This window comes from Aquabacterium lacunae (genome assembly GCF_004310865.1).
Classification (GTDB): domain Bacteria; phylum Pseudomonadota; class Gammaproteobacteria; order Burkholderiales; family Burkholderiaceae_C; genus Aquabacterium; species Aquabacterium lacunae.
The window spans coordinates 57,167-113,771 of record NZ_SIXI01000007.1; the positions used below are offsets into that span (position 1 = coordinate 57,167).

The following is a 56,605-nucleotide window of genomic DNA, read 5'->3' on the forward strand; positions in this document are numbered from 1 at the left end:
ACGGGATTGCTTGCTTCAAGGCCAGCAATGGAAGACCAATCGTCTGCACCAAAAATTACGATCCGTCGCGGGTCAATTAAGCGAATTCTCTTCAAGCCTCTGTCAAAAAGATTGCGCCATGTCGAACCCGACAGGCGACCATGAGGTTCGTTATAAACCTCAAACACCAATTTTTTCCCGTACCCCTTGTAACGTTCAGCCAATTGGGACCATATATTAACAAAACGCTCCTCCAAAACAAGCTCATCAACCTCAGATTCACCAAAGTTAAGCTTGCCACCTGTAATCTGCCTGTAATGAAAGAAGGAAAGTATGACCGTCTTGTTCTTACTCAGCAACCTATTTACAACAAGATCCAAACGCTCCATAAAGAGAGGATCTAGCTTTGCTGTTGCGTCGACTGATGCAAAAGAACCGAACTTTACTGGAATACGAACTGAATCAAAATCAAGTATCGCATTTTCCAACTCTGGAGAATACTTAACACCTAACTCACCGTACACGGACCGATCGAACACAGCACCGAGGTTTACACCTCGTCCTAGGTTGTTATAAACAGAACAAGCCGAATCCGAAACCTTCAAACAAGACGGATCAGCCGCATTTGAAGAAAAACAGAGAAGAGCGAAGAAAATTAAAATTAAATTCCTCACGTTTTAACCAATTCAGAAAGATTTTTACAAATCAAGGGGCGAACAGCGTCAAGTGAGTAATGATTTAACCAATGCTCATAGCCAAGATTCCCAATAATTTGCCTCTTATTGGAATCTGACAAATCGATAAGTGAAACAGACAGAAGATCGGGCCGACCTGGAGGAACCAAGAGACCCGCACCGCCGTCAAGTAAGAGCTCAGGAATTCCACCAACGGTTGTGGAAATGACTGGAACCTTATATGACATTGCCTCAAGTAAGCTTACCGGCAGCCCTTCATTATGGGATGGCAAAACAAATATATCGGCCGATTTCAGCAATGCCTCCTTTTTTGTGCCGTCGACCCAACCAAGAAAATTAAACGACTGAGAAACACCACAGTCCTTCGCAAAAGCTATTGCACGCTCGATATCACCATTGCCCCCAACAAAAAACTTAAAATGCTCTTTGACAGGAAGCTGTTGGGCTGCCTTGATCAAATCAAAAATACCTTTCCTATCACCAACATAACCAAGAAACAGAACATTGATGTGCGATTTCTCTCCGACTACAGAAGAGCAACACGACTTAGAATTAACCACAAAGTTAGGAATCACCCTGACGTCAGCTTTTGGGGAAACCTTTAATACAAACTCCTGCCAAGAATTAGATAGGACCCATACCTGATCGGATAGCCTAAAAACATAGGAAACTAGAGACTTAAAAAGGCAACCCAGCTTAGAATAAAATACCTTAAATTCCGAACCGTGCAGATGAAGCACAACAGGTACACGGAAGCTTTTGCACAAAACAATTAATATCGCTTTTCTCCAAAAACTGCCCCGCATGGCTGAATGTGCATGGAGCAAACTCACACGACGACTAATCAGCAACTTCGTCAACATTAGTAGCACACGAAGGAATACAAATACTCTCTTGTAAACAGAATACTCGCCATGGGTTTCTAGTATCAAATAGTCATGTGGGGCATACAGCCCACAGCTGACGTAACTATCAATAACAGATTTAATTCCGCCACGTGAACTCGTGCCAACAACTACAATCATGAAGAAATTACCTCAAAGTAAGCCTGCTTGCTCACATCTACAGCAGTTGCCCATGACATAGGGCCCCTCGCCAATTCAATAGAAGAGACACTCATTGCTTCATTTAATGAGCGATCCTCCACTAGTTTCTGTATCGCGTCGGCAAGAGCCTCAACATTGCGTGGAGGACAGAGTAGCCCATTAACGCCATGGACGACCATATCAGAGAGGGATCCAACATCCGTTGAAACGATCGGTTTGCCACGGCCCAACGCGTATGCTGCCACACCACTTTGAGTGGCCTCGGTGTATGGCAGTACAACTACATCTGCGAGTTGAAACTCCTGCAGCACTTCACAACTAGAAAGATACCTCTCGTTAATAACGAATGAATTGGGATTATCAATAAACTTAGCACAACGCGCCAAATCTGGACCACGGCCAGCAATTACACCAACTACGTGACAACCTCGATGATTTAGCATTTCAATGGCTTTGATAAAGAAATCAAGCCCTTTATACTCCTGAATTCTACCAAAGAAGAGACAGCGTCCGATTACATTTTTGGCAGTAGATTGAAACGGAATTATTATCCCAAGCGGGCCGTGTGGTGCGCTAAAAATTCTCTTTTTTGATAACAGAGCGACCTTCGAACATAACTCCCTCATCCGTTCACCGTGAACAATAATAGCGCCTGCTCTTAACCTTAAATAGGATCTATACAACCGGTATCTAGAGAAGCGCTGCTTTCTTAGATCTTCCCCCGCATGGGGCTTTGGGTCATGAACTGTCAGAACAATCTTTGACCTCATAAACATAAGAGCCAAAACTAAATAGTCTTTCGGCTCCTCTTGAAGATGAACAACGTCGGGTCGAAAATCTAAATATGCTTTTAAATATAGAAGAGCGTTACTAACAAGACACTTAATCGATCGATTGTGCGGAAAGGATATTACTTTGAGCCGAGGCGGAAGCTTCAGTTCATGTAAGTGGGCAACCTCGTTTCTCAGATTTTCGTCGTTTAAAACCAGGCAGACGTCACAATGTTCTGCTAGCTCAATTGCAAAGCTAAGAGAATACTCAGCAAAATGCGGCGCAAAGAGCATTACTTTTAACATGGTTAGCTCGACTTTCTTCGTGCGACGAATTCACGGACAAGTTTCGGGGTAAGAAGAAAAAGAAACAATGTCACAAAACCTCGCCGCTGCAAGAAGGCATCTGGTGCATTGCACATTACTTTGACCGCGTCAAGACGTCGACCTAAACATAGCAATCTCCGACCTTGGGAAATAATCTGGTGGTTAATAAATAAACGCGTTGAAACCTTTATTCTCTGAGGGACATTACCTCTATCGTATCTGGCTTTGAGTCGAATCAAATATGGCAATAGATTCGCGTTAACCTTGGCATTCTTTGTAATGCTGTCATGTCCATCGGTTCTATATGCCATCAGTTTGGTAGGGGTAAAAACCAAACTCGATATTTCACCGAGTCGCAACCAAAGATCCATATCCTCGCCGACACTCTCGCCCGGAGGAAAGTGATATTGAAGAGAAGCCAATACTGACCGCCTCACGCCAACGCAACTTGTAAGAAATCCGCCGTCGACGATCCAGAACTTTGGGAGGTCGGACACAAGAAAGGACTGTTTTTCCTCTATTACATCCCAATCTGGCAATGGAAAAAACTTGGTATCAACTGAAAAATAGCCCGTTGCGGCCCAAGAAGCACTGGGATGTCGATGAAAGGCATCAAGCTGTAGTTCTAAGTATCTTGAGTGCCAACAGTCGTCAGAATCCAAAAAGAAAATCAAGTCACCTGAAGATACATTGATGCCAAAATTTCTAGCTACCGAAACACCCGAGTTTTCAATTCTGTAATATCTGATTCTTTTATCAGAATACGATTCAACTATTTTACCTGTGCCATCAGTGGAGCCATCATCAATAACTAAAAGCTCAAAATCGCTGAAAGTTTGCGTAAGCACGGAATCAATAGAACTTCCAATACAAGCCTGCCGGTTGTACGCAGGCATCACGATTGATATCATTTGAGATCTGCCTCAACCTTAAATATAGACCACCGAAGGAATAATAAGAATGAAACGAAAGGGATGACCGACGCACCATGTCGAGCTATATTGAACGGAACTTCGCTAATTGAGAGGCTCACAAGTAAGGTAAGCAAAAAATAGCCGAGGGGGGCGAGCGGCAAAACAGACCATGTAATTCTCGCTAGCACAAATAAATGAAGCAAAAATCCAGCCATTCCTACAAGCCCACTTCTAGCTAGTACATCGATCAATTGGTTGTGGCCATGAGTTGCATGCGGCAACCCTATAACTAATCTATGATCAATTTCGAAGACGCCCAGTCCGTATCCAAACAATGGGCTAAGACTCCATTCATCGAGTGCCACCTTCCAAATCAGATCACGGCCGGTTAGAGATGACAGATTTCCGGCCACATCTGATATAAGAAACTTCTGAAGGATGGAGGATGTATCTAAAAAAATAGCAATTAATCCAGCCGAAAGTACGGAGGTAACCAGAAGAGCCAAGTCTCTATTCAAAACAAATTTTCGGTTTAATGACCCACCGAACAACGCCTGTCGAATATTTGGAGCCAAAGTAGCCGTGAGGTAATAAGAACAGAAAGAAACTAATGAGCAAATCCAGATAACCTTTGACTGCGACCAGAATATAATAAGTACGGACACGAAAACGGCTATGATATTTACGCCTGTTTTTCTATAGGGCATCCCAATGGCAAAGGCTAGTAAAACGTATGCAAAAGCACCCATTGAAATTGCATGCTGAGATAAACCGGCGAATCGCGGCAGACTTGGTATTAGTCCCTGAGAATATTCAAGATCCAGCGCCATGGATGGCTTTATCGCTGCAATAACAAGACTAAAAACGCAAAAAACAAACAAAGCATCGCGAATCAACAACAGCGACTTTTTTGTACCGGCCTCATCTTGCAGCAACAATGCGGTACCGAGTATTGCCAGGTAGAAATACTCATGGGATGGATCTGGATGAGATGAAAAAAGCATGGGTATGAATACTGCTCCGACCCAATATGCTAAAAATGATCCAATTAATAACTTTCCTCCCTTGTCAATTCTAGTTTCCTCAAAAAGACTCCTGCAGATAGATGACAAGCCGACGACTAGGATGAATAGAGAAACAATGCGTGTTGCATTTGAAGCGACAATGCCTTTAACCTGGCCTGTAGTAAGCAATTGACGCGCCTCAGCAAGATCCCTATTGGACGAAAGAACGCTTATAGCAAGAGCAGCGATGATCAGGGGCAATGCATATCGAATCGGCAACGACAAACCATGTGATTCAAATCTAGAAGCCGACAACGCAGCAATAATCAAACCAAATGCCAATATGGCGCCAATTGACCCGTAAAGTAGAATCGGATAGATTTCCATTATCTTCACCGGGCAAGCCACTTATTAATTAGCCAGGTATTTTTCAAACCTGACGGAAGAATAGATGAAATGAATTTCCAAGAGGCTTGTGGCAAAAGAGCGGGAAATAACCAAGACACAATGAAGATTGCTGTCATAACACCAACGACTTTCGCCATCAACAATAACCAAGTAGGCTTTATAGCCAAAAGTTCAATACAATTCGACAGGAAATAGACGAATAAACCGAGCGCTATGCCCACAGCTGTTACTGTTAGCATTTTTCCCAAATTTGACCCGAGTTGAATTGATGCTGTAGTTCCAAGGACTAAAGCCCGTAAACAACATACTGCCAAAAATGCCCATGCAAGCGAGCTAGCACCGAACGAACTTGCAATGTAGAAAAGCGGTAATGCAATAAGTACCAACGGGATTTGAACTATCGGCTCAAGTCTATTTTTCCCGATATTCCAAAGAATAGGCGTGGATATAGCCCAAAGTGCATATACTGGAGGAAACAAAAGAAGCACCTCCAACAATGGCTCAGCAATCCTCCATCTGGATCCATATAGTAGCTCTATAATTTCGCTTGCGCAGCTTGATAAAAAAGCAAAACAAGGCAACAAAACTGTTGCGCAAACAGACCATGCCTCGGTGTAAGAGCGCCGCAGATCAGCCTTAAGGCTATGCTTAGCCCCAGATGACAACAACGTGGGTTGCAGCACGCTTGTTAACATGCCAGCAGGAGTGTTAGACAAATTAAATGCTACGGTGTAAGCAGCAACAACGGAAGTTGACTGAACTTTCGCTATTAGCAGACGATCAAAGTTGAACAATGTCCAATTTACGATATTTGCTGCGAATACACTCATTGCAGATTTGACGAAAAAACTGGCTCCGTCCAAATTTAGATTAATACGGAACGAGACGGGGCTTTGAATCTGAATTCTATAAAGCCTCCAAATGGATTGAGCTATCCAAGATACAACTAAAGCAAGGAAACTCTTTGTCAGGGCGGCTAATGGCACGCCGATCAAGACATATCCAACAAAATAGCTCTCGGCTTGGATCCGGGTCGCCAGACCAACCTGTAGCTTTCGAACTAGCATGCTGTGCCCGACCACCGATGCAGCACAAATAGGAACCGATATGGCTAGCAACTGAATCGCAAGTGTTGCCCCTGGTTTGTCGTAGAAAGCAGAAAGATTTTCTGCATAATAGGCAAGCAATATTCCGACAAGAAAGCCAATTAAAATCTGTACAGATGAGACAAAGCGTATCTCTTCTTCAGAAATCGAGCTCTTATTGATAATTGTCCAACCGAAGCCCATTTCCGTTACAAATAACGACAAGTTTATTATCACTAACGCAACAGCATACAATCCGAACTCCTCGGGTCCCAGCAAGCGCGCCATTGCAATTTGGCTTCCAATCTGCAGTGCGTATCTTATTGCTGTGAACAAAAATCCAGACTTAAGCGCGGTTTCTGTGCTTGCCATCGAAATTCTACTTTTCTATATGTGCCAGATATGACCTTATGTTATTCAAAAGCTCTTCGTCTGCAAATCGAGAAATTTTCGGCTTCACATTATCAGAAAGCAAAAAGCTTTCAAGCTCATGCTTCAAAGCTTTTTCATCAAAAGCAACGGTAACGCCTTGCCGTCCTACGAATTTTCTTGCTGTCGCTAGCTGATGGTCGTTTCGGTGCTCTCCTCGTTCCGCCAACCTTGGCATCACGAGGATTTGCCGCTCTTCTGAGAGAGCCGTAACAATTGAACCAATTCCAGCATGGGCGACAATGAGCTTAGATCCACGTGTCAAATCTCTTGTTTCTTGAGGAGTTACGAATCGAGCGTATTCGAAATGTCGAGGTTTGTATCGACCAGGCCCAATCTGGCCAAAGATTCGAATATCGCTGTGACCAGAAGCCCACTCATCCATAGCTTTCACAAGCCGGTCAAATCCCAATTGCGTGCCCACAGTTAGAAAAATCATAAAACGCTCCCCCAATAACTTGGGCCGCGTTCATGGGAAAGCTCTTTCCACTGTGTCAACCACACGTCACTAAAAAATCGAGCAACACGGCCCGATGTAGATAGTTCTTCAGAATTAGCTATTGAATCAACCCAGATAGTCTTGGCGCGAAAAATACGTCCATTGATTAAGCCGATCAAGCCTGGCGCTGCGCCTGTTGTGACTACCACGTCTGGCCGAACCTTGTGAAAGAGAATGAATAACTGACAAAAGACCAAGATAAGACGACGCTTCTGGTCTAGGTTTGCATCAGCCACAGTAAAAAAACGACCTGCGGTTACGTCACTTGCGTAACTAGGATTGGTCGATACAAATACAAGTTCATGTGATTCAAAAGCGGGTAGAAGTCTATTTAGCTGTATCCAATGCCCTCCTTGGGAGGCGATCATCAATACTTTCATAGCAAATGCCTTATCTACCTATTCCGAAAAACCGGTTTCTTACTCTCGGTGGCAATACTTTGTAAAGCCCCAAAATAAAATCTAGATGAATTAGATCAGCAGCCCTACCTTGGACGCTGACTATATTTGAGACACGAACCAGCAGTCCGTCTGGCACAAAGCCTGTGTACTTATATTTTGCTCTAATAATTCTTTCTTGATTTTTAGATGAAGCCACCATTTCTCCTATGGTGACCCAGTAAGTAATGGGCTCGACTCTTTCGGACAACCTTGCTGTGAGCTTACGAACTGGAAGCGGTTTACCTTCCAGAATAAGTTCTTCGTACTCAACTTTAGTAACGCTGAAACCTTGGGCGGAATAGCATACTTCCGGATGATGGACAGAAACACTGTCAGTCTGCTTTCTTCCGTAAGCTAGAGTAAGCATTACCACTTCTGAACGCTCGTTCTCGTACGTGAGAGAAAGGTTATCTGTATATATCCTCTTTAATAGAGTCGCTTGATCATCTGGTAAAATAAACGGCTGCTGATTGCTTACTCTTCTCCAAGTACCAAACTCATTAGGTACTGCTTCTTCAAGCTTCAAATCACCAAGCTCATCAGCTAAGAGCTTTGGGTGTGGCAAAAATAATGGTACTGCTGAGGCCGCGGCCAAGGTACCAGTAATTACAAAAGCTCTCCGCTTCATTTTAGAGTTACCTTTTATTTAGTACCGCACCGATAACCTCTGCATTGCTTCGATCCAGAATATCTTTAATTCTCAGAGTTGTTTTTAGCTTCGACTGACCATCACGACAAACAATAACTCCATGAGTGCACAATCCCGCAATAATCTGGCTGTCTGCGCCCTCCGTCATCGCGGGGGTGTCTACTATGACATAGTCAAACTTCATGGAAAGCTCCTCCATCAACAATTTAAAATTGGGTTTTTGGAGTAACTCAACTGGGTTTGGTGGTACGACGCCTACAGGCAATACAAATAGTGATTGAAAGGAAGCTAAAGGGCGGAAAACGGATACATCCGATTTGAACGAAGCTAGCGTTGTGCTTAGCCCGTGAGTAACCTGAACATCAAAGACTTCGCCAATACTCGGTGCTCGCAAATTGCAATCTAAAACCGCAACTTTAAGATCAAGTTGAGCAATGGAAAGCGCTAGATTTGATGCGGTGTATGTCTTCCCGTCGCCGCGATTATTACTGAAAATACCAATTCGTGGTTTTATCGATTTATCCCCTACCGTCTTTTGTATGACTTGTGTGCGCAGATCCCGAAACGACTCTGATTCTTCACAGAAGGGATTTGATGCAACAACCAGTGACTTGTTAACTCCTTCTGATTGTTGCGTGTAAGGGTAATCAAACTGCTGAGATAAGGCCCAAAGTACATCCTCTTTTTTTGCATATCCAAGTGCGACAGCAGCTTCGCCAAATTTAACGTTTTGAGTCTGCTGATAGTCGATGATTTGCCTAATATCGTTATCCTGAAGATCTTTTAAATCGGCAATGATTCCACCTATGGTTTTCCCGCTCATGACTATTTAGTCCTTATTACTCAAACCAAGAAGCATGACTTTGGCTCTACCCAACGCACCGACAGGGCGTTCTCGGTCAAGTTCGCTGACCGCCAAAGACCTTTGATTAGCAATTCCTATCGTTGTCAAAAGAGACAAGCCTACAACATTTAGATCTTCTTCTGAACGAACCCTCCGATCGTTCGCTTCAGCTAGAACAATTACAGCAGCTGACGCAAAAACCGCCAGGAAGGCCCCCACCAACGCATTCAAAACTGGATTGGGGAAAGACGGCTCCGGTGACGGGCTAGCTTTTCTAAGCACTGAAATATTCGTCTGATTGATTTTTGATTCCACATCTGTGATTGATTGCCTAGCTAAAAGGCTATCGTACGCACGTTGAGCACTTTCTACATCACGCTCTAGTAATGCGGCCTGATCCTTTACCTGCTTCAACTCGGCCAATTTGTTCTTTTGTAGCTCGATGGACTCACGCAGTGTAGCTTCGCGCTGATTGCTAATTGCGCTATTGACAGCCAGACTACCAGCCACTCTGCGAACCTCAGAGCTCAATCGATCTCTCAGTTCTTTAATGCTCTCTTGTGAAGTTTTAACCTGTGGATGCTCTGGTCCCAATGTAGTCGCTAGCTCTTTAAGCTTCGACTCCTGCCGTGAAAGTTCCGTTTTCAAACTTGCAACCACTGCATTACCAAGCACCTCAGGGGAGTTTTCGTTCCCCTGATCTTTTCTGCTCTTTGCGTCCGCAGATAGCGCTTGAACTTGTACAAGCTGGCCGTTGAGCTCTGAAAGCCTGTTTACCTCAATGTCAATTCTTTCTGCTGTGCCAACAATTCCGTTTTTCTGCTGAAAACTACTCAGTTCATTCTGCGCCTTCTCCAATCGAGCCCTAGCCTGTGCCGCCTGAAGCTCAAACCATTGCCCGTAATTTTTTGCAGGCTCTGTCCTTAATTCAAGCGAGACCTCTACATACGCAGCGAGGAACGCATTGCATAGCGCGGCGGCAAATTGTGGATCGGATGCTGAGTATGAGATATTTAGTACACTTGATTCACGTGAAGGAATAACTTCTAGCTTTCTTTGAAATAGTGTAGTCAGCCAACTCTCGTACGGCACGGCGCCATCAGTTTCAGCTCTCCACTGTTCTTTAAGAGGCTGATATTCATCCAATTTCAAATTGCGCACAGCTTTTATGGCGACACGCTCGCTCTTAATAATATCAACCTGCGTCGCCATGTATGCTGCGCTTAACATCGCGGGCAATATCTGCCCTTGCAGCGGATCGCTATTTTTCAAGTCCACAAGAACCGTTGCAGTTGATGTAAACTTCTTGGGTACAACTATCGTAATAACCCCCACCAGGGTAATTACCAGCAAAAATGTTAGTAAGCCGGGCTTCCATCTTGCTGACAAGATCTTTACTATGTTAGTCAACACTCTTTTCTTCCCTTCAGGGTTGGAACTTTACCAAGGGCATAGTCAACTGCTATGGTTAGCACTGTCGCAATCACAAAAAGAAATACGCCAGCAAATGAGTGAACAAATCCCTGGCCTACCTCATCCCCATAATAATAAGTGATCAAAGTCAAGGCCATCACTCTTGTCACATTGGATACAAAAGATATCGGCAATATTGCTATTGCAAGGGCTAAGTTCCTAAATTTATTCTTGTACTGCATTAAGCTAAGATAGAACACCCCTACTGCTTCAAGTGCGAAAACTGAGTTTATTCCTGCACATGCATCTGCTACGAGCAACTTGTAGGGCCCAACTGTCAACGTTACGCCTGCTCGCCCAACAGGATAGCCTGCTTGGTAGAGTATCTCGCTTGAAACAACAGATACTGCAAGCTTGAGAGGTGCGGTTAATGCGTCTATTAATGTCCCTGGAAGGGGCACAACAAAAATCAAGAATAGCAATGGGGCTGCCATTACCTTTACGCCCTGCCACCCCTTGAACAGCAGGATTACTCCTGACAGTATCAAAATCTGAGAGCCAACCTCAATTGATATTACTTCTAAGAAGTCAGCTGATATTTTTAAAATTACGCCCAAGAAAAAGACCAACAAACCCAATGCAGGCTGTTCTTTGCCGGGCGTAATAGCAGAGTAGCGTTCTATACGTTGATATGCGAGCCAAACTGCCAAAAGCAACATTATTGGCCCGTGCCCTTGGCCAACAACGTTCCAAACAGTTGTGTCAAGCTCGTAATAGGTTGGTGCGAAGAACAGTACATAAGTGACTGCAACCAATACCGTCGTTATCGACAGCATCTTTGGCGCAGTTGGTTCACCGGTTGTCGCAGTCATGACGTTTGTCTCCCGTGCGTAGGTCTACATCATGCAAGACAAGTTCCACCCTGGCAGCCCTGGAACCGAGGGTATCCATCAACTTGAGTGTGCGCCACCACACCGCACCCCACTAAGGGGGTGGGTTGTCAGGCGCCTGTCATCAAACAAAGCCCAGGTTGGCGCTGCTGAAGTTGCTGGCGTTGGCAAACACGGCACCGGCATTGCTGGCCTGGAACCACTGGGCCAGGGTGTAGCCGTATTGGTCCAGCGAGGTGCTGGGCAGCAACACGCCGTTGGCCAGCTGGTCAGGGCTGCCGTCAAACTGGTTGTTGTTGGCGTTTTTGGTGGCCAGCACCGGGAAGGTGCCATACAGGCGCCCGCCGCGCACCGCACCGCCCAGCACAAACTGGTGCGAGCCCCAGCCGTGGTCGGTGCCGTCACCGTTGCTGGTGAAGGTGCGCCCAAAGTCTGAGGCCGTGAAGGCGGTCACGTTGTTGCGCACACGCAGGTCTTCCAGGGCGGTGTCGAAATAGGCCAGGGCGTGGTCCAGCCGGGCCATCAGCTCGGCATGGCGCTTGTTTTGCCCGTCGTGCGTGTCAAAACCACCCATTTGCACAAAAAACACCTGGCGGCCCACGCCCAAGGTGCTGCGGGCCGCCACCAGGCGGGCCACGGCCTGCAGCTGGCGGGCCAGGGGGTTCTCGATGGTTTTGCCATCAAGGTCTTGCATTTGCAGGCGGGTGTCAGGGCCCACCCGGGTGTCTGACGTGGGCGTGGCGGCCAGGGCTGCCGAAATGGTGCTTTCAGACACCATGGCGCGCTGCGCCACGCCACCCAGGTCAGCCATCAGCACATGGCTTTGGCGGGCTGTGCCCGTGTTCAAGCCATTGCTGGCAATTTTGCGCAGGGCTGCGGCCACGCCGGTTTGCCCGTACACCCAGTTGGCGTTGCCACCCAGTGCAATGGCCCCGGTGGGCGCCATTTGGAACTGCCGCACCCGGGCGCCGCTGTTGAACACCGCATTGCCCGCCACCGAAATGCTGGCGTACAGGTTGGGCTGCTGGCTGGCGGGCACAAAGCTGTCCAGCAGGCGGCCGCCCCAACCTTGGGTGACCCCTTCGGTGCCCAGGGCCTGCCACATGTTTTGCTGGTCGTTGTGCGAAAACAGCTTGGCCGGCACGGGCAGGCGGTTGGTTTGGTAGTCAGCCTTGGTCAAGGGCTGCAACAGGGGCCCCACATTGGCCACCACGGCCAGGCGCCGCTCGGTGTTGAACAAGCGCTGCAACTGCCCCAGCTTGGGGTGCAGTGCAAAGCTGCGGCCCGCCACCGGCACCGAAGGGCTCAAGGGCAACACGCCGCCCAACCATTCAGGGCTGCCCACGGCCGCACTGGCATTGGGCGCCGTGCCAGCAGGCAGCAGGTTGATGGGCGTGGGCGCCTGGTTGCGCGTGGCCGTGTAAGCGGCCCACGAGGCCGAATCAGTGGCCAGCACGGTGTTGAATGAATCATTGCCACCGGCCAGGAAAATGCACACCAGGGCCTTGTAGTCGGTCGCGGTTTGGGCGGCCGAATGGCCCACAGCCAGCAGCGAGCCCCACGCGGCAGACTGCTGCAAGAAATGACGACGGTTCAGCATGGCAAGGCCCTTTTTCAGCGCTGCACCTGGAACTCAGGCGAAGCCACGGCCAGCAAAAGGGCCGACCACAAGCGGGTTTTGGTTTCGGTATCGGCCGTGCTGGGCGTGGCCTTGAGGCGAATGCCTTCCACCGCGGTTTTGATTTCGGCCTTCAGGTTGGCCGGCATGGCGCCATAAAACAGGCGCTGGTCGATCAGGGCCAGCAGCTGGGAGGCATCAGCCTTGTTGGCGGCCAACAGCCAGGGGCTTTGCGCATCCAGCGCGTAGCTGGGCTGCACGTCGCGGCGCGATGCAGCCCAGTTGTAGCCCGACCGGCCGGCGCCGTAACGCACCACGTCCATCATGTAATTGACATAGCCCGCCGCACTGGTTTCGTTGGCCAGTTGCAGCTCAGGCGCCACCAGGCCCACCTTGGCCGCCTCACCGCCGGCGTGCATGTAACCCGGGCGGTAGAAGTTGAACACCGACAGGGCACGCAAGGGCGACTGCCCCAGGGCACTGCCAGCGTTGTCGGTGTGGTCGATCAAAAAGCGACCGGTGTCTGAGCTGGTGCCCACCGCGCGCAAAAAGGCGCTGAGCTTGAGCACCGGCTCACGGGCCTTGCCGAAGTAGGGGTCGTCTTCCAGCACGGCCAGGTCACGGGCTTCGGGGTCAAGCAGCACGGCGCGCACCATGGCGCCCAGGTTGCGGCCCGAGGCCTCAAAGGCCTGCGTGACACGCAGCACATACGCCTCAGAAGGGTTGCTGGTGACCAGCCGCTGGATCAGCTGTTTGCCAATGAAAGGGCCCACATTGGGGTGCACCGTGGCCAGCTGGTTCAGGGCTGCAGCCAGGCTGGCTTCGGGGTCGGCCGCGGTTTGGGCCGGCACCGTGACGCCCAGGAAGCTTTTGGCTGCGGTGGAATGGAACTGGGGGTAGGCCACCATGGGGCGGGCCCCGCGGTCGTCGTACTTGTTGCCACTGTGGCTGCCGTACAAGAAGCACGAATCAGAGGGCTTGTTGGGGCAGTCGTAGCTGAGGCCCGTGAACACCTTGGCCAGGCCAGCCACGTCGGCCGAGGTGTAGCTTTCCAGTTCCTGGCCCATGCTGTTTCGCTTGGGTGTGCCGTTGGCGTTGAGCTGGTACAGGCCGATCGAAAACAGCTGCATCACCTCGCGCGCAAAGTTTTCATCAGGCACGCGGCCGGTGGTGGCGTTTTCTTTTTGATTGCGCAGGTGCGACAGGTAGCAGCCCATCACGGGGTGGCGGGCCACGGCCTCCAGCAGGGTGCGGTAGCTGCCAAACGCGTTGGCGGCCAGGGTGTCGTAGTAGTGGGCCAGCCCGCGTGAGTTGTCAGCGCCGCAGCCGTCCATGCTCGACACCACAAAGATCTGGCTCAGTGCAAAGGCCACGCGCTGGCGCAGCTGGTCTTGCCCCTGCAGGGCGTGCCGCCAGAAGCTGTGGTTGAAATCAACCGGCTGCGCGCTTTCGTTGGCGTTGTTGGCCTTGAGCTCAGCGTCACGCGCCAGCCAATAGGCCCGGTGTGTCTGGCTGGGCTGCAAAGCCAGTTGCTGGTTCACCCAAGCTTCGTAACCCATGGAGCGCAGCTCGGCCACCGTGGCCGGCGTGGGGCCAAAAGTGGCCTGGGTCAGGAAGCGAGCGGCCTCAGGGTCGGTGCTGGGGCCCACGCGCACCTGGCGCGCCTCGATGGTGGCCAGGCTGCCAGGCTGTGGCACCACCGTGGTGGGGGCCTTGGGAGGGGCCGCGGCCTGGTCACCAGCGCCACCGCCGCAACCCACCAGGCTCAGCATGGCGGCGGTGCCCAGGCTCAAGGCCAGGGCCGAAGGCAGTCGAATCAAGGCGCGCAACATGGCAACAACAGCATCAAAGCAGACAGGGGCCCATGATGGGGCGACAGCAGGCCGAGCGTGGAGTGCGAAATGCCCGCTTCACACCTGCCGACACAGTTTCAGGGCGCCTGCTTACACAGCTTGCAACCCGTAACAAGGGGGTGCGCAGCGTGATGTTTGTCACAGCGCACAAGCTCGTTTTGTACACTGTGCGCCCTTGGCTGCCCAGCCCGCACAACCCCTGTTCAGGGGGGTGGCAGCACAGTTTCAGGCCCGGGCGTCGCCCCAATGCAGCAAGGTGGTGTCGTCACCGGGGTAGGTGGTGCGGCCGTGGCGGTCAACACAGTATTGGGGCGAGGCGATCACTTCATGGAAGCGCTCGCCTGCACTGAGGCGGGTGTATTCAAACAGCACACTGCGCACCACTTCGCTGCGCGCGCGCAGCTTGCAGCCATGGCCGATCCAGGCGGGGCCCACAATCTTGGCGCCCGCCTCCACCTCGGTGCCCGAGCCAATGTACACAGGGCCTTCAATGTGGGCGTCAGGGGCAATACGGGTGTTCAGGCCAACCCACACACCCGGGCGAACCTGGCGGCCCGGCATGTGCATTTGGGCCACTTCGCCTTTGAGCACCTGCTGCTGCACGGCCCAGTAGTCGGTCACGCGGCCAATGTCGATCCAGTTGAACTGATGCTGCTGCGCGTAAAACGGCAGTTGCGCGGCCACCAGTTGCGGGAACAGCTGGCCACCGATGTCGTATTCAACGCCGGCGGGCACCAGCTCAAGCACCTGTGGTTCAAAAATGTAGATGCCGGTGCTGGCCTGGCGCGACAAGGCGGCCTCGGGCTTGGGCTTTTCCTGGAACGAGGTGATGCGACCCGAGGGCTCAGACACCACCACGCCATAGTTCTGCACCTGCTCCAGCGGCACTTCCAGCGTGACCACGCTGGCCAGGGCCTGCTGGGCCTTGTGTTGTTGCAGGGCGGCAGTCAGGTCAAGGTCAATGATGGCGTCACCGCACAGCACCACGGTGGTCTCGTCAAAGAACCCGCTGAACTGCTGGATTTTTTTCATGCCACCGGCCGAGCCCACGGGCTTGGGCGTGATCTCGCCGTGCTCCATGACGCCTTCGTACGAGTAGCCGATGTTGACGCCCCAGCGGTGGCCGTCACCGAAGTAGTTTTCGATCTTCCAGTGCTTGAAGGCCACGTTGATCATGATGTCGGTGACGCCATGACGGGCCAGGTGCTCGATGATGTACTCAAGCACCGGTTTGCCCAAAATGGGCACCATGGGCTTGGGCGTGAGTTTGGTGAGCGGGCGGACGCGGGTGCCTTGGCCGGCGGCCAGGATCATTGCTTTGGCCATGGTTCCTCAGCTGTTTTTGAATGGGGGGGACTTGAATGCAAAACGAAAGCGGCCCGAAGGCCGCTGTGCTGCGCTGGCGTGCGCTGTTCAGCGCTCAGTATTTTTTGGACAGCAGCAAACCGGCCATGCCCAAGCAGGCCAGGCCCAGATTGAGCAACTCAGAGTCAGGCATGGCGCCCTTGAGCGCAGCGTGCAGGGCCGTGGCCAATTGCGACGCCGGCAGAGACGCTGGCACCGAGGCCGTTTGGCCAACCAAAGCACCCAGCAACAGCAGGGCGCCGAACAATGCAAAGGTGATGCGGTACTTCTGTGACATGAAAACTCCCTCTCCCTTCGTGTTTGAAACGCAGGTTAGCGTGAGGCGCCTGGCTTGCACATCCCGCATGTGGTGGGCTTGAGCGGGCCACGTGCTGCCACCCCGCCACACAACCGCCACACAACCGCCACACAAACACGGCACACAATGCTGGCCATGAACCCACGCGTTGCCGACTACCTGCTGGCTTTGAGCACCCAGCGGCGCCTGGCGGCGCGCACCGTGGCGCTGTACACCAGCGCGTTGCACGAATTGGTGCACCTGCAGGGCCCCATGGCCTGGGCCGACACGCGTGCGCACCACGTGCGCCAGTGGGTAAGCAAGCTGCACGCCAGGGGCCTGGGGCCCCGCAGCATCGCCATTCACCTGGCGGCTTGGCGCGGGTTTTTTGCCTGGCTGGCCCGCGCAGGTGAGGTGGCCGCCAACCCGGTGCAAAGCGTGAAAGCGCCCAAGGCACCCAAACCCCTGCCCAAAGCCTTGGGGGTGGACCAGGCCATGGCCCTGGCCGACACCGCCGCCCTGCCCTTGCCCGTGCAGCCCACCGACACCCGCGGCCTGAGGGAGGCACCCTGGCTGGCGGCGCGCGACCTGGCCATGGTGGAACTGCTGTACGGCTGCGGGCTGCGCAACGCCGAATTGCTGGGCCTGGACTGCGCGGCCAGCCCCGAGGCCGCGGGCTGGCTGGACCTGCATGGCGCGGAGGCTCATGTGCTGGGCAAGGGCCACAAGCGCCGGGTGGTGCCGGTGGGGCAGCAGGCACTGGCGGCCGTGAAAGCCTGGCTGGTGGTGCGCGAACAGGTGCCCGCACAGGGTTGCGAGCCCGCCCTGTTCGTGAGCCGCCTGGGCCGCCGCCTGACCGCGGTGCAGTTGCGCAACCGGCTCAAGGCCATTGCGGTGCAGGCTGGGGTGCCCAGCCACGTGCACCCCCACATGCTGCGACACAGCTTTGCCAGCCACCTGCTGCAGTCAAGCGGTGACCTGCGGGGTGTGCAAGAGCTACTGGGGCACGCCCACATCACCACCACGCAGGTGTACACGCGGCTTGATTTCCAGCACCTGGCCAAGGTGTACGACGCCGCCCACCCGCGCGCTGGCCGTAAAAAATAGCTGAAAAACCAGAGGGAAAGTGTCGAGGCAATTGACACTTTTCCGGACATATTGCACACAATCAATCATAAGTTGTTGATTTGATTGTTGTTTTTTCGTGGCTCGCTATTTGCTAATTGAGTGGCGGATGTATGTCCGCAACGCAGTATCAACCCAGGAGCCCCTCATGATTTTCAAGAAAGCACTGACAGCTTTGACGCTGTCGGCCGCAGGCATGCTGTCCGTGCCCACGGCCCAGGCCGCCCTGCTGATCGGCGGTGACGCCACCAGCCAGGCCACCGCCACCAGCATCGTCGACATCGTGTTTGCCATCGACACCAGTGGCAGCATGAGCGACGACATCGCGTCCATCGGCGCCAAGGCGCAACAGGTGATCACCAACCTGAACTGCCCCACGAGCGATTGCTACGTGCGCGCACGGTTCTTTGCCAACCGCTGGACCAGCGGTAGCTTGTTCAACGAAGACGCTTACGACTACGTCAATGCCCGCAACGGAAGCCTGCTGCCCCGCTTCGATGACACCGAAGACAACGGCCTGGTGGTGCAGGACCTGATCCAGTACTACGAGTGGAACAACGACGCCGTGGGTTCGCAGAACTACTACAAGGCCGTGGTGACCATCGGTGACGAAGGCACCGTGAATGGCGAACCCGTCAACACTTCCGACTACACCGCGGCCAAGGCCGCCAACGACGCCGCCATTGCCGCAGGCGTGTTCCTGTTTGGCTGGGTGGCCGATGACCCCACCACACCCGCCGTGGGCCCGCTGTTCCAGGCCATGGCCGTGGGCGGCACCGCAGGTGGCATCACCTACGGCAACACGGGCGGTGGTTATGTGTCGGGCCCCCTGACCGACGTGACGGTCGAGTCACAACTGGAGGCCATCATTTGTGCCGTGGCCGGTGGAGGCAACCCCGTGCCTGAACCGGCCAGCCTGGCGCTGGTGGGCCTGGCCCTGACCGGCTCGGTGGCCGCAGCCGCACGCCGCCGCAAGCAACACCAGGCCTGATCGGCCCGGTGCCCTGTACAGCCGAGGCCTTTGGGCCTCGGCATTGCCATTTCTGCCCATGAACCGGTTGACCCACCACTTTCGTCACCAGGTGGCGGCGGCTTGCTGCGCATTGCTCACCGCGTGCTCGGGCACGCAAGACCCGCAGGCCGTGATGGCCGCGGCCAAGGCACGCATGGAAGCCGGCGAGCCTGCTGCAGCGGCCATCGAGATCAAGAACCTGATGGCCAATGACCAGGCCGCCTCGGGCCAACTGCCCGCGCTGCGCAGCCTGTTGGGCCAGGCCTTGCTGGAATCAGGTGACCCTGTGGGTGCCGAGGTGGAGCTGAAGCGGGCACTGCAAGCCGGCCAGCCCGACGACGTGGTGGTGCCGCAGTTGGCACGGGCCCTGTTGGCACAGCAAAAACACGCCGAGTTGCTGAACACGCTGGGCGGGCGGCAACTGGCCAGCCCCGATGCCGACGCGGCGCTGCGCACCACCTTGGCCACCGCGCTGCGCAACCGCGGCGAGTTTGGCAAGGCCACCGCCGAGGTGAACAAGGCCCTTGAGCGCAAGCCCGAGCACGTGCCAGCACTGTTGCTGCTGGCCAGCCTGCACGCGGCCGACCAGCGCGACAAAGAAGCCTTCGAGATTTTGCAGGCCGTGCTGCGCCGTGACGCCAGCAATGTGCAGGCATGGACCATTCAGGGGCAGCTGCAGGCGGCCAAAGGGCAGGCCGCCGAAGCGGTGGCGGCCTTTGAAAAGGCGCTGAAGCTGAAACCCGATTCGGTGTCGGCCCATGCGGCCTTGGTGGTGCTGGAGCTGTCTCGCAATGACGTGGCCGCCGCCAAAACACGCTGGGAGGCCATGAACAAGGCCCTGCCCGACAACCCGCAAACCCGCTTCCATGAAGCCAAGGTGGCCTTCGCCAGCGGCGACGCGCGGCGCGCCCGCGAACTGACCGTGCCCCTGTTGCGCACTGGCGACCAGAACCTGGGCCTGCTGCAACTGGCCGCGGCCGTGGAGCTGAAGCTGAAGGCCCCGGCACGCGCCGAAAGCCTGCTGGGCAAGGCCGTGGCCCTGGCACCCACCGCCCCGGTGCCGCGCCTGATGCTGGCCCAGGCCCACCTGGCCGGTGGGCAGGCGGCCAAGGCCACGCATGTGCTGCGCCCACTGCTGCAGGGCGAACAACCGCCTGAACAGGCCTTGTTGCTGGCTGCGCGCGCCGCCTTGCTGCAGGGCGCAGCCCAAGAGGCCGACGCCTGGTTCGCACAGGCCGCCAAGCTGTACCCGGGCAGCCAGGAGCTGGCCAACGCAGCCGCCGTGAGCGGCATACGCAAGAACCTGACCGACGACGCCTTGAACGAGCTGCAGGCCGTGGTGAACACCCAGGCCGACCACGGCGCCCAGCTGATGCTGGTGAGCGCGCGCCTGGCCAAGGGCCAGGTGGAAGCGGCCCAAGCCACCCTGGCCGAGATGGCGCGCAAGGCGCCGCAAGACCCCTTCCCCCACGAGCTGGCGGGCCGTGTGGCCCTGAAACAGCGCGACGTGGCGGGTGCACGCAAGCACTACGAGGCGGCATTGGCGCTTGACCCGGCGCACTATCCAGCCATTGCAGGGCTGGCCGGGATCGACATGGCCGACAACCAGCCCGACAAGGCGCTCGAGCGCTTTGCCAAACTGCTGGAACGCGAACCTGACCACCTGCTGGCCCTGATGGCGATGGCCGAGGTGCACGAACGCAAGCCCGGCGGCATGGCAGAGGCCGCGCGCCTGCTGGAACGTGCCGTGCAGACCCACCCCGACCAGCGGGGCCCCACCGAGTTGCTGGTAGAGCTGTGGCTGAAGCAGCAGAAGTTCACGGCTGCGGCTGCAGCGGCCCAAAGTGGCCTGACGCACCGCCCTGACGACACCGGTTTGCTGGAGCTGCTGGGCAAGGCCCAGCTGGGTGCGGCACAGGCCCAGCAGGCTGCCACCACCTACACGAAGCTGGCGCAGCTGTTGCCACGCTCACCCGAGCCCTGGCTGCGGGTGGCCGAGATCCAGCTGAGCCAGGGCCGGCTGGCAGCGGCCACCGAGGCGGCAGCCAAAGCACGCAAGGTGGCGCCCGAAGCCCTGCCCGTGCTGCGCATGGTGGCAGGCCTGGCGGCACGGGCCAAGCGTTTTGACCAGGCCTTGGCCGCTGCGCGCGACCTGCAGTCGGCCCACCCGGAGGAAGCCGCGGGCTACCTGATCGAGGGCGAGGTGCACCTGCTGGAAGGCGATGCCGGCCTGGCCGAGAAAGCCTGGCGACTGGCCATGGACAAGCGCAATGGCACCGAAGCGGCGCAGCGCCTGTACGCGCTGTTGAGCCAGCAGGAGCGCAAAGCCGAGGTCGACAAGATGGTGGCGCAATGGTTGTCGCGCCACCCGAAAGACACCGCCTTCATGTTGCGCCTGGCGGGCACCGAGATCGACCGCAAAAACTATGCGGCAGCGGAAGCCCTGCTGCGCAAGGTGCACCTGCAGCAGCCCCGCAACGTGGACGTGCTGAACAACATGGCCTGGCTGATGACGCAGCAGCGCAAGCCCGGTGGTGTGGCCTATGCCGAGCGGGCCATGGTGTTTTCGCCCGACAACGCGGTGTTGATGGACACCTTGGCCATGGCCTACGCCACCGAGAAGCGTTTTGACGAGGCCATCAAGACGCAAACCCGCGCCATGACCTTGATGCCCGAGTCAGGCGCGCTGGGCCTGAACCTGGCCCGCATTCACCTGATGGCTGGCGACAAGCCCAAGGCCACCAAGGTGCTGCAAGAGGTGGTGGCCAAGCCGTTTGCCGGCCAGGCCGAAGCCCGGCAGTTGCTGGCCAGCTTGCGCGGCGGCTGAAAAAACCCGCCAGCCTGTGAAGGGTGGCGGGTTGACTGCAAGCCTGGCGCCTCAGGCGCCAGGGCTTCAGGCGGCTTGCTTGCGGCGACGGGCAGCGAAAGCCGCCACGCCAGCACCGGCCAGGGCCAGAGCGACGCTGCCGGCTTCGGGCACGGCCACCACGTTGGCGCGCACGCGCACGCCCAGAAACTGATCGGCCTGCCCCAAGCCATAGGCTGAATCGCGGTAGTACATGCCCAGAAACGCCTCACGCTGACCCAAGGGCAGCCCCGCCGAGTTGAACGACACCTGAACATTGGCGCTGCGCCCAGCCGCCAGGTGCGAGTCGCTGCCGCTCACGGTCAGGAAATTGAACCCATCGCGTTGCCCCTCAAGGGTGCGAGACATCAACGCAGCACCGGAGCCCACGAACGAGGGCGCCTGGTTGAACAGGCTGAACTGGGTGGCCAGGCTGGCGCCTTGTTGCACGTCACCCAGGTCAAGGGTGAGGGACTTGACGAGTGCGCCCGAGGCAAACGACAACTGGGCGTGAGGCGCGTAGGTGTACTGCACGTGTGCCAGCACGTTGGCGTTGTCAGTGAAAGTGGCCTCGGTGCCGTAATGCCGCGCCATCAGGAATGTGCTGAAGGTGGTGCTGGTTTGCAGCTGAACCCGGTTGGCACCAAACACCTGCCAAGGGTCGAGGTTGACCGTGCCCGACTGTAGGCCGACCACCGTGGTGGACGAGCCAGTGCCACGGTGGCTGACCTTGCCACTGGCCTGGGCCAGCACTGTGCCACCCATGGACACGGTGGTGCCACCGCTAAGTTCGAGGAAAGGGTAAGGATAGCCGTAAGGTGGCTGGGGGCCGAGCTCCGTGACCGACGGGGCGCTGGTGGCCACGCTCAGCTGAACTTGCCCGCCCACGCGGAGGCTGGCGCCTTGCAGCACGCCCAGGGCGGGGTCGAAGCCCCCCACGCTGTAGGTGGCCTGCTGCACATCGGTGCGGTAGTTGAAAAAATCAGTCTGGCGGCACCCGGTGGAATTGGCCGCGGTGTAGCAGCCCCAGGGGTAAGGGTTCAGCGCCGTGACGGTGCGCTGAACCAGCAGGTCAACTGGCGCCGAGACACTGTAGATGGCTTGTGCGTGGGCGGTAGACACACCTGTGAGCAGGGCCACCACAGCCCAGACGCGAACGGCATTTTTCATGGCAGGCCTCAAACGTGTGCGTTTGAAAAAACCCGCCAGCCTGTGAAGGGTGGCGGGTTGACTGCAAGCCAGGCGCCTCAGGCGCAAGGGCTTCAGGCGGCTTGCTTGCGGCGACGGGCAGCGAAAGCCGCCACGCCAGCACCGGCCAGGGCCAGAGCGACGCTGCCGGCTTCGGGCACGGCAGCCGCAGTGACGCTGCCGGTGACGTAGCCGATGCCTTCGGTGTCGAGGGCGAAACGCACGCGGTAGTCACCAGCGCTCAGGCCCGAGAAGCTGAAGGAGCTGCTGGGGTTCAGGGTGGTGGTGGCCACGGTGCTGAAGGTGCTGGGAGCGGTCAGCTTCTGCAGGGTGATGCCGGTGACGTCGATGGGGTCACCGAAACCAACCAGCGCGCCCGAGAACGTGAAGGGGTTGGCGCCCGACAAGGTGAACTTGTAGTAGCTGGAGAACGATGGGCCGCCAAAGGCAGCGCCCAACACGAACTTGTTGACCGGGTTGGTACCCAGGTTGGTACTGGCCATGGCCAGTTGGGCGTTGGCGTGACCGATGGAGACGGCAGCCAACACACCCAGGGCGAGGTGTTTGAGTTTCACGGTGTGAACCTTTCGGGTCTTGAGTGGATTGGCGTGCAGTACTGCTTGGGACCTGCTGCCACGCATGCACGTGCAAAGCAAGTTGCATGCGCGCAGGTAAATGCCTGCTTGAATGATTTTTTCACACTGACGGTGCTTTTGACCCCCCCTGAATGGGCTGTGCAAGAGGGTGGATGTGCCAATCGGCTCCCCCTTGGTGCGCACAACCTGCCGCAATTGCACCGGCATGGAGCCACAGGGTGCGTCCGGAAAACATGGTGCTCAAGGGGAAAGCCCGAGCGCCGGCGGCGGATTTACAAAGGAATGCGGACAGTTGCAACAGTGGGGCAGACATAATCGGTTCAGCTTGGTCGGGCACAAGTGTGTAGAAGTCCCATGCCCGAGGCTGAATCGAGACAGTAATGACGCACTCCGTGAAGCTCCCTGCCTGGGATTTCCGCCGTGGCATGGCCACGGCCCGTGTGATGACCCAGGTGGGCTGTGAACGTGGCGCACCGCTGGAGGTGCTGCTGCACCAGACCGGCATCGCGCCCGAGCATCTGGAAGATCCGCATGCCGAAATCGAGGCCGCGCAAGAGATCCAGCTGATCCGCAACCTGCTGCACGCGCTGGGCAACCCGGCCGACCTGGGGGTGGAGGTGGGCAAGCGCTACAAGCTGACCACCTATGGCCTGTGGGGCTTTGCCCTGTTGAGCAGCCCCACCCTGGGCGATGCGATGAACCTGGGGCTGCGCATGATGAACCAGACCTTCTCGCTGACCCGGCACAGCATGCAGCAGGTGGGTGACCAGGTGCACGTGGTGTACTTCGACGAGCACCTGCCCCCCGATGTGCGCCGCTTCGTGATGGACCGCGACCGCGCCATGGGCCCCACGGTGCAGCGCGAGGTGCTGGGCCGCCCGGTGGCCTACAGCGCGGTGGACATGAAGCAGCCCGAGCCCGATGCCGCCCAGGTGGCGCGCCTGACCGAGCTGTTCGGTGTGTGCCCCACGTTCGGCGCCACGCAGCACCGCAGCATTTTCCCGGCCGCGCTGCTGAGCGAACGCCTGCCCCAGGCCGACCCGCACACGGCCCGCCTGTGCGAAGACATGTGCCGCGAACTGGTGGAGGCCCGCAACAGCCGCCGCACCGGCGTGGCCGCCAAGGTGCGAGACCGCCTGCTGCGCACACCCGGCCACATCCCGGACATGGAGCAGATTGCCGCCGAAATGCACATGACCTCGCGCACGCTGCGCCGCCACCTGACGGCCGAAGGCGCCACCTTCCGTGGCCTGCTGGAAGAAGTGCGCAGCACGCTGGCGGTGGAGCTGATGGCCCGCGCCCGCCTGACGCACGGTGAGATTGCCGAGCGCCTGGGCTATGCCGACGTGACCACGTTCATCGAGGCGTTTCGCCGCTGGAAAGGCATGCCACCCAGCGAGTACCGCCGCCAGCAGGGCCTGCGCCCCAGCCACGGCCGCCTGAACCGCCCGATGCTGCGCGCCTGACGCGGGCATCATGCGGAGAGAAAACACCGGGCTTGCCCGGTGTTTTTTGTCATGCGCACACAGCTGCCAAGGCCTAGACTGCATGCATTGCTACCTAGAGTCTGCGGGCCACTTCATGAGCATCGACCCCAAGCTGCGGGAACTGAACATCGACCTGCCCGCCTGCCCCGCCACGTTGGTGAAGCTGTCTTTGATGATGGCCGACGACAATGTGTGCGTGGCCGACATGGCCACCCTGATCGAGGGCGACATGGCCTTGTCATCGGCCGTGGTGCGCACTGTGAATTCGGCCTTGTTCGGACTGCTCAAGCGCGTGGAAACCGTGCACGACGGGGTGCGCTACCTGGGCATGGCGCAGGTGGCGTCTCTGACCTACGAGATTGGCCTGCGCGGCGCCTTCCCGCCTTCGCCTTTGTTGCAGGCCCTGTGGGACCGTGCCGGCATTCGGGGCATGGCCATGGGCCGCATTGCGCGCCAGATGGACGTGGACCCCTGGCTGGCGCATTCGGTGGGCCTGTTTGCCGAAAGCGGCCGCGCCGTGCTGTACGCCTACGACCGCGCCAAGTACACCCACCTGAGCGACACCGCCCCCGATGAGGATGCCCTGGCTGCCGCCGAGATCGAGGCCTTCGGCGTGAGCCATTCGGCCCTGGGTGGCGCCATGTGCCAGGCGTGGGGGCTGGCGCGCGATGTGGCCGATGCGGTGCGGGCACGCGACAGCGAGCCCACCGGCTGGAAAGAAGAACGGCTGGTGGTGCGCAAGCTGCTGACCATTGGCGCGGCGGTTGACACCCTGCTGCTGGCCGACGAGCGGCCCGCGAACACGGCCGCCTTCTGGGAAGGCATGCAACCCATCGCCATCGACGTGGGCCTGCACTTCGAAGCCTTCCAGCTGGCCACCCAGCGGGTGTGCGATCGGCTGAACATGCCGGGTTGACCCTGCGGCGCAGGCGCATCAGCCAAGGGTAATCCCACCCCCCATGGCGAGGGACATGCGCGCCGAAACATGCCGTCACAGCTTGTGCAGGCATTGAACGAAGTCCGTTTGCCTGAAAAAATCCTGGTCAAGGGAGAGGCAAACCATGCAAGCCATCAAGAAGTCCGGGCTCGCGATCGCCATGAGCACCATGCTCGGCGTCGTTTTCACGCCCCACGTGCACGCACAGATCTCGGCATCAGCCAGCCTGACCGGGCTGCAGTTCCAGTTGTTCGACCTGAACACCTCGGACAACATCACGCCTTACGCGAACATCAGCGGCTACCTGGAAAGCGCCCTGTATGGCATGCCAGCAGAGGGCGAAACCTGGGGCACCACGACCTACAGCGCCTTGCAAGCCGGCAGCGGCAGCCTGCTGGCCATGGCCAACAATGGCTCGGTGGCGGTGGGTGCGGGCACCGTGAGCAGCAATGTGCAGTTCACGGCTGAAGACATCAACAGCCCCTTTCACAAACAGACCTACGACGGCTACTATTACACGGTGTCGGGTCAAGACGTGAACCCCGGAACGGGCCTGCTGACCAACTACCAGGACGTGTACACCCAGCAGACCACCCAGGTGAACGTGGACGGCACGGGCTCGCATTACAGCTTTCAAAGCCGTGAAGAAGAGTTCGGCACCACCTACGACAGCTTCGCCACCGTGACATTGAGCCCGGGCACCATGCTGATGGTGCGCGGCCTGGCCACGGTGAGCACCCGCGCCGACAGCCAGTCGCTGGCGGACGCGCTGACGCAGGCGGGCTATTCGACCGACGAGACCTCGCTGAGGGCCTCGGTGACGGCCAGCCATGTGCTGGAGTTGGCGCGCGGCGAGACGTTCACCGAAAACGCCGGCGGCCCAGGTGGTGGTGCCTACGACAACCATTACAACCGGATGGCCTTGCAGGGCAACACGTCTTTCTCGAACTGGGGCATTTCGGGCTTGCCTGAAGATGCCGCCTTGATGCTGCGCGAAGACAGCACCAGCACCGAGCTGTTCACCTCGTACGAAAACTTTTCGGACCAGGACGTGACGCTGAATTTGCTGTACGAGCAAGTGGTGCGCGTGAATGTGGAGGGCAGCCTGTACAACCAGACTGTGACGCGCTATTGGGGTGATGTGGTGGATGTGCCGACGGCGCCGGTGATCCCGGAGCCTGGCACCTGGGCCCTGATGGGGCTGGGCCTGGGCGCTGTGGCGCTGGCCCGTCGCCGCCAGACGCTGATCAACACCCAGGCTCAGGCCTGACACGCACACGGAAAGCCCCCACCATGAAGTTCTCTGCCATCGCCCGTGTGACCGCCCTGATGTGTCTGGGCCTGGGCCTGCAAACCAGCGCGTCGGCGCAAGATGCCTTCAGTGCCAGCGCCAGCCTGAACAACCTGCGCATTCGCCTGATCGACCTGGCCCCCAACGACGGCGTGACGCCGTCGATCAGCGTGAACGGCACGAGCCTGTCGCTGTCGGCCGACCAGACCCCATGGGGCGGCAACCCGGTGAGCTGGGTGTGGTTGCAAGATTCGCCCGCGGCTGTGACGTCGCCGACGTCGGTGTCGCTGCAAGACGTCTTCAACCCCGCCACCCCGAGCCTGGCCGTGCAGGGCACTGTGGCCGGCACCAGCGCCACCCTTGGCAACAGCTGGACGGCATCGAGCCGCCTGACCGCCGAGGCACTGGCGAACAGCCCGGTGCAAACCGTGCAGTACGTGACCACCAACCCCAACACCCCTGGCTTTGACCCGGCCACGGGTGCGCTGATCTGGGGCACCGAGACCACCACGCGCGAAGAGCTGGTGCGCAGCAACACCGCCGCCGTGTCCAGCCAGGTGACCTACAACCCCGAAACGGGCGAAGAGCCAACGTTCACGCTGAGTGCCAACACGCTGATGGTGCTGGAAGGCACGGCCACGGTGAGCGCCCAGATCGACAAGGGCCGTGTGGACTCGTTCATGAGCACGCTGTCGCCCGACAGTACGCTGAAGGGCTGGGCGCAAGCCCAGATGGTGATGGCGCTGGGCACCGGGGCCTATGTGAACCCCACGCCCGGCACCTCGCTGGACACACAGCGCACGTCGGAACAGCAGTTGTCTGCGGGGCTGGCATTTGACCCCAGCGGCGCGTTTTCGAAGCGCAGCGCGGGCGGCAGCTACGAGCTGTTCGACCCCAGCGAGCAAACCGCCGACGGCATCGTGACCGCGAGTGGCAGCCGCACGTTCACCTTGAGCTACGCGAACGGGGCGTCGGCTGATGCCCTGGTGTACTTCTACATGAGCCAGAGCGCCGCGGCCGTTGAAGAGATGGTGACCGCGGGCGATGTGACGGTGACGTTCACCCCCAACCTGCCCACGGTGCCGAGCATTCCTGAACCGGGCACCTGGGCCCAGATGGGCCTGGGCCTGGCTGCCGTGGCCTGGGCCGTGCGCCGGGGCCGACGCGCACGCGTGTCCTGACAACCCAGGTTGTCGGGCGAAGGTGTCGGGTGTGAGCCACGCCCCTCGCCTTTTGCATGGTGGAATTGGGACAAAGCCCCCCTCGTGAGGGCTAATCCCCTTTCAGCGGGTGAAGTTTTCGCCGATACCTGCTGGATGACTGTTGAGGCACCCACGTCCCGGCTGATGGCCGAGGACCCCCAGCTGCTGGCGCTGATGGACGCCGAGCGGCTTCGCATGCTGTTTGCCCCCATGATCCAGATCACGGTGGTGGGCAGCCTGGTGGCCTTGGCCCTGACCGTGGTGGTGAGCACGGTGTTGCCTTTGTGGCTCACCTTGAGCTGGGCCGCCATGCCCTTGCTGGCCGGTGCTGTGCGTTTGTGGCTGACGCTGGCCTTTCAGCGGCAGACCGAGATCCGCCACCCCGAGCGCTGGTTGAAACGCCTGACCTGGGTGACAGGCCTCAACGGGCTGGCCTGGGGCCTGGCCGCCGTGATGATCATGCCGGTGGACGACCTGGTGACGTCGTCGGTGATCGTGTGCACGCTGGTGGGCGCTGCGGCCTTGTCATGCTTCACCCTGCAGTCCAGCGTGCAGGCCAATGTGGCCATGACCTTGCCCCTGATGGCGCCCACAGCCGTGATGCTGCTGTCGCGCATGGACCCTTTCGGTGTGTTCGGCGGGCTGGGCACTGCGGCCTTGGGCCTGTTCCTGGTGCTGGAGGGTCGGCGTGCCGAACGGCGCATCACCGAGTTGCTGTGGTTGCGCTTCACGACCGACCGCATCTCGCGGGAGCGGGCCGAAGCCCTGGTGCTGGCACGGCAGAACGCCGAAACCAAAGACCAGTTTGTGGCCACCATGAGCCACGAGATGCGCACGCCACTGCATGGCATCTTGGGGCTGGCCGATGTGATCCAGCGCCGTCTGCCGGCGCGTGTGGGGCCGCTGGCCGATGCCCGTCAGCACGCTCAGCTGATCCAGCGCAGCGGCCAACACCTGCTGGCCCTGATCAATGATGTGCTCGATTTTTCGCGCATTGAAGCCGGGCGGATGCGCTTGACACCCGTCGCGATGGACCTGCACAGCCTCGTTTCAGACGTGATGGCCCTGTCGCGCGTGACCGCCGAACGCAAGGGGCTGGTGCTGGAGATGCGCATGGAACTGCCCGTGCCATGCTGGGTGTGGGGCGACAGCGCTCGCCTGCGGCAGGTGCTGTTCAACCTGATCGGCAATGCCGTGAAATTCACCGACCAGGGGCATGTGCAGGTGACAGCACAGCGCACCAGCGTGGACACCGTGACCTTGACGGTGGAGGACACGGGCATCGGGATCCCGGCCGACATGCTGGACAAGGTGTTCGACCCCTTCCAGCAGGTCGATGGCAGCTTTGGGCGCAAGTACCAGGGCACCGGACTGGGCCTGACCATTTCGCGCGAGATCGTGCGGGCCATGGGCGGCGACCTGCTGTGCCGCAGCACCCAGGGCAAGGGCTCGACGTTCTGGCTGGAGGTGCAGCTGCCGCCCTGCGCGGCCCCCACCCACCCCGTGTCTGCAGAGCTCGACGACATGAGCACCCTGCCAGGCACCTGGGTGGAAAGCGCTGCGATGCCGCTGACGTCCGATGGGGCCGCCCCCAATCCCACAGCGAACCCAGGCCTTCGGGGCCATGTGCTGCTGGTGGAAGACAACGCGGTCAATGCGCTGGTGGCCGAAGCCACGCTGCATGACCTGGGGCTGACGGTGTCGATGGCCACGCGCGGCCACGAGGCCTTGCAGATGCTGACCGATGGCCCGCACAGCTTCGATGTGGTGCTGATGGACTGTCAGATGCCCGAGATGGACGGCCTCGAAGTGACCCGCCGCTTGCGCGCGCACGAGCGCGAAGCCGGCTTGCCCAATGTGCCGGTGGTGGCGCTGACCGCCAACACCGGCGCCCAGGACCGTGCCCAGTGCACGGCTGCTGGCATGGACGATCACCTGGCCAAGCCTTTTTCATCAAATGACCTGGCTCAGGTGCTGCAACGGCACCTGGTGCCGCGCAGCGTCACTGCTTGACGGCTTCGACCTGGATGACCAGCTTGATGTTGTCCGGGATGAAGGGCACGCCGTAGGTCATGCCGAAGGCGCTGCGCTGGATGGTGGTCTCGAAGTCGCCGCCACACACTTCGCGCTTGAGGCGGGGGTGGTCGAAACAGCCAAAGCTGCTGGACTTGAGGGTGACCGGCAGGGTCTTGCCCAGCAGGGTCAGGTTGCCTGCCACTTCGGTGACCTTGTCACCGTCGAACTTGAAGGCCTCGCCGACGAACTTGGCTTCGGGGAAGGCTTCGCTGTTGAAGAAATCTTTGCTCTTGAGGTGGCCGTCGAAGGCCTGGGTGCCGGTGTTGATGGCGCCCGTGGGGATGGTGATCTCGGCCTTGCCCGACTTGGCTTCCTTGTCGAAGGCGATGGAGCCGCTGATCTTGTCGAAGCGACCGCGGTTGGTGGACGTGCCGAAGTGCTTGGCTTCGAAGGTCACGAAGGTGTGGGTGGGATCGATGCTGTAGGTGGCAGGAGCAGCGTGGGCCAGGCCAGCGCTCAGCACGGCAGCGGCGGCAACAGCGGTCAGGGCAATCAGTTTCATGGAACAGGTTCTCCTTGAGATGCGGCGAGCCGCGGGTGAAAAGTAACCGCTCACTTCAGCGGCTGGTCTTTCAGGTTGAGCTTGAATTTCACTTGGACGTCGTTGGCCACCACCGAGGTGTCGGCCCAGTCCCCCTCGCCCACCTTGAAGGCCAGGCGTTGCAAGGTGAAGCCCCCGGTGGCGATGGTGTTGGCACCCGCAGCCGCCAGTTGCACGGGCACCGTGAGGTCACGGCTGATGCCCTTGATGGTGAGCTTGCCAGTGACCTCGTACCGGTCGGCCCCGATGGGCTTGATGGCACTGGACACGAAGGTGGCGCGTGGGAACTTGGCGGTGCCGAACCACTCGGGCTTGAGCAGCTCGGCGTCGGTCTCGGGGCCCATGGACACGCTGGCCAGATCGATGCCGAAGCTGACCTTGCCCGCCTGCGGTTGCTTGGGGTCGAGCGCGATCTGGGCGTCGAACTTGCGGAAGCGGCCGTCGAGCGGCACGCCGATCTGTTTGGCCACGAAGGTGACTTCGCTGCCGGCCGGCACCAGGGTGGCGGCATGGCCCACCAAGGGCAGGGCTGCGGCCAGCAGGGCAATGATTCGCATGTGAAGGGGCTCCGGGAATTGAACGGAAAGACTCAGCCGCGACCGGGGCGCATGCGCGCCAGGAGGCTGTCACGGTCAATGAACTGGTGCTTCAGTGCGGCGGCGATGTGCAGCAGGGCCAGCCCCACCAGGGCGAAAGCCGACAACTCGTGAACTTCGCGCAGCACCTGGGCCAGCTCTTCATTCTTGGCGACCAGATCGGGCAGCGGCAGCACGCCGAACCACACGATGGGGAAGCCTTTGGCCGAGCTGTAGGCCCAACCGGCCAGCGGCACGATGAAGAACAGCAGGTACATCAGGTGGTGGGTGCCGTGGAAGGCGGCCATTTGCCAGCCCGGCATGTGGCGTTGCACCTCGGTCGGCAGGGCGGGCGGGCGGTGGGTGACGCGCCACAGCAGGCGCAACACCGACAGGAACAAGATGGTGATGCCCGCCCACTTGTGCAGGTTGATCAGCTTGAGCTTGGTGGGCGAAAACGGCAGTTCATGCACGTAAAGCCCCATGCCGAAGGCACCCAGGATGGACAGGCCCAGCACCCAGTGCAGCACGATGGCTGGCAGGGTGTAGCGTTGTGCCTCGCGGTTGGCGACGGGGTTGGCAGCGTTCATGGGGCTCGGCTCGTGTTTTTTGTGATGTGGATCATCCTGCCAGAAAGGTTAGGCCCGGTGACACCCGTGCAGGTTGCAGGGGCTTGTGCGCACAGTTCAATCGATTTGAATGGTGAGAGGGCCCCTGGCGCGGGTGTGAAGCCTTGCAACAGGCCTCAACCCGCGGTGCAGAATGCCGAAAACCTGAGCACCGGCGTCTGGTGGACCCACCCTCCCCGCCTTGCGTCGCTCGCCATGACATCTTTCACCCGACGGTTCGGGGACGTGCTGCTCGGCACCGATCCCAAACAGCGATTGCGGATCAGCCGCTCGCTGACGGCCGCCAGCGTGTACCTGATCTGCGTGGCGCTCATGGGATACGCGTGCCTGACAGGCTTCATGGCCTGGCGCGAGGCGGCCGAACTTTCGGCGGCGATCCTGCTGAACGTGATGATCTGGTACGCCATCCTGCGCTCTGGCTTGAACAAACGCTTTGCCGACCCGGCCCTGACGCTGCCGCAGATCATGGCCGCGCTCACGGTGATCTCTGGGGCCTACGCGATCACGGGGCCAGTGCATGGTTCGACCATGATGCTGCTGGCGCTGGTGCTGGTGTTCGGCATTTTCAACATGCGTGCCCGTGACGCACGGCTGGCCGGTGGCTACACCGTGTTGATCATGGGCGGCGTGATCGCCTGGAAGGTTCGCTCAGAGCCCGAGTACTACCCGCTGCGACTGGAAGTGGCGCACTTCGTGCTGGTGGCAGCCATCGTGCCCACCATCTCGTCGCTGGCGGCCCAGTTGTCGTCGCTGCGCGCCAAGCTCCAGGCACAGAAGGAAGAGCTGAGTGTGGCGCTGCAGCGCATCCAGATACTGGCCACCCGCGACGAGTTGACCGGCCTGTACAACCGCCGCCACATGCTGGAGGTGCTGACCCAGCACCAGAAACGGCTGGAACGCACCGGGCACCACCGCTTTTGCCTGGCGCTGCTGGACATTGACCACTTCAAGCGCATCAATGACACGCACGGCCATGGCGTGGGTGACGAGGTGCTGCGCGGCTTTGCCCAGGTGGCCGAGTCGGTGCTGCGCGAGACCGATGTGCTGGCGCGCTGGGGCGGTGAAGAGTTCCTGGTGCTGCTGAACGACACGCAGACCAACCAGGCCAACATCGGCCTGGAACGGCTGCGTGACCTGCTGGCCCGCACGGCCCTGGTGCCCAACATGCCCGAGCTCAAGCCCACGTTTTCAGCCGGGTTGACGGCTTACGACACCTCGGAGCCCCTGCACGTGTGCATCGAACGGGCCGACCAGGCGCTGTACCGGGCCAAAGCGGCGGGGCGCAACCGGACCGAAGTGACCCAGCCCCCGGAAACCAGCCCCCAACCCCGCAAAGTGATGGGTTGAAGCCACTGCAGCCCCCCTTGAAACCCCCTTTTGTTGCCTCGTGCTTTGTGCGACATTGGCAGGCACTGACGGTCCACCCCGTCAGCATCAGCAGGACGGGCTTCGCCGGGCGAAGTGAGGGTGGATTGCAGTGAAACATGACGAGTGCATCGTCTGACCGGGTCCCGGCCGAATTCCAGAATCTGTTGCTGAACCTCAGCGCACTCGACCTGACCGATGTGGGTCTGGGCGATGCATGCCGCACCTCGGCGCTGACGGCCTTGCGCGACACCACACGCAGCACCCAGCTGGCGCTGCTGCACCTGCTCGCACCCGAAGAGCACGCCTTGTCGCCGGTGGCATTGTGGTGCTGCGCAAGTGGCGGCGGTATCACCCTGCCCCGCTGCCCCCAACCCTTGCTGCCCTTGCTGTGGCCCGATCAAGGCCACCTGTTGCTCGACCGCCTGAGCGCAGAAGGCTTTGACCACCCGGCGCTGCGCGAGCTGCTGGACGGCCCCCGCCCCACCCTGTGGCTGCCTGTGGCCCAGGGCAAACGGGTGGTGGCCTTGCTGGGCCTGGCGCAGCCCGCCGTTGAACTGGCCCCCGAGGCCCTGCACCAGGCTTTGCGCCCGGCTCTGGCGTGGCTGGGGGTGGCCCTGCATGCCTGGAGCCGCACGCCGCACCGCACCCATGACGCGCTGGCCCGCAGCCACGCCGATTACCAGCAGCTGTTCGAGGTGGCCGGCGTGGGCATTGGCCGCGTGGCCATCGACGGCACGCTGCTGGACGTGAACCAGCGTTTTGCCGACATCTGCCGACGCAGCCGCGACAGCATGGTCGGCCTGAACGTGCACGAGCTGACCCACCCCGACGAACAAGCCGTGAGCCAGGCCATGAGCCAGGCCATGCTGCAGGGCCAGCACGACCGCTACACCCTGGAAAAGCGCTACCTGGCGCCAGGCGGAGACTTCGTGTGGGTGCAGCTGACCGTGGCCCTGGTGCGCGACGACCAGGGCCGAGCCAAGCACTTCGTCACGGTCATTGAAGACATCAGCCAGCGGCGCCAGTACCAGGAAGCCATCCTGAGTGCGCAGGCTGCGGAGCGGGCCAGCAAGGCCAAGACCGAGTTCCTTTCGCGCATGAGCCACGAGCTGCGCACGCCGCTGAACGCCATGCTGGGCTTTGCGCAGCTGCTGCGGGTCGACCCCCGCCACACCCTGAACGAGCCGCAGCGCCAGAAGGTGCAGTACATCGAACAGGCTGGTGCCCACCTGCTGGCCATGCTGACCGATGTGCTCGACCTGTCACGCATCGAGGCCGGCAGCCTGCCACTGTCGCTGGAGCCACTGCGCGTGCGCAGTGCCGTGCAGGAGGCCCTGGCCCTGGTACAGCACCAGGCCCAGGCGCGCAACCTGCTGCTGCATGCCCAGGACATCGACGACAAGGTGCATGTGCGCGCCGACCATGTGCGCCTGCGCCAGGTGCTGGTGAACCTGCTGAGCAACGCCATCAAGTACAACCGGCCCAACGGGCGGGTGCACATCGAGGTGCAGGTGCTCAAGCCACAGGTGGTCTTTTCCGTCCATGACACGGGAGCAGGCCTGAGCCCCGAGCAGCAGGCCCACCTGTTCGAGCCTTTCAACCGCCTGGGCGCCGAGCGCAGCGGGGTGGAGGGCACAGGCATTGGCCTGGTCATCGTCAAGCGCTTGCTGGGCCTGATGAACGGCCGCATCGAGGTCAGCAGTGTGCAAGGGCAGGGGTCGGTGTTCCGCGTGGTCCTGCCCTGGGCGGCGGCCAGCACACTGTCGACGGCGGCTGACGGCGCCACCAGCACCCCTGGCACTGCCCGTGGGGCCTTGCTGCCCGGTGTGCCCGCCACGAACGCGGGTGAAACCAACCGGCCCTGGCGTCTGCTCTACGCCGAAGACAACCCGGTGAATGTGGAGCTGGTGCGGCAGGTGCTGCGCATGCGGCCGCAATGGCGGCTGGAGGTGGCGCTCAATGGCGCCGAGGCGATCACCATGGCCCTGACTCAGCCGCCCGACCTGCTGCTGCTGGACATGCACCTGGGCGACATGAACGGGCTGGATGTGGCCGACCGCCTGGCGCAACACGCGCACACCGCGGGCATCCCGAAGGCAGGGTTGTCGGCCGATGCCATGCCCGACCAGCTCAGGGCTGCACGTGAGCGGGGCATCACCACCTACCTGACCAAGCCCCTGGAAGTGGCCAAGCTGCTGCACCTGCTGGACAGCCACGTGGCCGCGCCGGTCACAACGACAGGTCGGTGAAGAAGCGGCCGCCGTGGTAGACCAGGGGCAAGGCCCCCAGGCGACGGCTGCAATGCAGCACCTTGCCCACGAAGATGATGTGATCGCCTTCGTCGTGGTGGCTGCGGGGTTCGCACTCGAAGGTGGCCACGGCGCCCTGGATGATGGGCGCGCCACTGAGGCCGGCCTTCCAGTTCACGCCCTCGAAGCGGTCCACCCCCTTGCGGGCAAAGCGCTCGGCCAGCAGGCGCTGGTCAGCGGCCAGCACGTTGACGGCCCAGGCTTTGGCGCCGCGCAGCGCAGGCATGGAGGACGACTGCTTGGACAGGCTCCAGAGCACCAGCGGCGGGTCGAGGGACACCGAGTTGAAAGAGTTGGCGGTCAGGCCCACCTTGTGGCCGTCGGCATCCATGGCCGTGACGATGGTGACGCCCGTGGCAAATTGCCCCATGGCAGCCCGGAACTCGTCGGGCGTGAAAGCGGTGGTGGACATGTGGTGTTTTTCGGGTAAGCCCTGAGTGTAGGGCTTCACCAGCGATACAGCCAGACCGGACGCCCCCCGGGCAAGGTGATGCGGGCCGTGGGCGGCAGGGCGCTGCCATCAGGCTGCCGGGCCTCGAATTCGAGGCTGACCAGCCAGGTGCCGGGGCGCATCTCGGCGCGGGCCTTGGCCACGGCCCCGGGCATGGTTTCAGGGCGCTGGAACAGGTACACCATGTCGAAGCTTTGCCAGCCCTGGGCCCACATGTCGCCGCGCTGCACGGTGGCCCAGGGGCAGCGCAGCTTGCAGGCCAGGGCCAGGGGCCAGCTCCATTCGGTGCCGTGCAGGCGGGTGTCGGGGTAGGCGCGGCGCAGCGCGATCAGGCCATCGCCCAGGCCACAGCCGGCATCGAGCACGGCAGCGCCGAAATGCAGTGGTGCATGGGCGGGCAGGCCTTGCAGCGCGTCGGGCGGGGTGGGGAACAGCGGCGCATCGCGCCAGGCGCGCACAGGGTAGGCCAGCAGCAGCAGGCCCAAGGGCACCAGCCAGCCCCAGGCGGGCATGCCCTGGGCCAGGTGCCCGCCCACCAGCAGCGCCGACACCGGAAAGCCCGCGGCCACGAACACCGCGCGCCAGCGGGTGCCGGCCACCTGCGGCCACTGGGCCAGCACCAGGCCCAGCGAGGCGGGCAGGCCCAGCACGGCCCACCAGGGCGCTGCGCTGTCGTGCAGGGTGCGGCTGAGCACCCAGGCCAGCAACCAGACACCCAGGGCGGGGGCGGGCCAGAAGCGCTGCATGGGCGGCTTGCGGGTGTGCAACCGTTAAGGTTGGTGAGCGCTTACTGCGGCTTGGAGCCGCTGCGCAGCTTGTCGATGATGCCGTTGAGCTCGTCGAGGCTGCCGAACTGGATCAGCACCTCGCCCTGCTCGCCGCGCTTGGTGCGGCGCTTGACGTTGATCTCGACCTGGGCGGTCAGCAGGTCGGAGAGCTCTTCTTCCAGGCGCACCACGTCGCGTGATTTGTCGGCTTTGACGCGCAGCAGCGGGGCCTGACGGCCCTGCCCTTGCACCTTGGCCACCAGCTTTTCGGTTTCGCGCACGTTCAGCTTGCGGGCCACCACCTCGTGGGCGGTGGTGATCTGCACGGCCTTGTCCAGCGACAGCAGCGAGCGGGCATGGCCCATGTCGATGTCGCCCGCCATGAGCATGCCCTGCACGGGCTCGGCCAGGTTCAGCAGGCGCAGCAGGTTGCTGGCAGCGCTGCGCGAGCGGCCCACGCTTTGCGCGGCCTGTTCGTGCGTGAGGCCGAACTCCTGCGTGAGGCGCTGCAGGCCCTGGGCTTCTTCCAGCGGGTTGAGGTCTTCTCGCTGGATGTTTTCGATCAGGGCCATCACGGCGGCGGCCTCGTCGGGCACGGCCTTGACCAGCACCGGCACCTCGGTCAGCCCGGCGATGCGGGCCGCACGCGAGCGGCGCTCACCGGCGATGATCTCGTAGCGACCCTCGCCAATGGGGCGCACCAGGATGGGCTGCATGATGCCCTGGGACTTGATGCTCTCGGCCAGCTCGTACAGCGAGCCCTCGTCCATGCGCGTGCGCGGCTGGTACTTGCCGGCCTGCATGAGGTCAAGCCGCAAGGTGGTGGGCGTGCCATCGGCCGCCGCAGGAGCATCGCTGACTTTGGGGCCCAGCAGGGCCTCCAGGCCCATGCCCAGGCCTTTGGGTTTCTTGGTCGCCATGGGGGGATTGTCGCTTGTTTAGGGGGTGTCCCTGCCAGCCATTCCACCCTTGCGGGGGAATCGAATGCCCAACGGACTGCATCACACTGCAGGCTCTTTTGTGAACCAATGTATCTCGGAGACGATTGTGAGCATGAATCAGCAGTTCAAGCGCGCCATGGGCGCCATGGGTTTGGCGGTGGCTGCGGCCTTGTCGGCTTGCGGTGGTGGTGGTGACAGCGCAGGCCAGGCATCGAATGGCACGGCTGACCCCTATGTGGGCACCTGGAAAAGCCGTCTTTGCTACACCGGACAAGGCGGCTTTTTCAAAGACAGCATCGTCATCACCAAGAAGGGCGACAAGGTCTACCAGGTTGACTTCCAGATCTATCAATACAGCACCAACACCTGCACCGGCACCGGCACCGCAGTCCAAGGCGATGCGTTTTCGTTCGTCAACACCATCGTGGGCACCAAGACGGTGGAGGGCGTGACAGCCGACAAGACCACGTACACCAACCTGAACGGCGCCACCGCGAAATCGGTGTCGTACACCGATGGCAAGGTCCTGCGTGTTGGCGACGAACGTGGGGCGACGGACACAGACGGCTTCCCCAACAATTTCGACACGTCGGACGACGAGATCTTCGACAAGCAGTGATCGCTTCGCCCCCCTGACCATGCGTCGCAGCAATGCTGCACCGCACCAGATCAGGGGGGTGCTGAAAGCGACATTTGCCGCAACACTGGGCGCGCCTTGGTCCACACTTCCACCATGCGAGTTTTTGCCCACACCGCCCGGTTGTCCCTGCTGTCTCTGATGGCTGTTTTGCCTGTTGCGCAGGCAGCCGACACCGTCACGGCCTCTGACGTGTACCTGGGCACCTGGGTGAGCAAGGAGTGCGTGCCGGCCAGTGGCAAGTTCTACCGCCACGTGATGGACATCTCCCGGGCCACCGGCGAAGACCACCTGCGCATCAGCACCGCGCTGCACGAGTACGCCGACCCCAAGTGCAAGGGCGCCAGCCAGCCCATGAACGACGAACCCGATGTGCGCGTGATGCGCATGAGCGGGCAGGTGCGCGTGGGCAACCGCCTGGCCGACCGGGCCACCTACACGGCCGACGGCACCACCAACCTGCTGAAAACGCTGCTGGTGTCTGACGGCGACACCTTCCAGGAGGGCGATGACGACGGCCCGCTGGACGCCGAGGGCTTTCCCACGCGGCTGGACAAGGCCATCTACCTGCGCCGGCCTTGATTCAGGCCGTGATCAGGCCTTGGTGGCCTTCAGGCCCTTGCCTGCGGCGCTGACCCGCGCCACCAGCTCGCGCGCGAACTCGATGAAGGCCTGCGCGCCCTTGCTCGATTTGTCATAGACCACGCCCGGCATGCCATGGCTGGGCGCTTCGGCCAGCCGCACGTTGCGCGGGATCACGGTGTTGAACACCTTGTCGCCAAAGTGCGCCTTGAGCTGGTCGGACACCTGCTGCTGCAGGGTGACGCGAGGGTCGAACATCACGCGCAGCAGGCCAATGAGCTGCAACTCGCGGTTGAGGTTGGCGTGCACCTGCTTGACGGTGTTGACCAGGTCGGTCAGGCCTTCCAGGGCGAAGTATTCGCACTGCATGGGCACGATCACGCCGTGCGCGCAGGTCAGGCCATTGAGCGTGAGCAGGCTGAGCGACGGGGGGCAGTCGATCAGCACGAAGTCGTAATCGGCCGCACAGGCCTCAAGGGCTGTCTTGAGACGTCGGTCGCGCCGCTCCAGCGTGACCAGCTCGATTTCGGCGCCTGACAACTCGCGGTTGGCGCCGAGCACGTCGTATCCACCCTTGGGGCTGGGTTGGCGTGCCTCCCGCACCGACAGAGACTCCAGCAGCACGTCGTACACGCTGTGCTCAAGCTGGCGTTTGTCGACGCCCGAGCCCATGGTGGCATTGCCTTGGGGGTCCAGGTCAACGATCAGCACGCGCTGGCCGACCAGGGCCAGCCCCGCGGCGAGGTTGACGGTGGTGGTGGTCTTGCCCACCCCACCCTTTTGGTTGGCAATGCAGAAGATGTGCGGCATGGAATTGATTATCCATGCCGCACGCCGCGCGGCACCCCTCAGGGCTGAGGTTCTTCCTGCAGCTTGAGCGGGTCGTAGCCTTGTTGCTGCAGCAGGCCGCTGATGATGGCGCGGTCTTGCGGGTCGAGCTGCGGCGTGCGCGACAGGATCCACAGGAACTCGCGGTTGGGCTCACCGATCACGGCATAGCGGTAGTCGTCGGCCAGCTGGATCACCCAGTACGGGGCCCACACGGCATTGATGAAGGACAGCGCGGCGGGGGCGAAGCGCACCTCCAGCTTGGAGGTGTCGGTGCCCTTGGCCACCGGCACGCCCAGGATCTTGGGCGGCGTGACGCGCGCAGCGCCCACGGCCTTGCTCAAAGTGCCATCGGCCTTGCGGCACTGGTTGGTCACCTGCACGGTGCCATTGCTTTGCAGCACGTAGTCGGCGGTGGTGCCAGCCACGCACTGCTTCTGGAAGGTGTTGGGGTAGTAGGCGATCTGGTACCAGCGGCCCTGGTAGCGGTTCAGGTCGACCTTGCCGGCGCCCACCGATTTCAGCGGTGGCAGCGGCGCAGCCTGTGCCGTGGCGGCCACCGAGGCCAGGGCGAAAACAGCAGAGATCAGGGCGCCGCGGGCGACCTGGCGAGGAAGGCTGAGGGTGGCAGGCATGGTGGTGACCGTGAAGTTTTCAATGAGACTGCACGGTACATGCAACGCGTCACATCAACAAGCCCTGAACAGATGGCTTCGGCTGACAAAAAGCACCTGAATCAGGCAAAACATCGACAAACGATGGACGCGCCGTGGCAGCCTGACGCTTCAGGCTGCATCCATACCTTCCGTGTATTTAAAAACCACATGGATTCTTTGTGTACGGCTTGTTTTCGCCATTGACTCTTCGCCTCGTTGGTGACTGAGCCATTCACCGCGGCGCGCGGCGTCCGCTTCTCACACCCTTGGACCGCTCAAAAACACAGGGGTCCGTAACAAGATGTGAACTCACCTGTCGAATTCAGGACAGATGCGCACTCATTTTCGGCAAACGACGCCCCGAAGCCTCAGAACGGCCGTTCCGCAAGGGTTGCCCCTTGTGCGCCCCCTCACGCCGGGCCGCGAAGATGGCCGCCACAGCAAACCACCCAACCAACCACTCACCCCACCATGTCAGGAACCTCCTTCCCAGCACGCCAGGCCCAGGCCGCACTGGCCCGCGCTGTGTGCGCCTTGAGCGCCGTTGCTTCGTTGTCGGCCTGCGCCGCCACCGCACCCGCGCCGAACGCCGACGGCGAAGTGATCCCGGCCGACGAGGCCGCCTCGATCGCCTTCGTGACCAGCGCGCTGAAAGCCTCGGTGCAGAAAAAGGCCGCAGAAGAAGGCCGCGCTTTCCGCGATGCCCACCGCAAGGCCCATGGCTGCGTGCAGGCGCGCTTCACGGTGCTGCCGCAGTTGCCCACGGCGGTCGCCCAGGGCCTGTTCGCACGCCCTGCGGCCTATGACGCCGTGATCCGCTATTCCAACGGCAGCCAGAATGTGGACGACACCAAAGGTGACGCCCGCGGCATGGCGGTCAAGATCATGGGCGTGCCGGGCCCCAAGCTGCTGGAAGACGAGGCCCAGGCCAGCACGCAGGATTTCCTGCTGATGAACAGCAACGTGTTCTTCGTGAAGAACGCCAAGGAGTACGTGAGCTTCCAGAAAGCCATCGACGGTGGGGCCCTGAGCCTGGCCGGCTGGCTGACCTGGCGGGCTTTCAACGAAGGCGCCACGCTGCTGCGCATCCAGGGCCAGAAGGTGAGCAACCCCTTGAACGTGCGCTACTTCAGCCCCACGCCCAACAAGCTGGGCACGCAGCAGATGAAGGTGTCGGCCACGCCGTGCGCGGGTGCGGTGTTCAAGGACACGGCCACCGGCCCCGACCTGCTGCGCCAGAACCTGCAGGCCACGCTGGACGAGCGGGCCGCCTGCTTCGATTTCAGCGTGCAACTGCGCACCCAGCCCAGCAAGATGCCGATCGAAGACGCCACCGCCGAGTGGAAGGAAAGCGATTCGCCCTTCGTCAAGGTGGCCCGCATCGACATCCCGGCGCAACAGGCCGAGCAGGGCGAAGCCTGCGAGGTGCGCTCGTTCACGCCGTGGCACAGCATCGCCGAGCACCGGCCGCTGGGCGGCATCCAGCGGGTGCGCAAAGCGGTGTACCAGGAAATCTCGACGCTGCGGCACCAGCTCAATGGGCAGCCGCGCGTGGAGCCTTGATCAGGGCCGGGGGATCAGGCGTGCCATGCGCACGTCGTAATCGGCATCACCCGCCAGGCGGTAACGCACCAGCAGTGCGCCCGCCTGGTTGATGGACTCCACATGGGTCCATTGCCAGCCCGCAGGTGTGCTCACGCCGCGAGCGGCCAGGTGGGCGGCCAGGGCTTCGGCCTGCCAGGCGCCCGAGTTGCCCGGCACCGGGCGCCAGAGGGTGGCGGCGCCGTCGACAGAGCCCACCACCGTGCCGTTGGCGTTCAGGTCAGACACCCGCACCTGGGTGGCACCCGGCGACAAGCGCACGACGGTCTGCCCGTCGGGCAACACCACACTGGCCTGTTGGGCCGATTGCACCAAGGCCTGTCCAGCGTCATTGAGCGCCACCACCTCGGCCGCGCTCCCCAGCACCGCGGGGTCGCCCTGCCAGACCACGCGCCCACCCTCCCAGCGGGTGGCCAGTGTCAGCCGCTGGGCACCCGTCGTGGTCACCCAGCCGCCCACCACGCCCAGGTTGTTCACGGTCTGTGCACGGCCGTAGGCGCAGTTGCCGCACGGCAGGTCCTGCCACTGGCCGGCCAGCCATGCGCCCGGCTTGGGCACGGTGTCACGTTCGGTGATGGGCTCTCGTCTGGCGCCCACCACAACGCCCTGGTTGTTCACGTCGGACAGTTCCATGCGGGCGCCGCGCGGCACGGGCAAGGCCTTGATGCTGCCGCCCTGTGCGCGGTAGGGGTCGTCACTGGCGTTGGACAGTGCCAGCCACTGGCCGTCTGCACTGACGGCGCGGGTGCCCATGGTGCTGTTGAGCACAAAGCGGGCTTTGACGGCCGTCCCGACGGGGTTGGTCAGGCTGCTGCTGACGGCGGTGGGCACCGGCCAGATGGCGCTACGGTACTCGTAGATGTCTGCAGGTTGCCGCAGAGAAGCCACCAGGAAGCCGCCCAGTGAAAACCGGGCGGTGTTGCCGTGGGCCACGTGCTGGTTGTCCAGCACCAGGGGAATGGCCAAGGGCGCGCCCGGCGTGCGCTCGAACTGCAGCACATCGACGCTGTACGCGGCGGGTGCGGGCCCTGGATCGGCCTGCTGCGCTTGGGCGAGCAGTGGCGAGGCGATCAGCCAGACACAGGCGCTGACCACAGGAGAGCGGGAGGAGGTGACCATGGGAGGGAGTCCTTTCAGGGCACGGCCGTGAAACGGGCCTTGCGCTCGACCCCGAATGCATCCCCCGGCAAGGCATAGAGCACCACCATGGAGCCTTGATCGTTGATGTCGAGCACAGACATCAGGCGCCAGGACGCCACAGCACTGACGCCCTTGGCCGCCAGGTGCTGGGCCAGGTCGATCTGCTGGCCCTGAACCCACATCACGGCACGGTTGCCGGCCTGCCCGACCACCACACCGGCAGCGTTCATGTCGTGTGGGTAGGGGGCGGTTTGGCGCTGCGTGAGGGCTTGCACCTGCCCGGCGGGGCTGACCTGGAACAGCGTGGTCCAGCCGTCTTGCTGACCTTCGACCACCAGGGTGCCGGCATCGTTGATGTGCAACACGCGCGAAGGCGCACCGAACACGGCAGGGTCGGCCACCCAGCTCAGGGCACCGGCCTTCCACACCGCAGCACGGGCCACCAGCGGGGCCTGGGTGTCGTTGGGCGAGGTGCCCGACAGGATCTGGATGGCCCCACCAATGTGGCCCAGGTTGTTGATGTCCAGCGCCCAGCCGCCCACACCGGGCGCCACGGGCAGCACCTGCGACACGCCGTTCTGCCACCACAGGGCCTCATAGGCGCCCTGGTAAGCGCTGTTGACCGCGCCGGTGTGGCCCACCATGTCGCCGATGTTGTTGATGGCCCAGACCCTGTAGTTGGGCGAAAAGCCCTGCCCCGAAGCCAGGGCCCTGGCGCGGCCGCTCTGGCTGCGGCCAAAGGTGCGGTTGTTGGTGTCTTTCAGGGCCAGCCACTGGCCGTTGTCGCTGACCTTCAAGGTGGCCCATTGCGAGGCCAGCGCGAAGGCGCTGACCGGTTGCTGGGCCGTGGCGGTGCTGGCCGCCCAGCTGGCGCTGCGGGCGACATAGCCGCCGGTGGGGCTGAGCTGGCCTTCAGGGCCTTTGAGCGAGTAGCGAGAACGGTTGCCCTGTGCGCGGTTCGCAGGGTCGAGCTGCACCGCCTTGTCGAAGGCCCCGTCGAGGGTGGTGACGGTGTAAGTGCGCTGGGCATGTGCAGCGTGGCCTGCACATGCCAGGGCCACAGCCAGGCAAAGCGCAGAGGCACGTGTCATGGCATGACGGGGCCAAACGGCATGGACCTGGGGCATCGCGAAACCCTCCCTGGTGTTCTTGGATGTGACCCATTGTGTGAAGCGCCGCTGGAGCGCCGCATCCGGGCATCGGACACCACGGAATCATTTCTGGCCACACCCCGCAAACACGGGTGCCCGACGGCGCCCTTGGCCAGGGTTAGCCCGATGTCTGCAGGGCCCTCTGCCCCCCCGTGCGGCAGGCGCCTGTGCTAGTTTTCCGATCTCGCGCTTGTCACTGGTTGTCCCCTCGCCTTCGCCCTTGCCATGCCCAGCCCCCTGCATCACCGGGCACCGCCACACCCCGCCGTCCCGGTGGGTTATGCCTGCCAACTGCTCGACCTGGTCGATGCCCTGGGGGGCTCCGGTGCGGCCCTGTGGGCCGAGTTGGGGCTGGACGCGCGGCTGCTGCAAGACCCCCAAGCCCGTGTGCCGCTGGCCGACTACACCGCCCTGAATGCGCGCGCCCTGGCCCAGTGCGGTGAGCCTGGGCTGGGCTACCTGCTGGGCTTGCGCGCCAGCCCGGCCAGCCATGGCACGCTGGCCTTCGGCATGCTGTCGCAGGCCACGCTGGGCGATGCCCTGATGTTCGGGGTGCGGTTCGGCGGGCCCCTGCGCACGGCAGGCTGGCTGCTGCACCAGGTGGAGATGACACAGGGCGCGGTGCTGCCAGGCAGCGCACAGGGCCATGGGGCCTGCGCAGGGGCGTTCACGCAGTTGCGACTGAGCGAATCGCTGACCCCTCCTCGGCCCGCGGCCCTGCGCGAGCACGCTGCACGCCACCTGCTGACGGGCATGGTCACCTTGCTCGACCATGTGCTGCCCGGCAGCAAGGCGGAGATGCAGCTGCACTTCGAGGGCCCCGAGCCCCCCTGGCACACACGCCACGCCGACCGCCTGCCCCCCTGCCAGTTCATGCAGCCTTTCGCGGCCCTGTGCCTGCCGCAACGGCTGATGCGGCAGCCCCTGCCGCAGGCCAATGTGGCGGCAGCCCGCTGGGCCGAGCAAGCCTGCGTGGACGAATTGGCCCGGCTGGGCGAAACCCCGGAACTGCGCGTGCTGCGCCAGACCCAGGCCCTGCTGGCCGCCTCGGACACCGGCTACCTGTCGGCCAGCGAGGTGGCCATGCGGCTGGGCATGTCGGTGCGCACCCTGTCACGCATGCTGCAACACAGCGGCTGGAATTTCCAGGCCTTGCTCAAGCAGGCCCGGCAACGCGACGCCTTGGCCTTGCTGCAGGTGCCAGGCCTGCGCGTGTCTGCGGTGGCCACGCGCCTGGGCTACCGGTCCACCAGCGCCTTTTGCAGCGCCTTCCAGGGCTGGACAGGGTCAGGCCCTGACGCGCTGCGCCGAGGCGCCCAGCGGGCCGAAGAGGGGCCTTCCTGCGGCCCTGCAAACCAACGGCACCTCGACACCCGTGGGGTGATCGCATGAAAGAGGCCGCCCCACCCCAGGGACACGCCACGCCGCAGGCCAGCGTCTCGGCCACCTACGTCGACCTGATGCTGCGCCTGGCCGAAGCGCGGGGTGTGCCCGCCACCACCTTGCTGCGTGGGCTGGACTTCCCCCTGGCCTGGCGGCACGAACCCCAGGCCCGCATGCCCATGCGCCCTCAATTTGCCGAGTTGTGCCGCCGCGCCATGGCCCTGACGGGTGAGCCTGGGCTGGGCTGCGAGTTTGGCCTGCAGGCCCAGCTGACCAGCCATGGCGCGGTGGGCTTTGGCTACATGGCCCAGACCACCTTGCGCACGGCCCTGGCCTTTGCCGAGCGTTTCGGTGCAGGCTTGCGCCTGGCGGCGTGGGAAGTGGAGGTGGCGGTGCAGGGCGATGCTCCCGCACACGGCGCCGGCGCGCAGCCCGAAGTGCGGGTGATGCTGCACGAGCGTGTGCCGCGCACCGACCTGTACCGCATGTCGGCAGAGATGGTGCTGGTGAGCAGCCATGTGCTGCTGACCCAGCTGCTGCCCGACTGCCGGAAGGACGTCAGCCTGCACTTTGCCTTCCCGGAGCCCCCTTGGCATGCGCGTTACGCGGCTCGCCTGCCCCGCTGTGTGTTCGACGCGCCGCTCAACGAATTGCGTCTGCCCGCGCGGTGGCTGGACGTGCCCCTGGCTCAGGGAGACCGCACAGCCGCGCAATGGTCGGTGCAAGCCTGCGAGGCCGAACTGGCCGAGTTGAAGGAATTGCAGTTGGCCCAGCCAGCCACGCCCGATGACCCCTGGCTGGCGCAGGTGCAGGCCTGGCTGGTGCCCAGCTTGCGCGGCTTCCCGTCGCAAGCCGTGTTGGCCGAACGCCTGGGCATGCCCGTGCGCAGCCTGTCTCGGCAGCTGGCCGCACGGGGCACCAGCTACCGGGCCATGCTGCTGGCCGCCCAGCAGGCCCATGCCGAGGCCCTCTTGGGCGAAGCCACCCTGCCCTTGCAGGATGTGGCCCAGCGCCTGGGTTACAGCACGGTGGCCAACCTGGCCCGGGCTTGCCGCGCCTGGCATGGGCAGACGCCTGCACAAGTGCGCGAAAGGTTGCTGAAAGGCGAGGTCTCAGCGCCTTGACGAGGCCCCGCGATGCCTCGGGTGGCAAGACTCAGACGGGAGGCATCAGGTGCCCGCACGCATCCACACGATGCAGCGCTGGGCCTCGCCCAGACCGGGCACCTGCAGGTGTTCCACGTGAAACACGTCGGCCACAGGCTGCAGGGCAGCCTGCTCGTCGGCCTCGGGCGGCACACCCTTCATGGCCATCCACACACCATGGGCAGGCAGCAGGTGCTTCGTCCACTCGGTGAAGTCAACCAATGAAGCAAAAGCACGGGAAGTGATCACCTCGTACACGCCTTGCAGCAACTCCACCCGGTTGTGCTCGGCCTTCAGGCGGTGCACACCCCGGGTGATGGGCAAGGCCAGCTCGGCCGCCACCTGGCGCACAAAGGCCGCCTTCTTGCCCACCGTGTCGATGCAGGTGACCTGCAACTCGGGGCAGCAAATGGCCAGCACCACGCCGGGCAGACCGCCCCCACTGCCCACATCCAGCACACGCACGGGCGCATCGCCCTGGGGCCAGCCCCGCTCGGCCAGCGCGTTTTGAAGCCTGGGCACCACCACCAGACAGTCGGCCAGGTGGTGGCTCAGCATGTCGGCCGGATCACGCAGGGCCGTGAGGTTGTAGGTGGCGTTCCACTCCTGCAGCAGGCCCATGTAGCGCACCAGCTGGGCCAGCTGCGCGTCGCTCAGGGTCAGGCCGCAGGCCTGCACGGTGCGGGCCACGGCGGGCCGCCATTGCTCGGCGCTCCAGTGGGGGGCCGGCTTGGGTTTGGGCACAGGCCGCGGAGCGGGTGCCGCCGCGCGGGCGGCATGGCCCGCCGCAGCACGGGGCGCCCCACGCTGGCCCTTCAGGTGGTTGGGGCGGCTCATGCGGCCTCCCCTTCGGTGGTGCTGGCAGCGCTGGCCGTGTCGCGCTGAGCATCGGCAAAGCCTTTGAACCGCCCCTTCTTCAGGTGGATCAGCAGCAGCGAAATGGCCGCAGGGGTCACACCCGAAATGCGCGAGGCCTGGCCCAGCGTTTCGGGGCGGTGGCGCGACAGCTTCTGCCGCACCTCGTGGCTCAGGGCCGAGACCTGGGCATAGTCCAGCTCGTCGGGCAGGCGCAGGTGCTCGTAGGCCGCGGCACGCTGCACCTCTTCGTTCTGCTTGTCGATGTAGCCGGCGTACTTGATGCTGATCTCGACCTGCTCGATCACGGCATCGCCCAGGGCCTCGCCCAGTTCGGCGCGCAAGCTGGCGCGGCTGACTGGCAGGGTCATGTCGTCCCCGTTGCCCCGATCCCCACGCAGTCGGGCCTGCTCTGCCTGGGCAATGGCCGCCACCTCGGCCAGGGTGTCGAACACCACCTGCGGCCGGCGCAGCAGGTCGGCCAGGCTGTATTCATGCTCCAGTGCCTTGCCCACCAGGCGCTCGGCGTCGGCAGGTGGCAAGGTGGCGGGGCGCACCCAGGTGCTGCGCAGGCGCTCTGTTTCACGTGAAACAGCGTCGCGCTTTCGGTTGAAAGCGTCCCAACGGGTGTCGCACACCAGGCCAATGCCACGGCCGAGTTCAGTCAGCCGCATGTCGGCGTTGTCTTCGCGCAGCTGCAGGCGGAACTCGGCACGGCTGGTGAACATGCGGTACGGCTCAGAGACACCCTTGGTGATCAGGTCATCGACCAGCACGCCCAGGTAGGCCTGATCACGGCGCAGGGTGAAGGCGTCTTTGCCCTGGGCCTGCAGGGCGGCGTTCACCCCGGCGTACAGGCCTTGGGCGGCCGCTTCTTCGTAGCCCGTGGTGCCGTTGATCTGCCCTGCGAAAAACAGGCCGCCGATGGCCTTGGTCTCGAAGGTGCTCTTGAGCTCGCGCGGGTCAAAGTAGTCGTACTCGATGGCGTAGCCGGGCCGCAAGATGTAGGCGTTCTCCAGGCCGGGCATGCTGCGCAGCGCGCTGAGCTGGATGTCAAACGGCAGCGAGGTGCTGATGCCGTTGGGGTAGAACTCGTTGGTGGTCAGGCCCTCGGGCTCCAGGAAGATCTGGTGCGAATCCTTGTCGGCGAATCGGTTGATCTTGTCTTCGATGCTGGGGCAGTAGCGCGGCCCCACCCCTTCGATCACACCGGTGAACATGGGGCTGCGGTCAAAGCCCGAACGGATGATGTCGTGCGTGTGCTGGTTGGTGTGCGTGATCCAGCACGGCAGCTGGCGAGGGTGCATCTGGGGCGTGCCCAAAAAGCTGAACACGGGCACGTCAGCGCCCGTGGGGGCCGACAGCGGTGCGCCGGGCTCGCCCCAACCCCCGACCAGGGGCACCCCATCACCAGGTTGCTCGGTGAGTTTCGAGAAGTCGATGCTGCGGCCGTCGATGCGCGGCGGGGTGCCGGTTTTCAGGCGGCCTTGCGGCAGCTTCAGCTCTTTCAGGCGGCCCGACAGGCTCACGGCTGGCGGGTCGCCGGCGCGGCCCGCACTGTAATTGTTCAGGCCCACGTGGATCTTGCCATCGAGGAAGGTGCCCGCGGTCAGCACCACGGTGCGGGCGCGGAAGCGAATGCCCACCTGGGTGATGGCGCCCACCACGCGCGCACCGGCGCCATCGCCCTCCACCATCAGGTCGTCCACGGCCTGCTGGAACACCCACAGGTTGGGCTGGTTTTCCAGGCGGTGACGGATGGCGGCCTTGTACAGGATGCGGTCGGCCTGGGCGCGGGTGGCCCGCACGGCCGGGCCCTTGCTGCTGTTGAGGATGCGGAACTGGATGCCGGCCTCGTCGGTGGCCAGGCCCATGGCGCCGCCCAGGGCGTCGACCTCTTTGACCAGGTGGCCCTTGCCAATGCCGCCAATGCTGGGGTTGCAGCTCATCTGCCCCAGGGTCTCGATGTTGTGGCTGAGCAGCAGCGTGGCGCAGCCCATGCGCGCGGCGGCCAGCGCGGCCTCCGTGCCGGCATGGCCACCACCGACCACGATCACATCAAACTCTTGCGGATAAAGCATGGCGAACATCCAGGGCACTCAATGTGCCAAAGCCAAAAGGCGCGGCCCCAGGGTGGGGTCGCGCCGGCTGGCAACACGTGAAGGGCTGGATTATCCGGGAGGTGGGGCCCGGGTGCCAAGCCCATGTCCGCGGGCAGGGCGTTGGTGAAACACCGGAGCCCAGGAACCACCAGGGTGTGAGCAAAATACCTGCACCAACAAACCTTCAAGGAGCCTCCATGCCCCATCCAGCCACCTGGCGCACGGCCAAAGCCGCGGCCTGCACCCTGGCCCTCGCGGCCGCTCACCTGTCGGCCCACGCCGTGGTCGAAGCCGGCCACTGGCGTTTCACACAAGACCCAGCGGGCCAGTTTGGCAACTTTTCAGTGCTGGTGGACCAGACCGTGGGTGGTGACTACACGGGCACCTTTTTCGACTACGACCCCAGTGCAGGGACTTTGACCTACAAGACATTCAATGTGGACGAAGGCTCGGAGGTGTGGGTCACACAACCCGGTGCGGTGATCGACAACCGATTCAAGCCCTCATTGCAGAATGGCCAAACCACCGCGGTGGTCGGCACCGACTTCTACCTGGGCGCCGCCACCAGCAGCGCCACAGACCCAGGCTTCAGTTGGGCCACCTTGTCAAACCGCACGTCCTTCGGCTGGGCGCACTTCCGCGCCGACAGCAGCGGCAAGCTCACCCTGGTCGACAGCGCCATGGCCTTCCGCGAACCAGGCATCGTGGTGGGCACCTTGAGCGCGGTGCCCGAGCCCAGCACCTGGGCCCTGATGGCCCTGGGCCTGGCCAGCCTGGCCGTGCGTCGCCAGGCGCACCGCCAACCACGCCAGCCAGCGGGGGCTGTTGCCAACGCCGCCTGAGCCACACCACCCCGCGGCCTGGGGTTCCACGTGAAACCCTGGGCTGCGCAGCCGCGGCACAATGCAGCGCATGGACTGTCGCCCCGCCTGTGCCGCATGCTGCACCGCACCATCGATCAGCAGCCCCCTGCCCGGCCTGCCCCACGGCAAACCGGCCGGGGTGCCTTGCCCCCAGCTCGACGCCGACCTGCGCTGCCGTTTGTTCGGCCAGCCAGAACGCCCGGCCGTGTGCGGCTCGCTGCAACCCGCGCGGGACATGTGCGGCGAAACCCGCGAACAGGCCATGGTGTGGCTGCACCACCTCGAGGCACAGACCTCGCCTGGCGTGACCACCTGCGCATGAGCCTGGCATGAGCCCCGCCTGGTCCCGCCCCACCCCGCGCCACCTGGCCTGGTTGACCGCTCATGGCCTGGTCTGGATCGTGGCAGCCTGCATCGTGGGCTGGGCCGTGCAGGCCACGGCCCCTTCACCGCTGTGGCACTGGCAGGCCGCACGCAACCCTTTCCTGGTGATCGACCGTCAAGAGATCGACCTGGCTGCACTGGAAACCCCGCAAGGCCAGGTGACCCTGACGCCGCAATGGCACGGCCTGCCACCCCACGTGCAACCCAACCTGACCGAGAAGCACCGCTTCGAGGCCATGGAAGAACAACTGATCGCCTGGACGGGCCAGCCCCTGGCCTGGATCGACACCGACGGGCAACGCTGGCCCATCGCCTGGCAGCCCATGGGCTGGAAGGGCATTCCCACCATCAGCTGGATGCTGCTGCTGACCAGCGTGCTGAGCTGGCACGTGGCGATGTGGAACCTGGCCCAGAACCCGCGCGACAACACCACGCGCCTGTACGTGATCGCGGGCGTGAGCTTCACCGTGGGCAACCTGATCCGCGCCTGGCTCAGCGCCCGCCCCTGGGGCCTGCCCACCCTGGCGTGGGACTTCCAGTTCATCGTGTCGCACACCTGCGGGCTGGCCTTTTTGGGGTGCCTGCTGCTGATGGTGCTGCGCATTCCACGGCCGGTGATTTCCAAGCCCATGCAATGGGGCGTGATCGGCACCATCGCCACCATCGAGTTGTCGGATGCGATGCATTGGGTGCCCGACCGTCTGATGGCCACCTACCAGTGGCCGATGGCCGGGCTGGCCATGCTGGTGCTGCTGGCACAGGCCGGCATGGCCTGGCACTGCCGACACGACCCGGCCTACCGCGCCGCGCTGCGCTGGATCGGGCTGGTGTTCGCCATGGCGGTGATCCCGCCAGCGGTGCTGTACGCGGCATGGGCCACCGGCTTCATCCACACCAACCTGTACGACCCGGTGCTGGTGGCCCCCACCCTGGGCTACTTCGCGTTCTCGGCCTTGTTGCACCGTGACCGCCTGCTGCGCCTGGAAAGCTGGCGTTCGCGCACCACCTCGTTCTGGATCACGGGCCTGATCACCCTGGGGCTGATGATCACGCTGCTGGTGCGTGGCGACGACTGGATGGGATGGGCGCTGGGGGTGACCGCCATGGCCTTTCCATGGCTGTACCTGGCCGTGCGTGCGGTGCTGACCTACCGCACGCCGCCGACGGCCCCCGAGCGCCTGCAGGCCCTGATGCCCGACGTGATGACCATCACCGTCAGCCAGGCCGGGCGCGAGGCCCTGGCCGATGCCTGGGTGGCCTTGTTGCAAAAGGCCTTCAGGCCCGAATCGGCCATCACCGTGCACACGAGCGACGACCCGACGACCGAGCACGCGCCCGCGGGCCCAACCGACGACGCGGTGCGCATTTCGCGCGACGGCAGCCTGCTGCATGTGCCGCACCTGCCGCGTGGCGAGGTGCAACTGCAGCGCCGGCAACCGTTCACCCCCACCGACCGCGAACTGGCCGAAGCCCTGTGGCGCCTGACCTCGCACGGCCTGATCACCAAAGACTCGTACGAAGCCGGGGTCAAGCGCGAGCGCCGACGCATCGCGGCCGACCTGCACGACAGCATTGGCGGGCGCCTGCTGCACCTCAGCCAGACTGCCGCCTCGACCCAGCAGCGCCAGTACGCGATCAACACGCTGGCCGACCTGCGCAACATCACACGGGGGCTGAGCAAAGAAGGCGCGGCCTGGTCACAGGTGCTGGCCGACCTGCGCCACCAGGTGCAACGCGAACTGGACGCGGTCGATGTGGACCTGCACTGGGCGTGCGACTGGCCTGCCGAAGCCCTGGCGCAGTTTGCCGACGGCGAAGAAGCCGTGGCGCTGCATTGCGTGGCCAGCGAGTTGGTGCGCAACGCCCTCCAGCACGCACAGCCCGACCGCCTGAGCATGCACTGGGGCACCACAGCACAAGGGCACCGCGAACTGCGAGTGCAGCATGGCGGCACAGTGAGCGAGCCCTCACTTTGGTCGGCAGGCCTGGGCGTGAACTCGATCCGCCGCCGCTTCCTGGACCGTCAAGGTCAGTGCGAATGGGCCCTGGTGGGCGGTGAACTGGTGTTCACCGGACAATGGCCGCCCAAGGCTGACCAGCCCTGAGCGGCCTGGCGCGCCAGGATCAGGCTTACGACTTGCGGCGACGGGTCACCGCCATCACCGTGGCCACGCTGGCGATCATCAAGGCATAGATGCTGGGTTCCGGCACGGCAGCCACGACACCAGAGCCCACACCAGAGCCCGAAGACGCCACCGGCGAGAACGTCGCCGTGTACATCAGGCTGGCGCCGACGCTGCCGTAATTGGCATTTGGCAACGAGCCCATGCCGCTGCTGAAGGTGTAGGCTGCACCGGCATCAGGCGCAGACAGCCCCCCATCATTCGAAGCCAGGATGAGGCTCAGGCGGTGGTGCAGCGGCGAATTGAGCGGCAGGATGGCGGGCGCATTCGCACCAAGTTCGCCCGTCAGCACCGCGGCATACGTGCCAGGGCCCAGCGTCAGATTGATGTTGTTGAACGACAAGGCCGAATCGTTGAATCCGTAGCTGTCGAAAGCACTGCCCACCTCCTGGCCCAGGTTGAAGCCGACCGGCGACGTCGCGTCGGCCACCACTTCGCGGATGGACAAGCGAACCGAGCCCTCAGTCCCCCCAGCCACCTCAAACCCCCAGGAATCCAGCACGCGAGTCTGGGCCTGAGAGAAGGTCTGAAACGCCGCAATCCCGGCGATCATGGTGTCGACGCTCATGAGTCCGCCATCGGCATAAAAAATGGGCGCGCCATTGTTGCTGTAGCTCTGTGCTTGCGCCTGGGCAACCGACCCACAAGCGGCCAGGCCAGCCAGCGCCAGGGCGCGCATCGAACGGGATGACATCATCGAGTAACTCCTTTCAACGTTTTGATACATCGACCCGGGCATGGTGGTTGCCACCGATTGCCCCACACATCCCGACAACTCGGGATCGGGGCCCCACACCCCCCGGAACACGTGGGCCCCACGCCCCCCCCGCCCCTGCATCCCGATGCCTCGGGATGGAGCGGCATGCAGCAGATGCCGGACACTTGGGCATCAGCGCAGCACACCATGACCACCCCCAGCCACCCCCAGCACGTCCTCATCGTCGAGGACCAACCCGACGCACTGCGCCTCATGCAGCAACTGGTCGAGGCGCTGTTCGACACGGGCAACCACCTGTGCGCGCCCGACCTGGCGCAAGCCCAGGGCCACCTGGGCACCAGCTACGACCTGGTGCTGTGCGACCTGCAACTGCCCGATGGCCTGAGCATCGACTGGCTGCGCCAGTACCGCCAGCGCCACCCCGACACCTGGATCGTGGTCAGCACCCTGTACGACGACGACGACCTGGTGTTCGCCTCGCTGCGCGCCGGGGCCGACGGCTACCTGCTCAAGACCGACAGCCCGGCCGTGCAGCGGGACACCCTCAGCCGCCTGCTCAATGGCGAGCCGCCCATGTCACCGTCGATCGCCCGCAAGGTGATGCGGCACTTCCGGGCCCAGCCCGAGCCCACACCCGCCGGGCTGCCGCTGGCCACGCTCACCCCGCGCGAGCAAGAGGTGCTCAGCCTGATCGCTCAGGGCCTGAGCGCCAAGATGGTGGCCGCTGAACTCAACACCAGCCGCTACACGGTCAATGACCAGATCAAGAGCATCTACCGCAAGCTGGGCATCGGCAACCGCAGCGAGGCCACGGCCGAGGCCATGCGCCTGGGCCTGATCCAGGCCCCCACCCCCCTGCGTTGAGGGCAGGCTGCGGCGTTTTCACGCCGCGTCCCGACAACTCGGGATGGGCCCCGCACACGGCCCCTGGAAACATCTGGACACACGCTGTCATCGCGTTGTCCTCACTTGTTTCAGGAGTCGTTCATGCAGTCCATCGCACGCGCCCGTCGCACCCCCTTGGCCACCGTGGCCCTCGCCGTGGCCACCTGTGCCGCCCTGACCGCCTGCGGCGGCGGGGGCGACGCCACCGACAGCGGCAACACCCCTGTGCGGGCCAACCGCGCCACCGCCAGCATGGGCAACTTCGTGCCCGAGGGCCAGGCCCAGCTGGTGGTCAACCTCAGCGCCTGCACGCGCTCGCCAGACGGCGGGATCAACAACCAGGAGGCCGTGAACAACGCCACCCTGACCTTCACGGCCGAAGGCGACATCGTGCTGCGCGGGGCGGTGGGCAGCGCCACCACCACCACCGACCTGTACCGCATCAACGCCAGCGAAACCAACCTGGAGCGCGAGATCGAGTACTACGCGCTCAACAACCCCAACGGATCCGGGCTGCGGGCCAGCTACGTGCTGACGCTGGACGACGACGACACCCGCTACGTCACGGCCTCTGCCAACCCGAACACGACCGGCTCCCTGGAGATGGAAAACGCCGACCACGTGTACAGCTGCACCGTGCCGGCCGGCGCTTTCGCCTTCCCCGACAACGTCCTGGGCAACCGCCTGGCGGTGTTGGCCGACGGCACCACCCGCACCGATCCCGTTTACCTGCGCGACAGCGCAGCGCTGACCCAAGGCACCCGGCAGATCACCTGGGACAACGCCCTCGGCGCCGCCACCGACCCGCTGTCGAGCGCCAGCCAACGCTACGCCGACACCCGCTTCCTGCGCGTGGACTGGAGCGGCACCACAGCCATTGCCTCGGGCAGCAGCAGCCTCAATGGCAGCTACAGCGCGCTGAATTCGCCCCTGCAAGGGGCCAGCCCCAGCGCCTACGAGAGCTACTTCAGCGAGCGCAGCTTCCCGAACCGGGGTGGTACCGCGTACGAGTTGCGCGCCGTGCTGACCTGGGGCCAGGGTGCGCCCGGCGTGTCCTACGACCTGCGCATGGCGCGCTTCGGCACCGACCTGTATCCCTACGCCGCGATGACCACGGCACCCAACCCGGCACCCGCGCCCAGCGTCCCGGCTGCACCGGCCGGACCCGCTGCGTCGCTCTGACAACACCGCACGCCAAACCCCTGGACCCTTCACCGAGCATCACATGACACGCCGTACCCCGTTTGCCTTGACCCTCCTGAGCACCCTGCTGCTGACCGCTTGTGGCGGCGGTGGCGACACCACACCCAATGCCGTCACCCCCGTGCCCAGCTACCTGGAGGGCCCTGTGGGGCAGCTGGTGGGCCTGGCCCCCGAGGTGCTCGCCCTGGGCACCTACACGGTCAGCAACTGTGTGGACGCCAGCAACAACAGCGTCTCGCGCAAGCTTCGCCTGATGGAAGATGGCAGCGTGGTCTGGCTCGACGCCGCCAACAACGACGCCGTGCTGGCCCGCTTCACCCCCAGCACCACGGCCATCCAGTACCGCATCATGGAGGTGTACGACAACGGCAGCTACTACCACGAGGTCAACGAATACGCCAGCGGCGGGGCACGCACGCTGCAGATCCGCTTCGACACCGAAG

General features: G+C 62.1%; 52 protein-coding genes (2 of these 52 cut by a window edge). 21 read left to right on the forward strand and 31 right to left on the reverse strand.

Features of this window, described 5'->3' with window-relative positions; genetic code table 11:
* The 16 genes from EYS42_RS14975 to EYS42_RS15050 form a co-directional block, all read right to left on the reverse strand.
* Positions 1-503, reverse strand: the 5' portion of a protein-coding gene (locus EYS42_RS14975; RefSeq protein ID WP_165456810.1) for a glycoside hydrolase family 5 protein. 379 nt of this gene lie to the left of the window's left edge; 503 of the gene's 882 nt are visible here — the first part of the coding sequence; it begins with the start codon at positions 501-503; its stop codon lies off the left edge, out of view.
* A gap of 146 nt (positions 504-649) precedes the next feature.
* Complete coding sequence (locus EYS42_RS14980) at positions 650-1,699, reverse strand: glycosyltransferase family 4 protein (RefSeq protein ID WP_130969006.1); 1,050 nt, start codon at positions 1,697-1,699, stop codon at positions 650-652.
* Entirely contained in the window at positions 1,696-2,796 is a 1,101-nt protein-coding gene (locus tag EYS42_RS14985) for a glycosyltransferase family 4 protein (protein WP_130969007.1), read from the reverse strand. The genes EYS42_RS14980 and EYS42_RS14985 overlap by 4 nt, the downstream gene beginning before the upstream one ends.
* A 2-nt stretch (positions 2,797-2,798) precedes the next feature.
* A complete protein-coding gene (locus EYS42_RS14990) occupies positions 2,799-3,713 on the reverse strand; it encodes a glycosyltransferase family 2 protein (RefSeq protein ID WP_165456811.1) in 915 nt (304 codons plus the stop codon).
* Between the two features lie 11 nt (positions 3,714-3,724).
* Positions 3,725-5,122 carry an O-antigen ligase family protein gene (locus EYS42_RS14995; protein ID WP_130969009.1) on the reverse strand — a complete coding sequence of 466 codons (1,398 nt, stop codon included), beginning with the start codon at positions 5,120-5,122 and terminating at the stop codon, positions 3,725-3,727.
* A gap of 5 nt (positions 5,123-5,127) precedes the next feature.
* Positions 5,128-6,600 carry an oligosaccharide flippase family protein gene (locus EYS42_RS15000; protein WP_130969010.1) on the reverse strand — a complete coding sequence of 491 codons (1,473 nt, stop codon included), beginning with the start codon at positions 6,598-6,600 and terminating at the stop codon, positions 5,128-5,130.
* A gap of 7 nt (positions 6,601-6,607) precedes the next feature.
* A complete protein-coding gene (locus tag EYS42_RS15005; RefSeq protein ID WP_130969011.1) occupies positions 6,608-7,096 on the reverse strand; it encodes a glycosyltransferase in 489 nt (162 codons plus the stop codon).
* A complete protein-coding gene (locus EYS42_RS15010; protein ID WP_130969012.1) occupies positions 7,093-7,536 on the reverse strand; it encodes a glycosyltransferase family protein in 444 nt (147 codons plus the stop codon). Before EYS42_RS15010 ends, EYS42_RS15005 begins: the two co-directional genes overlap by 4 nt.
* A 10-nt stretch (positions 7,537-7,546) precedes the next feature.
* Positions 7,547-8,224: an exosortase C-terminal domain/associated protein EpsI gene (locus EYS42_RS15015; RefSeq protein WP_130969013.1), complete on the reverse strand. Its 678-nt coding sequence runs from the start codon at positions 8,222-8,224 to the stop codon at positions 7,547-7,549.
* 7 nt (positions 8,225-8,231) lie between these two features.
* Positions 8,232-9,068 (reverse strand): polysaccharide biosynthesis tyrosine autokinase, encoded by an 837-nt coding sequence (locus EYS42_RS15020; RefSeq protein ID WP_130969014.1) that lies wholly within the window; start codon positions 9,066-9,068, stop codon positions 8,232-8,234.
* A gap of 6 nt (positions 9,069-9,074) precedes the next feature.
* Positions 9,075-10,502: a chain length determinant protein EpsF gene (epsF, locus tag EYS42_RS15025; RefSeq protein WP_130969015.1), complete on the reverse strand. Its 1,428-nt coding sequence runs from the start codon at positions 10,500-10,502 to the stop codon at positions 9,075-9,077.
* Positions 10,496-11,374, reverse strand: coding sequence for an exosortase B (gene xrtB, locus EYS42_RS15030; protein WP_130969016.1), 879 nt, complete (start codon positions 11,372-11,374; stop codon positions 10,496-10,498). Before xrtB ends, epsF begins: the two co-directional genes overlap by 7 nt.
* Before the next feature lie 142 nt (positions 11,375-11,516).
* Complete coding sequence (locus EYS42_RS15035) at positions 11,517-12,992, reverse strand: DUF1501 domain-containing protein (RefSeq protein WP_130969017.1); 1,476 nt, start codon at positions 12,990-12,992, stop codon at positions 11,517-11,519.
* Positions 12,993-13,006: 14 nt separating this feature from the next.
* Positions 13,007-14,842 (reverse strand): DUF1800 domain-containing protein, encoded by a 1,836-nt coding sequence (locus tag EYS42_RS15040; RefSeq protein ID WP_245503661.1) that lies wholly within the window; start codon positions 14,840-14,842, stop codon positions 13,007-13,009.
* 246 nt (positions 14,843-15,088) lie between these two features.
* Entirely contained in the window at positions 15,089-16,189 is a 1,101-nt protein-coding gene (locus EYS42_RS15045; protein ID WP_130969018.1) for a nucleotidyltransferase family protein, read from the reverse strand.
* A gap of 94 nt (positions 16,190-16,283) precedes the next feature.
* Positions 16,284-16,505, reverse strand: coding sequence for a hypothetical protein (locus EYS42_RS15050; protein WP_130969019.1), 222 nt, complete (start codon positions 16,503-16,505; stop codon positions 16,284-16,286).
* Between the two features lie 147 nt (positions 16,506-16,652).
* On the opposite strand from EYS42_RS15050, the gene EYS42_RS15055 reads away from it, so the two are divergent.
* The 3 genes from EYS42_RS15055 (at position 16,653) to prsT (ending at position 21,469) form a co-directional block, all read left to right on the forward strand.
* The gene (locus EYS42_RS15055) at positions 16,653-17,612 is read left to right on the forward strand and encodes a tyrosine recombinase XerC (RefSeq protein ID WP_130969020.1); all 960 of its coding nucleotides are present in this window, start codon (positions 16,653-16,655) and stop codon (positions 17,610-17,612) included.
* Positions 17,613-17,778: 166 nt separating this feature from the next.
* Positions 17,779-18,621: a PEP-CTERM sorting domain-containing protein gene (locus EYS42_RS15060; protein WP_165456812.1), complete on the forward strand. Its 843-nt coding sequence runs from the start codon at positions 17,779-17,781 to the stop codon at positions 18,619-18,621.
* A gap of 58 nt (positions 18,622-18,679) precedes the next feature.
* Complete coding sequence (gene prsT / locus EYS42_RS15065) at positions 18,680-21,469, forward strand: XrtA/PEP-CTERM system TPR-repeat protein PrsT (RefSeq protein ID WP_130969022.1); 2,790 nt, start codon at positions 18,680-18,682, stop codon at positions 21,467-21,469.
* Between the two features lie 66 nt (positions 21,470-21,535).
* Here the strand turns inward: prsT and EYS42_RS15070 are convergent, their stop codons facing one another.
* Both EYS42_RS15070 and EYS42_RS15075 read right to left on the reverse strand, forming a co-directional pair.
* Positions 21,536-22,657: a PEP-CTERM sorting domain-containing protein gene (locus EYS42_RS15070; RefSeq protein ID WP_130969023.1), complete on the reverse strand. Its 1,122-nt coding sequence runs from the start codon at positions 22,655-22,657 to the stop codon at positions 21,536-21,538.
* A gap of 92 nt (positions 22,658-22,749) precedes the next feature.
* Positions 22,750-23,250, reverse strand: coding sequence for a PEP-CTERM sorting domain-containing protein (locus tag EYS42_RS15075; protein WP_165456813.1), 501 nt, complete (start codon positions 23,248-23,250; stop codon positions 22,750-22,752).
* Positions 23,251-23,663: 413 nt separating this feature from the next.
* Here EYS42_RS15075 and EYS42_RS15080 point away from each other — a divergent pair, with 413 nt between their 5' ends.
* The 5 genes from EYS42_RS15080 to EYS42_RS15100 all read left to right on the forward strand — a co-directional run bounded on the left by EYS42_RS15080 (position 23,664) and on the right by EYS42_RS15100 (position 30,201).
* Positions 23,664-24,737, forward strand: a complete 1,074-nt coding sequence (locus tag EYS42_RS15080; protein ID WP_165456814.1) for an AraC family transcriptional regulator — start codon at positions 23,664-23,666, stop codon at positions 24,735-24,737.
* Positions 24,738-24,852: 115 nt separating this feature from the next.
* Positions 24,853-25,674 (forward strand): HDOD domain-containing protein, encoded by an 822-nt coding sequence (locus EYS42_RS15085; RefSeq protein WP_165456815.1) that lies wholly within the window; start codon positions 24,853-24,855, stop codon positions 25,672-25,674.
* A 145-nt stretch (positions 25,675-25,819) separates the two neighbouring features.
* Positions 25,820-26,965 (forward strand): PEP-CTERM sorting domain-containing protein, encoded by a 1,146-nt coding sequence (locus EYS42_RS15090; protein WP_130969027.1) that lies wholly within the window; start codon positions 25,820-25,822, stop codon positions 26,963-26,965.
* Between the two features lie 23 nt (positions 26,966-26,988).
* Positions 26,989-28,167 carry a PEP-CTERM sorting domain-containing protein gene (locus EYS42_RS15095; RefSeq protein WP_130969028.1) on the forward strand — a complete coding sequence of 393 codons (1,179 nt, stop codon included), beginning with the start codon at positions 26,989-26,991 and terminating at the stop codon, positions 28,165-28,167.
* A 165-nt stretch (positions 28,168-28,332) separates the two neighbouring features.
* Positions 28,333-30,201, forward strand: coding sequence for an ATP-binding protein (locus tag EYS42_RS15100; protein WP_165456816.1), 1,869 nt, complete (start codon positions 28,333-28,335; stop codon positions 30,199-30,201).
* Here the strand turns inward: EYS42_RS15100 and EYS42_RS15105 are convergent.
* From EYS42_RS15105 to EYS42_RS15115, 3 genes are read right to left on the reverse strand one after another with little or no spacing between them, the layout of a single operon-like run.
* On the reverse strand, positions 30,191-30,766 hold the full coding sequence (locus tag EYS42_RS15105; protein WP_130969030.1) for a YceI family protein: 576 nt from the start codon (positions 30,764-30,766) through the stop codon (positions 30,191-30,193). The two genes, EYS42_RS15100 and EYS42_RS15105, sit on opposite strands and share 11 nt — an antisense overlap.
* A 50-nt stretch (positions 30,767-30,816) precedes the next feature.
* Positions 30,817-31,362, reverse strand: a complete 546-nt coding sequence (locus EYS42_RS15110; protein ID WP_130969031.1) for a YceI family protein — start codon at positions 31,360-31,362, stop codon at positions 30,817-30,819.
* Between the two features lie 32 nt (positions 31,363-31,394).
* Positions 31,395-31,970, reverse strand: coding sequence for a cytochrome b (locus tag EYS42_RS15115; RefSeq protein ID WP_130969032.1), 576 nt, complete (start codon positions 31,968-31,970; stop codon positions 31,395-31,397).
* A gap of 234 nt (positions 31,971-32,204) precedes the next feature.
* Between EYS42_RS15115 and EYS42_RS15120 the strand changes: the two genes are divergently transcribed.
* Complete coding sequence (locus EYS42_RS15120; protein WP_165456817.1) at positions 32,205-33,356, forward strand: GGDEF domain-containing protein; 1,152 nt, start codon at positions 32,205-32,207, stop codon at positions 33,354-33,356.
* 137 nt (positions 33,357-33,493) lie between these two features.
* Complete coding sequence (locus EYS42_RS15125; protein WP_130969034.1) at positions 33,494-35,626, forward strand: hybrid sensor histidine kinase/response regulator; 2,133 nt, start codon at positions 33,494-33,496, stop codon at positions 35,624-35,626.
* On the opposite strand, the gene EYS42_RS15130 is transcribed toward EYS42_RS15125, so the two are convergent.
* From EYS42_RS15130 to EYS42_RS15140, 3 genes are read right to left on the reverse strand one after another with little or no spacing between them, the layout of a single operon-like run.
* A complete protein-coding gene (locus EYS42_RS15130; protein ID WP_130969035.1) occupies positions 35,607-36,098 on the reverse strand; it encodes a flavin reductase family protein in 492 nt (163 codons plus the stop codon). The genes EYS42_RS15125 and EYS42_RS15130 overlap by 20 nt on opposite strands.
* Positions 36,099-36,133: 35 nt before the next feature.
* Positions 36,134-36,883 carry a class I SAM-dependent methyltransferase gene (locus EYS42_RS15135; RefSeq protein ID WP_130969036.1) on the reverse strand — a complete coding sequence of 250 codons (750 nt, stop codon included), beginning with the start codon at positions 36,881-36,883 and terminating at the stop codon, positions 36,134-36,136.
* A gap of 41 nt (positions 36,884-36,924) precedes the next feature.
* Positions 36,925-37,824: a ParB/RepB/Spo0J family partition protein gene (locus tag EYS42_RS15140; protein WP_130969037.1), complete on the reverse strand. Its 900-nt coding sequence runs from the start codon at positions 37,822-37,824 to the stop codon at positions 36,925-36,927.
* 127 nt (positions 37,825-37,951) lie between these two features.
* Between EYS42_RS15140 and EYS42_RS15145 the strand changes: the two genes are divergently transcribed.
* Positions 37,952-38,464, forward strand: a complete 513-nt coding sequence (locus EYS42_RS15145) for a hypothetical protein (RefSeq protein WP_130969038.1) — start codon at positions 37,952-37,954, stop codon at positions 38,462-38,464.
* A gap of 114 nt (positions 38,465-38,578) precedes the next feature.
* Positions 38,579-39,064, forward strand: a complete 486-nt coding sequence (locus EYS42_RS15150; protein ID WP_130969039.1) for a hypothetical protein — start codon at positions 38,579-38,581, stop codon at positions 39,062-39,064.
* A gap of 12 nt (positions 39,065-39,076) precedes the next feature.
* On the opposite strand, the gene EYS42_RS15155 is transcribed toward EYS42_RS15150, so the two are convergent.
* Positions 39,077-39,874 (reverse strand): ParA family protein, encoded by a 798-nt coding sequence (locus EYS42_RS15155; RefSeq protein WP_130969040.1) that lies wholly within the window; start codon positions 39,872-39,874, stop codon positions 39,077-39,079.
* A gap of 38 nt (positions 39,875-39,912) precedes the next feature.
* Positions 39,913-40,527, reverse strand: a complete 615-nt coding sequence (locus tag EYS42_RS15160; RefSeq protein WP_130969041.1) for a lipocalin family protein — start codon at positions 40,525-40,527, stop codon at positions 39,913-39,915.
* A 492-nt stretch (positions 40,528-41,019) separates the two neighbouring features.
* Here EYS42_RS15160 and EYS42_RS15165 point away from each other — a divergent pair, with 492 nt between their 5' ends.
* Positions 41,020-42,111, forward strand: a complete 1,092-nt coding sequence (locus EYS42_RS15165; RefSeq protein WP_130969042.1) for a catalase family protein — start codon at positions 41,020-41,022, stop codon at positions 42,109-42,111.
* On the opposite strand, the gene EYS42_RS15170 is transcribed toward EYS42_RS15165, so the two are convergent.
* A complete protein-coding gene (locus EYS42_RS15170; RefSeq protein ID WP_130969043.1) occupies positions 42,112-43,269 on the reverse strand; it encodes a hypothetical protein in 1,158 nt (385 codons plus the stop codon).
* Positions 43,270-43,283: 14 nt separating this feature from the next.
* Positions 43,284-44,381 carry a hypothetical protein gene (locus tag EYS42_RS15175; RefSeq protein ID WP_130969044.1) on the reverse strand — a complete coding sequence of 366 codons (1,098 nt, stop codon included), beginning with the start codon at positions 44,379-44,381 and terminating at the stop codon, positions 43,284-43,286.
* A 285-nt stretch (positions 44,382-44,666) separates the two neighbouring features.
* Here EYS42_RS15175 and EYS42_RS15180 point away from each other — a divergent pair, with 285 nt between their 5' ends.
* On the forward strand, positions 44,667-45,833 hold the full coding sequence (locus EYS42_RS15180; RefSeq protein WP_130969045.1) for an AraC family transcriptional regulator: 1,167 nt from the start codon (positions 44,667-44,669) through the stop codon (positions 45,831-45,833).
* A complete protein-coding gene (locus EYS42_RS15185) occupies positions 45,830-46,948 on the forward strand; it encodes an AraC family transcriptional regulator (protein WP_130969046.1) in 1,119 nt (372 codons plus the stop codon). Before EYS42_RS15180 ends, EYS42_RS15185 begins: the two co-directional genes overlap by 4 nt.
* A 45-nt stretch (positions 46,949-46,993) precedes the next feature.
* Here the strand turns inward: EYS42_RS15185 and rsmG are convergent, their stop codons facing one another.
* Together rsmG and EYS42_RS15195 are read right to left on the reverse strand one after the other, a co-directional pair.
* Entirely contained in the window at positions 46,994-47,806 is an 813-nt protein-coding gene (rsmG, locus tag EYS42_RS15190) for a 16S rRNA (guanine(527)-N(7))-methyltransferase RsmG (RefSeq protein ID WP_130969047.1), read from the reverse strand.
* A complete protein-coding gene (locus EYS42_RS15195; protein WP_130969121.1) occupies positions 47,803-49,905 on the reverse strand; it encodes a tRNA uridine-5-carboxymethylaminomethyl modification enzyme MnmG/GidA in 2,103 nt (700 codons plus the stop codon). The genes rsmG and EYS42_RS15195 overlap by 4 nt, the downstream gene beginning before the upstream one ends.
* A gap of 218 nt (positions 49,906-50,123) precedes the next feature.
* Here EYS42_RS15195 and EYS42_RS15200 point away from each other — a divergent pair, with 218 nt between their 5' ends.
* The 3 genes from EYS42_RS15200 to EYS42_RS15210 all read left to right on the forward strand — a co-directional run bounded on the left by EYS42_RS15200 (position 50,124) and on the right by EYS42_RS15210 (position 53,278).
* Positions 50,124-50,768, forward strand: coding sequence for a PEP-CTERM sorting domain-containing protein (locus EYS42_RS15200; protein ID WP_130969048.1), 645 nt, complete (start codon positions 50,124-50,126; stop codon positions 50,766-50,768).
* A gap of 70 nt (positions 50,769-50,838) precedes the next feature.
* Positions 50,839-51,111: a YkgJ family cysteine cluster protein gene (locus tag EYS42_RS15205; protein WP_130969049.1), complete on the forward strand. Its 273-nt coding sequence runs from the start codon at positions 50,839-50,841 to the stop codon at positions 51,109-51,111.
* A 7-nt stretch (positions 51,112-51,118) separates the two neighbouring features.
* A complete protein-coding gene (locus tag EYS42_RS15210) occupies positions 51,119-53,278 on the forward strand; it encodes a sensor histidine kinase (protein WP_130969050.1) in 2,160 nt (719 codons plus the stop codon).
* Between the two features lie 25 nt (positions 53,279-53,303).
* Here EYS42_RS15210 and EYS42_RS15215 read toward each other — a convergent pair whose 3' ends face one another.
* On the reverse strand, positions 53,304-54,107 hold the full coding sequence (locus EYS42_RS15215; RefSeq protein ID WP_165456818.1) for a PEP-CTERM sorting domain-containing protein: 804 nt from the start codon (positions 54,105-54,107) through the stop codon (positions 53,304-53,306).
* A gap of 153 nt (positions 54,108-54,260) precedes the next feature.
* On the opposite strand from EYS42_RS15215, the gene EYS42_RS15220 reads away from it, so the two are divergent.
* From EYS42_RS15220 to EYS42_RS15230, 3 genes are all read left to right on the forward strand, one after another.
* A complete protein-coding gene (locus EYS42_RS15220; protein WP_165456819.1) occupies positions 54,261-54,938 on the forward strand; it encodes a LuxR C-terminal-related transcriptional regulator in 678 nt (225 codons plus the stop codon).
* Between the two features lie 123 nt (positions 54,939-55,061).
* Positions 55,062-56,141, forward strand: a complete 1,080-nt coding sequence (locus EYS42_RS15225) for a hypothetical protein (protein WP_130969053.1) — start codon at positions 55,062-55,064, stop codon at positions 56,139-56,141.
* A 43-nt stretch (positions 56,142-56,184) separates the two neighbouring features.
* Positions 56,185-56,605: the start of a hypothetical protein gene (locus EYS42_RS15230; protein WP_130969054.1), read on the forward strand. Its footprint extends 545 nt past the window's final position; 421 of the gene's 966 nt are visible here — the first part of the coding sequence; its start codon is at positions 56,185-56,187; its stop codon lies off the right edge, out of view.

What these genes read in the sequence shown, in the direction of transcription:
- EYS42_RS14980 (WP_130969006.1), bottom strand. Translation starts at nt 1,699, where the DNA reads ATGATTGTAGTTGTTGGCACGAGTTCACGTGGCGGAATTAAATCTGTT.
- EYS42_RS14985 (WP_130969007.1), bottom strand. Translation starts at nt 2,796, where the DNA reads ATGTTAAAAGTAATGCTCTTTGCGCCGCATTTTGCTGAGTATTCTCTT.
- EYS42_RS14990 (WP_165456811.1), bottom strand. Translation starts at nt 3,713, where the DNA reads ATGCCTGCGTACAACCGGCAGGCTTGTATTGGAAGTTCTATTGATTCC.
- EYS42_RS14995 (WP_130969009.1), bottom strand. Translation starts at nt 5,122, where the DNA reads ATGGAAATCTATCCGATTCTACTTTACGGGTCAATTGGCGCCATATTG.
- EYS42_RS15000 (WP_130969010.1), bottom strand. Translation starts at nt 6,600, where the DNA reads ATGGCAAGCACAGAAACCGCGCTTAAGTCTGGATTTTTGTTCACAGCA.
- EYS42_RS15005 (WP_130969011.1), bottom strand. Translation starts at nt 7,096, where the DNA reads ATGATTTTTCTAACTGTGGGCACGCAATTGGGATTTGACCGGCTTGTG.
- EYS42_RS15010 (WP_130969012.1), bottom strand. Translation starts at nt 7,536, where the DNA reads ATGAAAGTATTGATGATCGCCTCCCAAGGAGGGCATTGGATACAGCTA.
- EYS42_RS15015 (WP_130969013.1), bottom strand. Translation starts at nt 8,224, where the DNA reads ATGAAGCGGAGAGCTTTTGTAATTACTGGTACCTTGGCCGCGGCCTCA.
- EYS42_RS15020 (WP_130969014.1), bottom strand. Translation starts at nt 9,068, where the DNA reads ATGAGCGGGAAAACCATAGGTGGAATCATTGCCGATTTAAAAGATCTT.
- xrtB (WP_130969016.1), bottom strand. Translation starts at nt 11,374, where the DNA reads ATGACTGCGACAACCGGTGAACCAACTGCGCCAAAGATGCTGTCGATA.
- EYS42_RS15035 (WP_130969017.1), bottom strand. Translation starts at nt 12,992, where the DNA reads ATGCTGAACCGTCGTCATTTCTTGCAGCAGTCTGCCGCGTGGGGCTCG.
- EYS42_RS15040 (WP_245503661.1), bottom strand. Translation starts at nt 14,842, where the DNA reads ATGTTGCGCGCCTTGATTCGACTGCCTTCGGCCCTGGCCTTGAGCCTG.
- EYS42_RS15045 (WP_130969018.1), bottom strand. Translation starts at nt 16,189, where the DNA reads ATGGCCAAAGCAATGATCCTGGCCGCCGGCCAAGGCACCCGCGTCCGC.
- EYS42_RS15050 (WP_130969019.1), bottom strand. Translation starts at nt 16,505, where the DNA reads ATGTCACAGAAGTACCGCATCACCTTTGCATTGTTCGGCGCCCTGCTG.
- EYS42_RS15055 (WP_130969020.1), top strand. Translation starts at nt 16,653, where the DNA reads ATGCTGGCCATGAACCCACGCGTTGCCGACTACCTGCTGGCTTTGAGC.
- EYS42_RS15060 (WP_165456812.1), top strand. Translation starts at nt 17,779, where the DNA reads ATGATTTTCAAGAAAGCACTGACAGCTTTGACGCTGTCGGCCGCAGGC.
- prsT (WP_130969022.1), top strand. Translation starts at nt 18,680, where the DNA reads ATGAACCGGTTGACCCACCACTTTCGTCACCAGGTGGCGGCGGCTTGC.
- EYS42_RS15070 (WP_130969023.1), bottom strand. Translation starts at nt 22,657, where the DNA reads ATGAAAAATGCCGTTCGCGTCTGGGCTGTGGTGGCCCTGCTCACAGGT.
- EYS42_RS15085 (WP_165456815.1), top strand. Translation starts at nt 24,853, where the DNA reads ATGAGCATCGACCCCAAGCTGCGGGAACTGAACATCGACCTGCCCGCC.
- EYS42_RS15090 (WP_130969027.1), top strand. Translation starts at nt 25,820, where the DNA reads ATGCAAGCCATCAAGAAGTCCGGGCTCGCGATCGCCATGAGCACCATG.
- EYS42_RS15095 (WP_130969028.1), top strand. Translation starts at nt 26,989, where the DNA reads ATGAAGTTCTCTGCCATCGCCCGTGTGACCGCCCTGATGTGTCTGGGC.
- EYS42_RS15100 (WP_165456816.1), top strand. Translation starts at nt 28,333, where the DNA reads ATGGCCGAGGACCCCCAGCTGCTGGCGCTGATGGACGCCGAGCGGCTT.
- EYS42_RS15105 (WP_130969030.1), bottom strand. Translation starts at nt 30,766, where the DNA reads ATGAAACTGATTGCCCTGACCGCTGTTGCCGCCGCTGCCGTGCTGAGC.
- EYS42_RS15110 (WP_130969031.1), bottom strand. Translation starts at nt 31,362, where the DNA reads ATGCGAATCATTGCCCTGCTGGCCGCAGCCCTGCCCTTGGTGGGCCAT.
- EYS42_RS15115 (WP_130969032.1), bottom strand. Translation starts at nt 31,970, where the DNA reads ATGAACGCTGCCAACCCCGTCGCCAACCGCGAGGCACAACGCTACACC.
- EYS42_RS15120 (WP_165456817.1), top strand. Translation starts at nt 32,205, where the DNA reads ATGACATCTTTCACCCGACGGTTCGGGGACGTGCTGCTCGGCACCGAT.
- EYS42_RS15125 (WP_130969034.1), top strand. Translation starts at nt 33,494, where the DNA reads ATGACGAGTGCATCGTCTGACCGGGTCCCGGCCGAATTCCAGAATCTG.
- EYS42_RS15130 (WP_130969035.1), bottom strand. Translation starts at nt 36,098, where the DNA reads ATGTCCACCACCGCTTTCACGCCCGACGAGTTCCGGGCTGCCATGGGG.
- EYS42_RS15135 (WP_130969036.1), bottom strand. Translation starts at nt 36,883, where the DNA reads ATGCAGCGCTTCTGGCCCGCCCCCGCCCTGGGTGTCTGGTTGCTGGCC.
- EYS42_RS15140 (WP_130969037.1), bottom strand. Translation starts at nt 37,824, where the DNA reads ATGGCGACCAAGAAACCCAAAGGCCTGGGCATGGGCCTGGAGGCCCTG.
- EYS42_RS15150 (WP_130969039.1), top strand. Translation starts at nt 38,579, where the DNA reads ATGCGAGTTTTTGCCCACACCGCCCGGTTGTCCCTGCTGTCTCTGATG.
- EYS42_RS15155 (WP_130969040.1), bottom strand. Translation starts at nt 39,874, where the DNA reads ATGCCGCACATCTTCTGCATTGCCAACCAAAAGGGTGGGGTGGGCAAG.
- EYS42_RS15160 (WP_130969041.1), bottom strand. Translation starts at nt 40,527, where the DNA reads ATGCCTGCCACCCTCAGCCTTCCTCGCCAGGTCGCCCGCGGCGCCCTG.
- EYS42_RS15165 (WP_130969042.1), top strand. Translation starts at nt 41,020, where the DNA reads ATGTCAGGAACCTCCTTCCCAGCACGCCAGGCCCAGGCCGCACTGGCC.
- EYS42_RS15170 (WP_130969043.1), bottom strand. Translation starts at nt 43,269, where the DNA reads ATGGTCACCTCCTCCCGCTCTCCTGTGGTCAGCGCCTGTGTCTGGCTG.
- EYS42_RS15175 (WP_130969044.1), bottom strand. Translation starts at nt 44,381, where the DNA reads ATGACACGTGCCTCTGCGCTTTGCCTGGCTGTGGCCCTGGCATGTGCA.
- EYS42_RS15180 (WP_130969045.1), top strand. Translation starts at nt 44,667, where the DNA reads ATGCCCAGCCCCCTGCATCACCGGGCACCGCCACACCCCGCCGTCCCG.
- EYS42_RS15185 (WP_130969046.1), top strand. Translation starts at nt 45,830, where the DNA reads ATGAAAGAGGCCGCCCCACCCCAGGGACACGCCACGCCGCAGGCCAGC.
- rsmG (WP_130969047.1), bottom strand. Translation starts at nt 47,806, where the DNA reads ATGAGCCGCCCCAACCACCTGAAGGGCCAGCGTGGGGCGCCCCGTGCT.
- EYS42_RS15195 (WP_130969121.1), bottom strand. Translation starts at nt 49,905, where the DNA reads ATGCTTTATCCGCAAGAGTTTGATGTGATCGTGGTCGGTGGTGGCCAT.
- EYS42_RS15200 (WP_130969048.1), top strand. Translation starts at nt 50,124, where the DNA reads ATGCCCCATCCAGCCACCTGGCGCACGGCCAAAGCCGCGGCCTGCACC.
- EYS42_RS15205 (WP_130969049.1), top strand. Translation starts at nt 50,839, where the DNA reads ATGGACTGTCGCCCCGCCTGTGCCGCATGCTGCACCGCACCATCGATC.
- EYS42_RS15210 (WP_130969050.1), top strand. Translation starts at nt 51,119, where the DNA reads ATGAGCCCCGCCTGGTCCCGCCCCACCCCGCGCCACCTGGCCTGGTTG.
- EYS42_RS15220 (WP_165456819.1), top strand. Translation starts at nt 54,261, where the DNA reads ATGACCACCCCCAGCCACCCCCAGCACGTCCTCATCGTCGAGGACCAA.
- EYS42_RS15225 (WP_130969053.1), top strand. Translation starts at nt 55,062, where the DNA reads ATGCAGTCCATCGCACGCGCCCGTCGCACCCCCTTGGCCACCGTGGCC.